The following is a 57,671-nucleotide window of genomic DNA, read 5'->3' as shown; positions in this document are numbered from 1 at the left end:
CACTGAGTCCGAACACCGCAGGCGCTTTCCCCATCATGGCGAAGCCGTATACCTGTCCTTTGCCTTCTTTTGTAATCTTGGTGGCTGCTTCGACGAATTCGCTATGCGTCTTAGGCGGCTCGCTGTAGCCGTACTGCTCCAGTATGGTCTTGTTGTAGTACAGCGGTCTTACCTTGTCGAAGCGCGGGTCGCGGACCGGAATTCCGATAACCTCCCCGTTCACCCGGGTCTGGCTGGTCCGGCTGAAGGCTCCTTCCGGGAAACGTGCTACAAAAGCATCATCGATATAGCTGTCCAGCGGCTCTACCCATTTATTGTCGTACACCGTTCTCGCCTGAGGCTGACCGCCTTCAATGAAGAAGATATCCGGTCCTTCATTGGCGGCAAAAGACAGCTGCAGCGCATTGTTATACTGCTCCGTCGGATTGGCAATGACCGTCACCTTCACCTCTGGATTCGCTTTCATAAAAATGTCCATTTGTTCCTTATAGAAGGCTTCATCACCCGGTCTGGCCGAAACGATTGAGAAATTCACCTTCTGCACTTCAGCGGCTGTAGCCGCAGGTGCTGTTGTAGCCGCCGAACCGGACGGCGGTGTTGTTGCATCGCCGCTTCCGGCATTGTTATTGCCGCCGCAGCCGGCCAGTATTCCGGTAAGGGCAAAAACCGCAGTCAGAGATCCTATCAGTGAACGTTTTCTTGTCACTTGCATGCACTCCCCTTTGTTTAGGATCGATCATCGCTGGAACCTGTTCCTCTAGCTTACAGTGTTATTGTAGCAAGCGCTCACCAATTAACGTATCCCATGCATCTACGATCCGGGTGGAAATATCTATCCGCTTAGGCCGGCACAATAAAAAGCAGCTCCTCCCAAGGGAAAAGCTGCTTAACATTCATACTATCAGAGAATCGCTGCTTTTAGTGTCACCACTTCATACGGTGTAAGGGTTCGTATTACCGTTCCGCCGTTTACCGACAGTAGCGGGTTCTCCTCTGCTTGTTCCATCAGGTTGGTCTCTATTATCCTGACCGGATTACCGCCCGGACCGTCCGTCGGAGCTTCCCCGCTTGCCTGCTTGAGTTCCTCCAACCCGCCGGCAAAGGCCAGCTCCACCTGCTCCCTGCCGCCGCCGGATTCGTACAGCCGGATTACAGCTCCGCCCGAGTCCTCGGCTATTTTGATTGCATCCACAATGCCGTGGCGGCTATGCACCTCTAATAATGAAGCCGCAGAAGGACGTATACCTTCGTGTGCTGTTGTAGCGTATACCGTCAGCGGCTGATTGAGCTCGAAGCCTTGCCGGACCACATCGCCTTCCCTCCAGCCTCCTTCATGCGGATACAAGGAATACGTGAACTCATGCACCCCGATATCAGCGGTGATGTCCGGCCAGCGCGGGGAACGCAGCAAGGACAGGCGCAGCACGCTGCCTTTGATAACATAGCCGTATTTGCAGTCGTTCAGCAGGCTTACTCCATAGCCGCCTTCCGACAAATCCGCCCAGCGGTGTCCGCACACCTCAAACTGGGCCTGTTCCCAGCTCGTGTTGTTATGGGTCGGGCGCTCTATGCTGCCGAACGGGATTTCATAAACCGCCTTGGAGGAGCGGATATCTACCGGAAAAGCAGCTTTTAAAAGCTTATGCTCCTCATGCCAGTCCACCCGGGTTTCGAAATCGATACGGCGGGAATGATGATGCAGAATCAGACGCTGATCAATCAGCGAATCATTCAGCTGCCAGGAAAATTTCAGGATGTCCCTGGTCTTTCCTTGAAGCAGGACTTCACTGGAGAGCAGAATGGCTTCCGCCGCCGGCTGCTCCGCAAAATGCGGATCAATATCCCAGGCATCCCAGACCGTCGGGCGGTCATGGAACAGCTGCAGATGATTGCCCGCAGCGCCAGGTGTAATCAGCTCCCTGCCGGCTGCTTTATCAACCCAGGAGACGATCCGCCCGGAATCGTCAAAAAGTAAGCTGTATTGCCCCGTTTCCCAGCTTTGCAGATTTGCAGCAGTTCTCGCATTCTCCAGGCCGGCCACCGATTCTTCCATCCCGCACGTAACGCTCGCTGCTACTTCATCGACTTTATCCCGCAGCCAAACCGTAGTATAACCCAGTGAAGGTACCTCCCCCGGACAAAAACTCATCTGATAACTGTCCTTTGATTGCAGCAGGTCGTATGGCAGCGGATTCCCGCCGGCATCGTACGGGACTTTATTCATCAGTTCGGCTCCACCGGTAAATACGGCAGCATCGCTGCGGTTCCAGGAAAGGCTGTTAAACAGAAGCAGCGGAGTTCCTGTGCCCCGGGTATCTGCAACTGCAGCCAATGCTTCAAGCCCCCTGCTGAGCGCTTCTTTCCCGCGGCTGAATATTTTCTCATAATGCTCTGCCGATTTAACATACACTTCAGGGATCGAAGTGCCGGGAATAATATCATGGAACTGGTTCAAGAGCAGCAGCTCCCAGCCTTCCTTAAGCCCGCCGTGCTGCAGCTCCGCAGATTCCTCAAGTGTCACCGCACCTGACAGATAGGACAGCGAATTCCAGATTTCGGCTTCCCGGTACAGTGCCTCTGCCTTGCGGTTCCAGCGCTTGTTGCTCCCGTGTGTCGTGTAGGTCCCCCGGTGCAGCTCCAGGTACATGTCGCCCGACCAGACCGGAAGCTTGGGAGCAGCCTCACGGACGCCGTCAAAGAAATCATGGGCCGTGCTGAACCGGCTCACCGGCAGACCCGGCAATGCCGCAGAGCGGCTAATGACCTCCAGCATCTCCCGGGTCACGCCGCCCCCGCCGTCCCCGTATCCGTAGAGCAGCATCTGCTCCGGATGGGCTTTTTTCTGCTTATAGCTGTCCCAGTGCTCACCCACATCTCCCGGGAGTGTGTTTTCATTAAGGCCATGATTCAGGAAGGACAGAATTTTGGTTCCATCTATGCCCTCCCAGTAGAACAAATCGTACGGAAAAGCGTTCGTGTCGTTCCAGTTCATTTTGGTGGTCATGAAATAGTCCACCCCGGACTTCTTCAGCAGCTGGGGAAGGGAAGCACAATAGCCGAATGTATCAGGCAGCCACTCCACCCGGGAGGTTTTGCCGAACTCCCGTTCATAGAAGGCCCTGCCGTACAACAGCTGCCGGACCAGCGATTCCCCGGAAGGAATGTTCAAATCCGGCTCAACCCACATTCCGCCGACAAGCTCCCAGCGACCGTCTGCTACACGCTTTTTGATGCGCGCATACAAGTCAGGAAAATGTTTCTTTACATAAGCGTACAGCTGAGGCTGGCTTTGCGAATACAGGTAATCCTCATAATGCTCCATAAGCGTGATAACGGTTGAGAAGGTACGGCTGGTTTTACGGACAGTCTCCTTCAGCGGCCACAGCCAGGCGAGATCGATATGCGACTGGCCGACCATATGCATCGTTCCGGCTTCCCCCGGATTCCGGCTGCCCGCAGCAGCCTGAAGTTTGCTCATCAGCTGCTCCTCCGCCTGCCGGAAGAGCTCCTCGTCCGCCTCCGCCGGGTTCCCGATAAACAAAATAGCATCCTCAAGCGCTTGTTCCAGCTGCAGACGTTCAGCAGACCGTTCCGTCAGCCTGTTCAGCGTCTCCAGAGATAAGGTCACTGTGAAATACAAGCTTTCGGCAGCTTGGTTCACAGTTACCAGCCGGGCTTCCTGAAAATGCACAGGCGGTGCATCATTATCCTTCTGACCGTTTAAAGGGTCTGAAGGAATCAGCGGCACGTGGTACAGCTCTATGCTCAGCTTCAGCTCACCGCTAGCCGCAATTGTCCTGGACAGAGGGACAAAGCTTCTGTTCTTGTCGAGTCCGTGATAAGGCGATCCGTTAATGGACAGCAGTCCCTCTCCCCCGGCCTTGAATATAATTCCGGCTTTTTCATCCGCCCAATCCTCCGGTATTTGGACTGCCGCTTCCAGAAAGAGTGTCTCTCTAACCTGGCTCTGCAGCCGGCCGGGAGCGGCGGTCTCCTTTTCAGCATCATACCGGTACTCTCCTTCATCCGCATAAAACGCCCTTTGCAAGGACCATTCTCCAATGTCACGGCTTTCCTTAATCCAGCGCAGCTGCAGCTCTTTCTGCAGCCGGTTCACTCTTCTGATCAGCGGCATGTTCATTCCTCCCGGATAATGAGTTAGCAGAGCTATTCAAAGAATTTGATAAGCAGGGTATGAATTTCATATGGCTTGAATTCAAGCTCGATTTCACCGCCGCTGGCAACCTCTCCCTGAGGGCGCTCCATGAGATCGCACAGCTGCCAGGAATGGAGGGGATATCCGCTGCCAAGCTTGACTTTCCGGCGGCCGCCGAAGAATTCATGCAGCCGGATCACACAGCTCTCCCCCCGTTCAGTCAATTTGACGGCATCGATGGCGACTCCTGCAGCGTCCGTTCGGAACAATGATTTGCCTGTTTTTCCGTTGAGTCTTCCCTCTACCGCCCGCAGCGGATTGTTAAGCATCCACGCTTCCTCTGCCGTACGTCCCTCGGCCCAGTCTCCCTCATGCGGCAGCAGACTGTACGTGAACCGGTGTTCACCCTGATCGGCCTGCCAGTCCGGTGCGGTTGCCGATTTAATCAGCGACAGGCGCATCACATGATCCTTGATGTCATACCCGTACTTGCAGTCATTAAGCAGGCTCACCCCGTAGCCACGCTCCGACAGATCCGCCCATTGATGCCCCACACTCTCAAAACGCGCATAATCCCAGCTTGTATTCCAGTGGGTCGGACGCTTCACATTACCATACTGGATATCATAGGTTGCTTGTGTCGAACGGACGTTTACCGGAAAAGCAACCTTAAGCAGCTGATGCTGCTCCTGCCAGTCAACCAGCGTCTCAAAATCGATCCGGCGGCTGCCGGCATACACCTTCACCTTCTGGATAACCGTTGAGTCCATATACTTCCAGGAGAACTGTAACACTGCTGCCAGCGGGCCTGAGTGAACCAGCTCCATAGAGACGAGTCCGGTGATTTCCCGTTTTTTCTCCTGATAATAAAGATCAATGTCCCAGGCATCATACTGCTTCGGCTTATCCTCGAACACCTGCAGCACATTTCCGTATTCCCCCGGAGCGAGTACCTCACGTTCAGCATCACGATCATACAGACGGCTTAACTGGCCCGAGTTATTCCATTCCATAATATAGTGAGGTGTAGTCAAGATAGAGTTTTCCCATACAAAAGAGTCTGTTTGAGCTGCCGGTTCAACCTTTTCAGTAAAATCCGCACTAATGACTGCCGTTGCCAGCATCGGGATCTCCGGCGTTTCAATCAGCCATTTGTTATCCAGCTGTTGTGCACGAAGAACAGATCCATTTTCATCCCGCCATTGTCTGTGCTCCGAATCTTCGGCAGTCACGGTAAGCAGTCCTGTATGATCAAAGGAAGCTCCGTTAAATACCGTATACACATGTTTGGCCTCACCCTGCGTGGAGGAATTCGTTAAAGCCTCAGTTGCTGCCAAGGCGGCCTGAATACCGATATCCTCAGCTTCCGCATACTCGGCGCGCGAATCCTCGTAGACCTCACGGATGGAGGAGCCCGGGATAATATCGTGGAACTGGTTGCGCAGGATGATTTTCCAGCCCTCATCTAATTCCTGCTTTGGATATTTTCCGAAGCTGCCCGACTCGGTAGCCAGCAGCACCTGAAGCCATTCCGCTTCACGGTACAGCAGCTCCAGCCGGCGGTTCATTTTTTTATTGTAAGCCTGGCTGGTATAGGTTCCTCTATGGTACTCAAGGTATAGCTCACCATCCCACGTATGAACATACTGGTCCGAGCTGCGGATGGTCTCGTTCAAACGCTCAAAATAATCATCTGCCCGGCCAGGCTTCACATTCGGCACCCCCGGTATGACGTCGAGCCTCCGCCGCATCTCCAGATGCTCCCGGTTCACCCCGCCGCCGCCGTCCCCGTATCCGTATGCAAGCAGCAGCTCGCGGTTCAGGTTTTTGTCGCGGTAGGAGTCCCAGATGCCCTGAACAGCAAACGGTTCCATTAAGCCGTTGTAGGTATAATACCAGGCGCTGGATTCCGGGCCTTCCGGTGTCGTAATAAAGTGCGCAAGCACCTCACTCCCGTCCATCCCCCGCCAGTGGAACGTATCATGCGGCATGCGGTTGTACTGGCTCCAGCTGATCTTGGTTGTCATAAACGTGTCTATACCGGATTTGCGCAAAATCTGCGGCAGCGCCCAGCTGTACCCGAACACATCCGGCAGCCATAAATACTTACATTCCACACCGAACTCTTCCCTGAAAAATTTGGTCCCGTACAAAATCTGACGCACCAGCGATTCCCCGCTCGTCAGGTTACAGTCCGCCTCCAGCCACATCGCACCGCCGGCTTCCCAGCGGCCTTCACTGACCCGACTGGACATTTCGGCATACAGCTCAGGGTAATCCCGCTTGATGTAATCGTACAGCTGGGGCTGTGTCTGCAGAAAAATATATTCCGGATATTGCTTCATTAATCTCAGCACAGTGGAAAAAGAGCGCGCCGCCTTCTCACGCGTATGGGTCAGCCGCCACAGCCAGGCAACGTCAATATGGGTATGCCCTATCGCCGTTACCGTTACCGGATGCTTCTGTTCCATCTCCTTAAGCCGCGCTGCCAGCTGCTCATCCGCTTCCCTCACTGAAGCGTAAAAAGCTTCGCTGCCCGGCCTCGACCAGTCCAGTACCCGGAAGGCCCGGTCCAGCACGGTCTGCAGCTCCTGCTTCAGCGGATCACTGCCGCCAAGCGATTTGTATACGGCCAGCATCGCCCGGCCGGTGTAATACAGATTGTCGGCCGGCTCATCAAGCCACGCGAGCTCCGCCCGTTTGATCCGGTGCTCCTGCGGTACCGGCAGTCCGCCGCCTTCAAGGCCCGACCATAGCCGGAAGGTAAAGCTGACTGCCGTACCCGCCGTCTCCGGCTCCAAAAAAACCTCCTGGTGATTGGAGTCCACCCCCTGGTAAGGCTTCCCGTTCAGAAACAGCAGCGACTCGAAGCCGCTGTTATTCCCGCTGCCCGTGCGCCCGAAATCGAACAGGCCGACAATCCGTTTATCCTGCCAATGGGCCGGTACCTCGACCGTTCTGTGCAGCCAGAGATACATATCCCATCCGGTCCAGTAATCACCGACACGGTATGAATCCCCCTGACTCAAATCCGGCGGATATACACCGTTGGCGCCCTCCTTATCTTCAAGTCCAAGCCATTCTGTCAAGACTATAGCCTCGCGGTACCGGTAGCGCTCCAATTCGGCAATTCGTGCACCAAGCTTCTCATCAGTCCAAAACAACGCTTTCATCCTCCTTTATATAACACGTGTTATATACTAAAAAGAAAAGGCAATCCACTATGGGTTATGCCATTTCCAACGCGTTCCGGCTGATGGCCGGGTCCGCTTTTTGACTAGGAATTCCGTAAGTAATCATCAGGCACAATACGCCTAATCAGCACTGTCTCACTTGCTTCATAAATCCAATGCTACGCACTTTCTCCCGGTCTCAACACTGCCGGCAGCCACAGTTTGCCCGGTTCACCAGCGCCCCCCTGCTCCAGCTGCTTCAGGATGCAGCGTACTGCTTCTTCTCCCATACGTACATACGGAATTTCTACACAGCTAAGCCGAGGAACACTCAGGCGGTCACCCTGGATCGTATTATCCGCAGCCATAACCTTCAGCGTATCGCCAATGTTGAGACTGAGATGGCGGGCAGCACGGTAGAGGTCGGGAATTGTACTGGACCAGTTCACCAGCACCGGCGGCAATGTGTCGCCGGCCTGCGCCTGAAGCTCAGTCAACCAGCTGATCCAGCCTTGGGCGCACTCTAATTCATCCATCCGCCGGATCTGCGGCTGATAGCCATGGCCGCTGCACCATTCTTTATAGGCGCTGCGGCGGTTTTTCTCGGACCAATTGATCCGTCTGCCGTCTGTCCCGTGATGAACCTCTGCGTAAACCGGTCCCAACTGGTGCTCCGTTTGATCCCTGCACAGATAATCCAGTGCTGTAATAACACTGCCTCTATAGTCTGCCAGCACAGAGTGGACTCCTTCTGACTCTGCATATCCTTCCACCGAGACGTAGGGAACACCAGCTTCATGCACTTTAGCGGCCCAGTCGGCGCTGCGGTAGCTGGTATTGTCCAGTGTTACAATCCCGTCTATCTTGCGCTGGTGATACAGGTCCAGCAGTGCGTTCCTGGCTTCACCCGGCCTCCGCTCGCCCGGTGAACAGAGCAATATGTGGTATCCGCCCGCTTCGCATTCCCGCTGCATCCCTTCAAGCAGCCGCATGAACAGCGGATGTCCGGTGTCCCCGAACGCAGCCAGCGTCATGCTGCGGCCGGTCTTCATGCTGCGCGCCTGGGCATCCACATGATAGTTCAGCTCAGCAATCGCGTGCAGCACCGCCTCCCGGGTCTGGGCGCTAACCCCGATGCCCGGTGTATCATTCAGCACAGCGGATACAACACTGCGGGATACGCCCGCCAGCTTGGCTACATCGTGGCTGGTCACTCTTTTTTTGCTCATATCAGCACCTCGGCAAAAGTATAACACGTGTTATAAAATGTGCATAGGCCTATTTCGGCGTTGCGGGAGTGCACTTGGCGGTAGGTGAGCCTGTTGGCTGGTTGCCGGGCTGGAATCAAAGGGATAAATCCCTTTGATTTAGTATTTCCACCCCATGGTGAGCTCCATCAAAGGGATAAATCCCACTATTCCAGCACTTTCACCGCAAACCGGGCCTCATTAATGGGAATAATCCCCTTATTCCAGCTCACTCACCCCACAATAGGCCTCATTAATAGGAAAAATCCCTTTATATCTGCATTTTCTCCCCAGGCAAGCCAATATAAAGGGATTTTTCCCACTATGTCCCCAAGCAGGTGTGCAGACTCACAATTATAGAGCTCCACCAGCACTTACCCTGCCCAAAAACTATATTTACTCCTCTTTCTTTCCATCCAACTCAGCTGTCTTTCCATCCATCGCAGCTGTCTTTGCGTCCACCGCAGCTGCCCGCCGCTCCATCACCGGATGCTCCGATAAAGCCAGCGGCTCCGCAAACTGTACGCCTGCAAAGATCCGGTCGCTCTGAAGCTGCTGCGCGGCTCTGTCAGCAGAAATGTCTGCTGTCCATTGTCCAGCCAGCTGCCCGTTCCCGTCCAGCAGCTCAGCCGCGAGCTTTTTCCCGGCAATCAGTTGCCCGTTTCCGTTCAGGTTCTCCCCGCAAATCCTGATCCGCAGCTCATTGCCGTCGGCCACGGGAATGTCCAGCAGCTCAAACGGTGAAACATCAACGATCGCGGCAATCTCTACTCCCGCAAAACGATAAACAAACAATTGCTCACCGCCAGAAGCAGCCGAGTAATTCATCTTAATGTTACCTGCCCCCGCCTTCACCCTAACCTGCACATCGGTCAGCTCCTGCGGCATCCGCGGGGCAAGAGTAACCTTCCCCAGAATCAGATCCGGGCGGATTCCCAGGAAATACTGAACCCATACCCGCAGCTGCTCCGAGTTCGACCATGCCTGCAGATAAGCGCCGGTCAGCTTGGCACGGTTTGCTCCCTCCTGCGGATAAGCATCCTGGTTTTCGCTGAGTCCGCCAACTACACCAAGCTCCAGCGCCTGCCGGTTCATATTGCTGAACAGCTTATAGGCCGTCTCCTCCTGCCCGGCTTCGATCATCCGCTGCATGGCGATGCCGTTCAGCCACGTCCATACGGTACCGTTATGGTAGGCTTCATCCTTATGATACTGCTCCGTCAGATGGAATGGATGAAAGAACGGGTGCCGCCGGTCCAGCGAAGCCGTGCCCCAGGGATAAACCAGCTCCTCCCATGCTGTGCGGACAGCCTTATCTTTGAATTCCCGGTCATCGAACAGGTCAAAAGCAAACAGCTGATTCGGGCGCAGCGAGAATTCCGGCACACCATCCTTATCCAGACGGTCAGCCAGATACGGATAAGCCGGATCACGGAAATCGGCAGCAAAGTTCTTTTGCAGCTTGTCAGCCACACGGCTCCACTGCTCCGCTTTCTCCTGATCCTGCATATAATCGGCAAAATAAACACCCGCCCGCAGCTGGCCGTACCACAACGCCTGAATATCATTGGCCCGGGTATCACGCGGAGAGTATGATTTTAGCTCTGCATCCCGCGCATCCATCCACGTCTCATTGTCATCATGGGTAAGATAGCCCTTATCGTCCACCCAATACCGGAGCGAGCCCTCGATACTGCTGCAAACGGCGGGATACAGCTGTTCAATAAGTGCAGTGTCTCCGGAATATTTTACATAGTCCTGCAGCTGAATAATAAAGCGCGGTGTGCCGTCGGTAGTGTGGTAATCGATGTTTTCAGGAGCCAGAATGTTCGGCACCCGCCCATAATATTTAGAAGCTTCATCCCTGTTCTGATATTCCGCAAAAGACAGCAGAATCTGCCTTGCCGTTTCAAACTGGCCGCTGACCAGCACTGCACCGGGCATTGCTATAAACTGGTCACGCCCCCAATACTCGTTGAACCACGGAAGTCCGGCATAAATCCCCTCACCCTGCTGCCGCGTCACCAGCTGATCCATCGTCAGACTGATCCAGTTCAGAGCTTGAGTCAGCTCCTCATTGCTGCTGCGCAGGTAAACATTATTCTGCAAAAATGCCGCCAAACGCCGGACACGCTCTCCTTTTAATGCGTCAGCACGCCGTTCTGTATCCTCAAGCAGCTTACCAGCTTCCTCAGCCGTCCGGGCACAAGCTATGAAAAATCCTCCGGCCGCAGCCGTTGTGAGAAAGACTCCGTCCTTTTCACTAACCGGCTGATCTTTTCCGGGACGCAGGGCAACGATCCATTCCCCCTCCATCGCTTTGAACAATGCCGTGTTCCCTTCACGCTTCACATATTCCAGCGCTTCTCCTTTTAAGGAGATACCTATCTCAATACTTGCTCCTGTAACAATGACCTCCAAGACATTCCGGTAATCGAACAGCCACAGCTCCTCAGTCAATCTGCCATGGGTGCGGACAAGCGAATAAGGACTAACCTTAACTTCAGCCCGTTCATTATCAAGCAACTGCCCGTCTGCATATAACATGTATCCGCCGAAAATCCGGTTTTTGGCCACATTCATTCCCTCAAAATAGGCGTGCTCAGGATGATCATTCAGATGAGATTGCGTGTAATAATAGGCGGCTTCTTTATTGGTAAAAGAGACGGCACGGTTGTCCTTACGGCTGACCCTTATCTTCATTTGGTCCAAAAGCTCTGGTACATTATCGACTGTCATAACATCTGCCTCCTGCTGATATTCAACTTGTCTACTCCCCGTCTGCCAGCAGCAGGAAGGAATAAGGCTCCATGCGGATTTCCGAAGCGGTTGCCAGCTCCTGTCCGTTATATAAATCTCTTAAGCTCCGGTTTTGCAGCTGATCAGGCAGCTTAACAACAGCAGCATCGGCCGAGTTGTGAAGCAGCACGTACAGGGCAGCGCCTCCGGCGGATTTTGTATAAACCAGTGTTTCTTCGCTATCCCCGGCAGACAGCCATTCCAGATCAATCTCCTTGAAAAGCGGGTTCTGCCGCCGGAGTCCGATCAGTCTGCGTACAGTGTCATACAGATCATGATTTTGCTCCTCCGGGTTCCATGGCATACACTGCCGGTTATGATGCTCATCGCCGCTAAGTCCGACTTCTCCGCCGTAGTAAATACTCGGAGAACCGCCGTAGGTCAGCAGAAAAACATAAGTCAGCTTAACAAGCTCTGTGTTGTCTCCGCAAAAATGCAGAATCCGCGCCGTATCATGGCTGTCCAGCGGATTGAACATACTCCGGGCTACATGCTTGGGATAGCTGACAAGCAGCTGATTGATCGCATATTTGAAATCCTGTGAAGTGTACTGTTCTTCCGCCGGGAGATTTGTCCCGAAGAAACGGGTAACCGGCCAGGTAAATTCGTAATTCATCACCGCATCGAACTGGTCTCCCTGCAGCCACGGATTGGAGTAGAGCCAGTTTTCACCGAGGATATAGATATCACTGCGGATGGCCTTGATTCTTTTGCGGAATTCCCGCCAGAAATCATGGGATACCTCATTAGCCACATCGAGTCTCCAGCCGTCAATGTTATATCGCTCCGTCCAGTAGACAGCTGCACTGATCAGATACTCCCGCGCAGCCGGATTTCCGGTATTCCATTTCGGCATCATCTCAGTATAGGCAAACGTACGGTAATTCAGATGCTCCCCGAAATAATAGCCTTCTCTGGCGGCCAGCTTCGTGTCCGGAACAATCTCCTTATCTCCATCCAGTATATAAAAATAGTCATAATATGGCGAACGTCTGCCATTCTGCAGCACATCCTGCCAGAACGGATGCTCATAACCGCAGTGATTGAACACCGCATCCAGCATCACGCGTATGCCCCGCTTGTGTGCTTCTTCCACCATTCTACCGAAAGTCTCATTGTCGCCGAAGCTCGGATCAATTTTGAAATAATCCCTTGTATCATACTTATGGGAGCTTGGTGAATCAAACAGGGGAGTAAAGTAGATTCCGGTGCAGCCGAGATCGCGGATATAGTCAAGCTTGTCGCTGATTCCCTGCAGATTATCGCCGAACTTTTTACCATTGCCGTCAAGCTGGTCACTGCCCCATTCCAGAATTTCTTCAGAAGGAGCCGCAGTGGCACTTCGGTTGAACCGGTCAGGAAAAATCTGATACCACACCGTATCCGGAACCCAATCCGGCGCTGAATACAGGTCCTCCTCCAAAATGTACGGATAATTATAATAGTTCGTATAATCCTTAGGCGGAGTCCAGTCCCGCTCAAGCGTTGTAAAGCGCTGGCAGCCTGCGAAGCAGCACTCAACACCGTCATCCAGTACAAAAGCATATTTAATTCTTCTCCAGTTAAACCCGGTAAGCTCGGCAAACCAGCAGTCATGATAACGGGTCACATATTCCTTTTTCATCTCAACCCGCTGCATCATATCAACGGCAAATTCATAGACATGCGAATCCTTCGACACCGGCTTCCAGTTGAACGGGTCCATCGCCAGTACAGTGACCGACTTCAAGTCGTCTTTTTTGGTTTTGATGCGGATATGCAGCGTTTCAGTATCGTAGGCGTACGAGAACGGCCCTTTAGGCTCATGATAAAAGGATGCTAAATCCATGCGGCACACTCCTTATAATGGAAATATAGCTTAACTTATACGTTTAAGTGATGTTAGTATATCGCTCTCTCAAAGCGTCTGTCAATCAGCTTTCTGTTCAAGGAGAATAAAGGATTAGACGGCCGCTGTTGGTATTTAACTAACGTTTCCCGTCAGCTTAAAGACCTGTAGTCATATAAACTTCTTTTAACCGGGATGTTTTTCGTACGGAACCATTCGGCCGCTTGCTGCACCAGCGGTGAAGAATTTAATGGTGTAACCTTATCGATTGAAATCCAGTCATAGCCATCAGAGTCTTGTCCCTCGAATTGAACTATGGAACCACCAACCTTTTCGGCGCCAATAACTTCATACAGAATTGCAATATGATGCAAGAACTCAGTCGAGTCATTCGGTAGAGTCCATAGCACAGAAAAATCACAAACGCCAATATTGTTGAGTTCTTTAACCGAGTGTCCTGTTTCTTCGTTAAATTCCCTTATTAAGCCTTGCTCTAAGGACTCTGATCCTTCTAGTCGTCCACCAGGCAAGTCAAATTGACCCGTGTAAGGGCCTAAACTTTTTCGAATAACTAAGATTTTCTCGTTAACCATACATATTCCGTAAACCCCTATGTGGCGATGAAACTGTTCCTTCATTGAACTTAATCCCCCTGTTGTTTGAACAAACGATATATATAAGGACTGATAGACTTATAAAGAAATAATACCACCACATACCACATATTGGAACTTTCCTGCCCGTTAGCTAATGCATCCTCGGAAGTCTAACACTTTATTTTTCAATCTAAAACTTTAGCTACCTTGCCAACCTAATTACACCACAATATAATTAATTAGATGAGTACCAAACTACCTGATTGACGGAGGCACTATGAAACTGCTTATTCATGAAGAGCTGGATCCGGTTTTTGAAACGATGGGATTATTGTATGTAAGCTATCAGCCGTCCTACCGGAATATAATGGTTGAAGATCTTGAACAATTTGGCCTGGATGGTGAAGCTTTTTATAACAAGCACCTGAAAATTATGGATAAATACATCAGCAGCTTCACCAAACACAGGAAAACGGATGATTCCGCCGTATTCTTTTTTAATGATGATACAACAGACTTCTTCTTGCTTCTGCAGGTATTGCTTAGTGAAAATCCGGAGTGGCTTACTTCACTTGAAGGCATAGCTGATTCGGCCATTCAGGATAAAATCCTAAAGACAATTAACGAAATGCAAGCGATGCAGAGTCATTCTCCCCGTGAACTGGAGCTGTCTTCCATTCAGTCACTTCAGGATATGATTCGCTTTCTTAATGGCAGTCCGCTGAAGGAAGCAACAAAATGGAAGCTGATGACACTGCTGCACCAGCCGCGTGAACACCTCCTTACCCTAATAGAAATTGTAAAAATGAATCTGCCGGCTTTTGAAAAAGCCCGCCGGGAGGTTGAGAAGCAGATCAACAAGCTGATACCTGCATACGTTCAGTCCATTCAACGGCAGCAGGATGAGCAGTTTATTAAGTTTGTGGACATGTTAGACCTTGAGAATCCGGAGGTTTATCCTACCCTCATCCTGCCGCTAGGCCAGATGGTTTTATCCGGCAAGCATTATTACGGGTTATACGTAGATATGCTACCGATTGCCAGCAAGCAGCATTCTGATTCCAGAGAGCTTTTGCTGCTACGGATGAAGGCGCTGGCCGACAACAGTAAATTACAAATTCTTGCTTCTCTTAAAGTAAGTCCCAAATACAATCTGGAGATTGCCGACCAGCTGGGACTGACAGCAGCAACTATGTCTCATCATATGAATGTCCTGCTTGCCTGCGGAATGGTCCGGGTCGAAAAAAACAACGGCAGAGTATATTATCATCTCCATACAGAAAACATGCAGGCGCTGATCGAAGATCTGCAGCAGTTTCTTTTATAATTGATTAGTGGCTTCCCGTAACCATAATGCGGGGAGTTTTTTTATATGATCATATTTGATGTTAATCTAATTTATTTGACTAAATTACAATCAGTATGTTATCTTCATCTTACAAATTATACCGAAATCTAATCATGGAGCTGATGTAGAGATGAAACATGCTTTGACCCGCAACAAGCTGCTGTTGGCTGTAACCCTGCTGTTCAGTATGATTGCCGCTGCCGCCGGTGTGCTGATTGCTCTTGTTCTGCAAAAGGTAATTGATGCCGCCCTCCAGGGAGATATGCAGCTTTTCCAGCGCATTCTGCTGGTGTCCATTGTCTATGTGCTGATGTTGTGCCTCACCGGTTTCATCCATTCTTTATGCAGTAAAGCTCTTGTCCGCAATGTTACCGTGTCGATCAGGGAACGGATATTCCGCGGTGTGCTCTACAAAAAAACAGCTGACTTCAAAGCGGCCAATACAGCGGATTATCTGTCAGCACTGACCAATGACATTAAGCTGGTGATTGAAAATGTTCTTCAGCCTCTCCTGCATACCTTTCAAAACGCCGTTATTTTTATAGCCTCACTTATTGTTCTCCTCTCGTTAAGCCCGCTGATTACCCTTATTCTCACGATCGGCATGATTCTGATGTTCACGATCCCTTCGCTGTTCGGAAGGCTGCTGCAGAGCAGGCTCAGTGCCGTATCTTCTGAGATGTCCCGGTTCACTGCACATATTAAAGATCTTTTGGCCGGATATGAAGTGATCACATCCTTTGGCCTCAAAAGGCGGAGTGAACAGGGATTTCAGCAGGCCAATCAAAATGCCGCGAGTGTCAGCTTTGCTGCGGACCGGTTATTCGCTGCGAATGAAAGCATATCGGAGGCATTGGCTATATTCAGCCAGCTTACCGTCATGTTCGTTGCCGCCTACCTGATCATCACCGGTCACATATCCGCCGGCAGCCTGGTTGCACTAGTCCAGCTAAGCGGCGGACTGGTCGGTCCTGTGCTCGTCATCATGCAGAATGTTCCCAAGATCAGAAGCATGAAGCCGATCCTTGAGCGCATTGAACAGCTCGCTGTCGAAGCTGAGCAGCCTTCAGAATCAGAACAGCCTAAACCTGTGTTTGAACATTCTTTAGAGGTGCGCCAGCTCAGCTTTAGCTATCAGCAGGGTCAACCCGTCCTCAAGGATATTCATTTCAGGCTGCACAGAGGACAAAAAATCGCCTTAATCGGACCGAGCGGCTGCGGCAAATCAACGCTCGTTAAGCTTCTAAGCGGGTATTACGAAGATTATGACGGTTCTGTCTCTTTGGACGGTGTCGAGCTATCAGCAGCTGCCGGAAGGACTATCCACTGCAGTCGGCGAAAATGGCTCCCGGCTCTCAGGCGGCCAGCGCCAGCGGGTTGCTGTGGCCCGGGCACTGATCCGCAGCAAGCCGATCCTGATTCTGGATGAAGGAACATCTGCAGTTGACAGACAGACTGCTTATGAGATTGAGAGCAGCCTGCTGGCCCTGCCGGATCTCACGCTAATCACGATTACGCACAATCTGAATGATGAGCTGCTTGAGCAGTATGACGAAATTTGGTTTATGGAGGACGGCAGGATTACCGAGAGCGGCAGTCTTAGCGAGATGCGGGATTACGGAGGCAGCTTCAGCCGCTTTTACCAGAGAAAAGAACCTGATCTTCAAACTGCCGGCAGCTTGACAGTCTATTAATCTTTGTATACAAAAAACGCCTCCGTACCTGGCTGCCCGTTGAATACAGGCAGTCAGACGGAGGAGTTCCTTAGTTTTTTGAGTCAACGGATTAACGCTCCATCATCAGCAGCTCATCAATCCGCTCCTTCGCACCCTTCCAGGAGGTCATCAGCGGAAACGCATACTCCTCCCTTGCCCTTAGATTCCACGGATGCGGGATGCACAGCACCTTTTTACCTTCCTGAACAGCCGGCAGCAGATTATGCGGCCCGTCGTCGATCAGCAGATCAAAATTAATCAGATGCTTCCGTTTGGCTGTGAAGAAGTTTTCAGCAGGAATAAACGGCATATGCTTCTGCAGCCAGTTCCATTTTTCGGTGACAGACTTGGGTGCAGCCGCAGTAACGATAATGACATCATAGGCATTATGCAGCTTTTCCATTTCCTCCACCACGTGCTCGTCAAACAGCTCCAGCTCCTCATACAGCCCCGGCCTCCCGAAAAAGAGCTCCTGTGTACTGTCGGGATGGCGCAAATGGTCTGTGTTCCAGTCGATCATATCCTCATACCGGAGGAGATGGGTCGGGAAATCATTGTTATTATGGTAAATAGCCCGTTTAACCAGATGACAGATGGTATCATCCATATCGACGGCGATAACCGGTTTTCTCATAGTTGTCTCCTATCCTGCTCTATATATTAGTTCTGCTATTTAATTCAACTTGGTAATCAAGCCTTTATCAGCATCCACGATAATTTCATCGCCCGTATTCAGCCAATCCGTTACACCCGCAGCCTGTACGACTGCAGGGATGCCCATTTCCCGGGCAAAGATCGCTCCATGGGACAGAAAGCCCCCAACCTCGGTCACTATAGCTGCACAGGAGATGATGGAGTAGGTTAAATTCGGCGTTAATACAGGAGCCACAATGATTGCGTCTTCAGGAATAGCACTGTAGCATTCACGGTCCAGCGGATTTAAGACCTTGTGGACTTTCCCCTCAGCCACTCCCCTTGAAACGCCAACACCCTGCAGGCGGTTCTCTACATCTGCCGCCGGAGCTTTCTTGGCAGCCGGATGCAGCACCGGCACAATCTTTTGATCCGCTTCAAAATCAGCTTGCCTCCGTGCTATTACAGCCGTTATCCCAGCGGGAGCAGAGCCTGTGATCATATCAGCAATTTCATCAGGATACAGGAAAAATATATTCCCGCTATCCTTAATGATCCCTTCAGATACAAAGCGGCGAGCTATCTCCAGCAGAACTCTTCTGATCGCTGAAGCTCCTTTTTGCAGCAGGTAATCATCGTCCTCTGTCCGGATCATGAAGGATCGGTACCTCTCCAGCAGTTCACGAAATTCCGCCCTCGCGCCATTATCCATCTGTTGCTCGATTGCTGACGCGGCTGCTTTCCAATCCCCCGGTTTATAGGATTTCTCCCGGTCCGGGTTCTTCCCCAGCTCAGCACGGATTCTGCTTAATATGCCTTCCGTACTTTCGGCCAGAGTGTTCATGTGCAACGCCAGCGGATGCGGAAGCTCATACCCGTATTTATGTATAAAAGCATTTAACTGAGCGGCCCATGGATGTGAAAGCACTCCAGACAGTATGGACGCGGACAGCTCCTCAAAGCAGGGAACCTGGCGGGCCGAAGCGATTAATCTGTGAAGCCCGGTCGCTTTTTGATAAGTCAGTGTGTTTAAGCCTTCCGTCAGCGATAATAATATCGACTCAGCCTCCGCAGCATCCCCGGCATATCTCCGAATCATTTCCCTCAGCTTCTCCCCGGTGGTACGGCGTTCTTTAAGCCAGCCCCTGTCCAGATACTGGGCTACGTAAGCACGGTTTACTTCTACCCGCCGCGTAACCATTTCCCACAGCTGAACCAGATCGTTACTTGCAAGGTCCTGCTGCAGCTGGCTGTCGAACTCATTCTCAAACTTAGCCTTAAGTGTAAGCCAGTCCGTTATGGGCTCAATAGATGTGCCGGGATTGGAAGCCTGCTTCATCCGGACATAGGGATAATGCCTTACAAAGCATGTATCCCAATACGGCATTTGAAAAAATCCTCCGGGATCAAGCTGCATGACTAGCGGAGTTACCGGCTCCGTACACTGATCGAGTAAAAACCAGTTTTCGTCCAACGCGGCGCTGTCTCCGTATCTATAAGCGTCACCTTTTGGCGTATTTGCGGATTCAAAGCCTGTTGTTACCGGCCTGACCTGAAGCCAGTAAATCACGCCGTCCTTTATACAGAATTCCATGTCTACATGACATCTGAGCAGCTCAACCGCGGTATCGGTCCATGGCCTCAGCTGCTGGATCAGTTGTTCAAGAAATCCGGAGGGCTTATCCCAGCTTCCATTCCTATAAGAAAATGACGGGTTCACACAGCCTCCCGCCAGCTGCTCCCCCCTGCCTTTTACAAGCTCAATGTGCAATCCGGCTGCTCCGGTCAGCGGATCACATGTAAACAACACTCCGGCATACTCCGGTTCAACAAACCTTTGGATAATGACCGGAATTAAGCCATTATGAACATTAGAAACTGCAGCAGGAAGCTCAGCCGCATGACTGATAACAAGTGTTTTGTATTTACCGGCGTTAGCACTGCTCTGACCGTCTTCATCAGGCGCAGATGACCGGATTGCCCAGCCTTCAGCAGACGGCAATACCTGCATTAGGTTCCCGGACAGCTCTTTAAGCTTATTTTGCAAGTCAGAATCAGTACACGCAAAAAAATCCAAGGGAAGGACCAGGCCGTCAGGCACATTGAAGTGCCCCGATTTTAATAAGGAAAGATTACGGGCCTTACTTCCAATCTCTACTGTATCCGGAATATCATCATTTAACCATACAACCATCAAGCAGCCTCCTTATCATAAAAGTCTATGATCAGGATACTTGAATTTACCATTTATTCCTATGAATATTCCCTCTATTTGAAGAGGAACATTAGTCTAAATCTTTAATATACCAGGCATCACAGGCAAAATGCTCAGATCCGGCCAGCGGCTCAGCAAGCATGGTGAAGCCGTGCTTCTGATAAAACCTGTTCGCTGCACCCATCGTCTGCAGTGTTTCCAGATAACATTGCTTATAATGCTTAGCAGCAAAATCCAGCGCAGTCTTCAGCAGCTCTGCTGCAATACCGGTTCCTCTGGTTGCGCCGGCAAGATACATTTTCTGCAGCTCACAGACCTTGTCCGACTCTGCAAAAGGTGCAATTCCGCAGCCGCCCAGCACCTGGCCGTCCTCCTCGACAATCCAGTATGCCCGGTTATCAGCAGAGTTGTAATAGCTGTAGAGATCATGCATGCTGTCATCAGCCCAGGCGAGGCCTTCACGGTTGCCGCCAAATTCGATCAGACATTCTCTGATGATTTGCTCAATGAAACGGTTGTCCGTTTTTTCTATCTGTCTAATCTTCATTTGCCCATTGCCTCCATCTTGTACGTTTTACTTTTGTAATTATACAAGATAACCGGGCAATGAACTATACTGGTAAAAGACCAGACACCGGTACCTATTCACTTTTGATTATATTAAAGGAGATTTGATGATGAACAAGCTTGTCTTTTTTCTCGGTCCTGGCGGCGCCGGCAAAACAACATTGGCTAAAGCTGTGGCTGCCCGCCGTAAGGCGGCGGTATTGGATATGGATATCCTGTTGCGCCCTGCCGCTACGGCAATAATGACTATGCACGGACTGGATCCGGATGACCGGGATTCCGACGAATATAAAAAGCTCTGCCGCGATTTGGGTTACCGGATTACTATGGATGCCGCACTTGATAACATCGGCCTCTCCGCCGATCTTTATGTCGTTGGACCCTTCACTAAGGAGGCTGCCGATCCAGAGTGGATTGAGGCTGAGCTGCAGCGGATCGGCATGACCTTGCAGGAGGTTGAAGTGAAGGTGGTGCTGGTCACCTTGAAGGACGAAAAGCTGTTTCGTGAACGGATTGCCGGCCGCAACTCTCCGCTCGACGGCTGGAAGTTCCGGAACTGGGAGCAGTTCCGTACCGCATTCAGCCCCCGGACAGTCGCCTGGCCGCTGCCGGAAGGATATGTAAAGGTGATTGACAATTCGAGTCCTGAGCTGGATGTAACCGCGGGCGAAGTGGAGCAGTTTATCTACGGGGAATGAGAAATTTTTCGCAGATGTAATATCGTTCCTGAACAGGTAACTTTCTTTCAGCATTCATTTAAACTCTACTATTGCATTCACAACGAATCTGAAATATATTAAATATATAAATAATTGACCCCTCAATCATTGATAGGTCAAATAAAAATATAAACTTCAAGGAGAGAACCAGCATGAAAGAATTCCAGCAAACCAATGATTTTAATGAGATTATATATGGACGCCGTTCCATCAAAACCTATGATCCCTCTGTGAAAATCAGCAGAGAAGAAATGACGGAAATTCTGAAGGAAGCCAGTACGGCTCCCTCGTCTATCAATATGCAGCCATGGCGCTTCCTGGTAATTGACAGTGAAGAAGGCAAGCAAAAGCTCGCTCCCCTCTCGCGTTTCAACAAGGAGAAAGTTCTTCAGGCTTCTGCTGTCATTGCAGTCTTTGGCGACATGAGTAATTTCGAATACGCAGAAGAAATTTATAGCAAAGCGGTTGAACTCGGCTATATGCCGCAAGAAGTTAAGGATTATCAGCTGAATGCCTTCAAGCCGCTGTATTCGCAGATCAGCGATAAAGATATGCGCGATATTATTCTGCTCGATGCCGGCCTGGTGTCCATGCAGCTGATGCTGGTTGCGCGTGCGCACGGGTACGACACGAATCCGATCGGCGGCTATGAGAAGGACCAGATCGCTGAAGCCTTCGGTATGGACAAAGAGCGTTATCTGCCGGTTATGCTGCTGACCATCGGTAAGGCTGCCAGTGAGGGCTTCAATTCTTACCGTCTGCCAGTTGACCAAACAACAGTTTGGGCTTAAGGTAAACATAATCTGCTTACTTGAATAACTATTGCTGAAGACGGAGAACAGCTCCGTCTTCTTTTAACATCACATCAAGGAGGGAACATCATGAATTGTTCAATGGAACAAGAAGCTGTATTGTATCTGCTCAAAAAAATGGGCAATGAGCTCAGCCCGAAATTCGAGCGCTGCACCGGCATCGGCTCTTCGAGGTATGATCTGCTGTATCAGCTATATCTCGCAGATGAGGTAACCCAGAGTAACCTGCAAAAGGCCATTCACATTGACAGTGCTGCGATCACCCGTCACCTGAAGCAGCTTGAGGCGGAAGGCATGGTGACCAGAAGGCGCAATCCGGAAGATCAGCGGGTTACCTTTGTGCGGCTAACCGAGGAATGCCGGAGCCTTATTGTAAGCTTTAACAAGGAACGGACCGAGTTCATCCGGCAGCTGCTTAACGGCTTCAGCGAGCAGGAGATCAATCTGATGACAGACATGCTTACCAGGATGCATCATAACCTGAAGGATCTTTAAGCTCCTATCATAGTAAGCTTTATGCATGAGACGGATTAACCACGTCCGGCAGCTTGCATCAGCTCTTCAAGAACCTGCTTCTTATCCCCTTCAGCCTTGGCAGCAAGCTTCTTCAGCTTGTCCTTACCGCCCCAAACGAGGTACACAAGATGTTCCACCTGGTAGTACTGGAGTCCGCGGACCTGATCAAGCAGCAATCTGAGCAGCTGTTCCTCCTCCATGTCTTTCATCATCTTTAGCTTTAATGAATCCGTACTGTACAGCAAACACGTAACTAGAACAGAAAGGGTCTCCGTACTAATGCCGTAATGTCCATATAATGCTGCTGTGAACCCGTTCTGGACCGACTGATGTTCAACATCGACCTTTTCCATATATTCTCTGACCAACGGGAAATATGCCCGGTCTGTGAGTCCAAGGCCAAAGACCGCATAGCTGCCAGGCATGCAGCACTTCTCCCCTTCCGAATCCGTATACCATTCGAAGGTTTCCATGGCTGCTTTGGCATACTCTTCCATCAACGGTTGGACCTCAGGATACTCAAGCGCATTCGCAAAAAAGCGGTGCGTGCCCGACTTGGCCAGTCCCTTGACCGGCAGCCAGCACTTAACTGCGGATTTCAGCTTAATCTGATAGCTTTTTGGAAAACCCTGTTTAAGCAGCGTTATGAGGAACCGGAGCACCTGCCCGTAGCTCTCCCCTGACTCCTGCTTCATATGGATACTTACCTCAGCAAATACATCATTAGCTGTACATTCCACCCGTTCATCCCTCAGTCTGGTAATATCCTCAGGCAGGGCTCCGCTGCCCTCCCGGATTAGCCGATCAGCCCGGGTACTGCCGAGTGCGGTCACGCAATTCAGGAAGGTGAGCCCCGTACTTCTGCTGTAAGAAGGCTCATATCTTAGGATGCTTACTGCACCATAGATCACCAGCTCCACAGCTTCTTGCCCGCTCCCGCTCTGCTCCAGTACGGCACCGCTCTTCTTCGTATATTCCTTCTGCCATTCACTGCCTGTGTTCTCAAAGTATCGGGGCAGCCACTGCTCCTCAACCCAATTCCTTAAGGCCACGGTCAGTGTATTGCGGTGCTCCGCAAGCTGCCTGCTCCCCTTATTCAGCTCTTGTATCCGCTCATACAGTCCAATGATTCTCCCGGAATCCAAGACGGGATACAATTCTTCATCCAGCAGATGCCGGGCCAAGAAAAACGTTTCTAACGGTTTGGTCGGATATTTGCCGGCTTCGAGCTTGCTGGAGATATAGGAGCTGATCCGCTCCAGCAGCAGCTGCTTCTTCGCATCATCCATATATTTGAGTATACACACTTTGACAGTGCCGCCGCTTTCTACTTGGAAATTTCCTTCAAAATCAAACCGGTAATCCAGTACTGCCGGAGGGAGCGAATTTAATCTATGCTGCATATGACGGGCAAGCTCAGGAACGATATGCTCCCGCACCTGCTCCTCTGTCAGCCCGCCGCTGGTGCTCAGCCTGCTTTTGCCCGGCATAGATAAATCCAGCGGGTAATCCGTCACATCCACTCTGCCACCCTCATATTTAAGGAGCGCGTACCAGTGTACTCCCGCCTGAAGCGTAGTGCGTTTTACAATTTTCTCAGCGTCCTTATCGTTGATATATGCGATCCACTTGTCTATTTCCTGCTTCATTTCTTCTATAACGGGTTCCAGTGAATGTTCCATAGCATTACATGCTCCTTTACACAGCAATATCGGAAGTGAGTTTTCGAGCCTACTCTATTAATAATTACATTAAATAGTACAGTATCCTTACATACTGTTCAAATTTACTCCAGAAAAGGAATGGCCAGCTCTGCTATCCGCTGATAGCCTATCTGCTTAGGTGGTTTATCTACGGTGAATGAGTCAAAGAGCAGCCGGGGGCTGCTCTTCTTTTAATGACAATCATATAGTTCCTTTTACGATGCCGTAGTAATGCTTATCATCGTATTCTCCAGTATCGCTATAATAGTAACTTTCTTTATGTGTACCTTCAAACTGCATGTGAGCTTTCTGCATCACCTTTCCAGATACCGCATTCTGCCCGCGGTGATATGCCTGCAGCCGGTGCAGTGGAGTATGGGAAAAGGTATACTGTATTACTGCTATTAAAGCCTCAGTGGCATACCCTTTATTCTGATACGGCCGGCCGATACAGTATTCGATTTCTGCAAGACGATGGTCCGAGTCAACCTGACAAAAGGCGATTTGTCCAATACATTCCTCATGTTCTTTAAGTATGATTGCCCACCGGTAAAAATCATTTCTATTATAGGACAACACCCATTGGTGCAGTAACTCTTCTACTAAAGCTATACTACTATAGACAGGTTCACCGTAACTGCTTTGGACATCTATGTCATTGATCCAGTTAGCATGCATACTCGGGGCATCTTCTACTTTAAATGGTCTTAGCTTTAACCTTACAGTATTTATGGTTTCAGTTGCCGCCCGCAATGAATTCCCTCCATCAGCACATGATTATTCTGAAGATACATTCAGATTACCGGCAGATTATAAAAGCGGCCATACACTAAACTGCACTATATTTAGATTTCCATGCTTGCACTACTCCACAGACACACTCGCATCCCAGGCCTCCCCGTTCAGCTCACCATTAATCATAATAGCAGTCAGTGCGCCGGAAGCAGCTGCGGCAATGGCCTGATACTTTTCCGAAGCAGCATCTCCGGCAGAGAAAACCCCGGGAATGTTTGTTTTGCCGTAATCATCTGTCAATACGCTGCCAGCTTCATTCATCTCACAGCCCAAAGCTTGCGGGAGCTCCGAGCCTCTTGTCAGCCTGGGAGCGAAGAAAATCCCCTCGCATGGAAGCACGGTTTCATCCTCTAAAATCACCTGCTGCACCATTCCTGCCTCCGATTCAATTGTTCTTATTGCTGCTTCATGCAACAGTACCCCATGCCGCGCCAGCTCCCCGCGCTCTTCACCGGTCAATTCCGCCGGCCCGTTAGTACAAATACTGTAATCCTTCGTCCAGCCGGAGATTACTTTAGCCAGATGCAGTGCGTGGGTTCCTTTGACAATGAGAATAAGCTTCTTGTCCCGGAGCTCCCAGCCGTCACAATACGGGCAGACAAAGGCGCTTTTGCCATAGACCTCCGCCAGTCCGCCAATGGCCAGCGGAAAATCTTTTTTTCCTACAGCAAAAAGCAGCTTCTTACATTGATATACCGCGCCTGAGACCGTTGTAATTTCAAAAGCACCATCATTCCCTGTAACGGCAGAAGCAGTATCACTGACGCAGCTAACAGACGGATATGCCGCCAGCTCCCCATGCGCCGCCTTCCGGAATTCCCTTGGACTTACCCCATCTCTTGTAAGAAAGCCGTGTGTCTCGCGGGTAACGATATTCCTCGGCTGCAGATCGTCAATGACAATAACAGATTTCCGGGCCCGTCCCAGAACTAACGCTGCATTGAGACCCGCCGGGCCTCCGCCGATAATAACTACATCTGTTTGTCCACTCATCCAAAACACCCTTTCAAGAGTTATAATGTCCGTAATTATAAAAAGCTATTACAGACTCTTTATATCTACGATAGCCGGAACAGGTGCATAAAGCAAGTCTTTTTCTTGCACCATAGTTTATAATTTTTACCGCATTACCGATGATATTCGGCCTTCTCCAGCTTCTTTAATACTTAAGGCACGCTCTGCTGTACACCCGGTTCTATGCGGAACGTGCCTTTGCCATATTATCATGTATCCAGCCCGTGCAGCTGTTTGAACTGCTCCGGCTGCATACCCGTCAACCGTTTGAATACAGCACAGAAGTAGCTGGCATTCTCGAAGCCGGTCAACTGGGCAATCTCATACAGCTTCTTCTCCCGCTGCTGGAACATCAGCTGCTTGCTGCGGTTAATGCGCTGCTTGTTGATATAGGTCACCGGCCGGTCATGAACCGTCCGCTGAAACAGCCGGCACAGGTATTGCGGGGAAACGGAAATCACCTCTGCCAGCTCCTTCAAGGGCAGTGCCCGATGCAGATGCTGCTCTATATGCTCCAGCACCGGCTTGATCCGCACCAGCTCATCCTCCTCGCTGGCAGGCGGGAGATTCCGCTTCAGGTCGAGCAGCATCGCATACAGCAGCTTGGAGCGCTCCAGATTATTGTCCATATCATTGGCATCCGGCAGCTGAAGCAGCTCATGAAACGGAACCAGCAGCTCAATATCCCTCAATCTCCGGACTCCTGATTCCCGGATACCTGCATAAGAAAGCATACCTCCCGCCTCTCTCCCGTTGAATGATATCCACGCCAGCTCCCATTCCCGGCTGATGGGTGTGTAGGAATGAGGAATATCCGGGAAGGTGAAAAATATTTCTCCGGGTCCGACCACATACCGCTTCTCCCCGACTGTCAGCTCCCCTTTGCCGCTCAGCACCTGATGCAGCTGATAATCGGGAAATCCGGCAGGACGGGCGGTTTCCTCCTGATGCTCCCAGTATCCAATCGTTGTAGCATACAGCGGCAGCTGAATCGTATCATCCACCGCGCAGAACACCATCATGCTCTCCATAGTTGCCCACCTGTTTCATATTTTATTATAAGACACTAATATCCTTTTATATCCTATAGCCTTTTGGCGTTCTATAATATGAATATAACAATACAAGGAGATGTTAATGTGCGCAAGAAGCTAGACTACCAACCACCAGCCAACGGTTATCCCGAATGGAATAACAATCCCGAAATCTTTCAGCTGAACCGCCTGCCGGCTCATGCATCCATGATCTCCTATACAACTGTATTGCAGGCACTTCAGGGCGAGTTCACAGCATCCCCGAACTATCATTCCCTTAACGGCAGCTGGAAGTTTGCTTTTGCAGAGACTCCGGAGCAGCGCATTAAGGATTTCTATACCTTGGATTATGATAACAGCAGCTGGGCCGAGATTCCCGTGCCTTCCCATTGGCAGTTCCAGGGCTATGACTACCCACAATATACCAATGTCCGTTATCCGTGGGCCGTTTCCGAGCCTGACTTGAAGCCGCCGTTTGCACCAACCAAATACAATCCGGTCGGCTCATATACGCGCACCTTTACGGTGCCTGAAGGCTGGGCAGGACAGCCGGTATTCATCAGCTTCCAAGGGGTTGAGGCGGCGTTTTATGTCTGGGTGAACGGTGAACTGGTCGGATACGGCGAGGATACCTTTACACCGTCAGAATACGATATTACCGCATATCTGCGTGAAGGCGAGAACAAGCTGGCTGTAGAGGTCTACCGCTGGTGTGATGCAAGCTGGCTGGAGGATCAGGATTTCTGGCGTCTGAGCGGGATTTTCCGTGATGTCTACCTGTATACTACTCCGCAGGTTCATCTTACTGACTTCTCTGTAGTAACCGAGCTTGACGCTGAATTTGCCGATGCCGAGCTGAAGGTGAAGCTTCAGCTGGAGAATTATTTTAACAGCGGAATGAATCCTTATTCGGTTGAAGTACAGCTCTATGACGCACAAAAGCAGGCGCTCTGGGAGCAGCCGCTATCTGCCGCTGTTGCTTTTAACGGAACGGACGTACAGGAGATTCAGCTTAGCCGGCATATCGTAAGTCCTGAGAAATGGAGCGCCGAGAAACCTTATCTCTACACTGCAGTCATCAGCGTTATTGACGATCAGAAGCAGGTTCAGGAATTTATCAGCACCAGAGTGGGCTTCCGCACCTTCGAAATCAAAGACGGCCTGATGAAAATCAACGGCAAACGCATTGTTATGAAGGGGACGAACCGTCATGAATTCTCCTGCGACACCGGACGCGCCCTCTCCAAAGCAGATATGATCCGTGACGTCCAGTTGATGAAGTCCCATAACATCAATGCCGTGCGTACCTCCCACTACCCGAACCAGTCCATCTGGTATGAGCTGTGCGATGAATACGGCTTATATGTCATCGATGAGACCAATCTGGAGACTCACGGCTCCTGGAAATACGGCCAAGAAGAACTGGTAGAAACCAACGTACCGGCAAGCAGACCGGAATGGCGGGCAAATGTTATCGACCGTTGTAATGCCATGATGCAGCGCGACAAGAACCATCCGTCGGTCATCATCTGGTCACTCGGCAACGAGTCCTTCGGCGGAGACAATTTCATTGCCATGCACGATTACCTGAGAGAAGCAGATCCGACCCGTCCGGTGCATTATGAAGGGATTTTCCATTACAGACCTTCCGAAGCGGCCAGCGACATCGAGTCCACTATGTATATCAGACCTAATGAAGTTGAGCACTATGCCAAAAACAATCCGAAAAAGCCGTACATTCTCTGCGAGTACAGCCATGCAATGGGTAACTCCTGCGGCGGGCTGCACCTCTACACGGAGCTGTTCGATCAATTCGACATCATTCAGGGCGGATTCATCTGGGACTGGGTGGATCAGGCGATCCGGACCAAAACCGCAGACGGAGTAGAATATCTGGCCTACGGCGGCGATTTCGGTGAAAACCCGCATGACGGAAACTTTAGCGGAAACGGGCTGCTGTTTGCTGACCGTGCTGTAACTCCAAAGCTGCTTGAGGTCAAAAAATGCTACCAGTACATCAAGCTCACTGCCCTTGACCTGCAAAAAGGCAGCTTCCAGATCAAGAACAACTACCTGTTCACCGACCTGAGCGAATATCAGCTCCAGTGGAATGTGTCTCTGAACGGTGAAACGGCACAGGAAGGCTCTCTGCAGGTAACTGCAGCACCGGGCGAATCCGTTGAAGTCGCCATTCCTTATGAAGCAAGTGATCTGCTGAACGATAAGGAAGCTGTACTGACCCTCTCCTTCACCCAGGCTGAAGCTACAGAATGGTCAGAAGCCGGGCATGTTATTGCGTGGGAGCAGTTCGTTCTGGTGCCATGGATTGCCGCCAGCCGTCCTGACGCTGGCAGCGGATCGCTGCAGGTGACTGAGCAGGAAGACACTGTTACGGTTTCCGGAGAGGCATTCTCCGTCTCGTTTAATACAACAAGCGGTGAGCTTTACTCTTATGTCGCAAACGGGAAAGAGCAGCTTCTGCAGCCGGCCAGAGCCAATTTCTGGAGAGCAGTGACCGATAACGACCTGGGTAACGGTCTAGACAAACGCAGCGCTGTCTGGAAAGAAGCTTCGAGCAGCCAGAGCCTGATCAGCTTCAGCTTTGAGGCCCAGGACAACCGCTGCGTCATCTCCGCAGACTACGTATTGTTCACTGGCCCGGATTCCATCCTGCGCGTGAAATACGAAGTACGCAGTAACGGCTCCGTTGAGATCAGCCAGGAGCTGAATCCGGGCAGCAGCAGCCTGCCTGAGCTTCCGGAGTTCGGCATGATGTTTGTGCTGGACAGCGGACTTGATACGATCTCCTGGTACGGCCGCGGTCCGCATGAGAACCATTGGGACCGTAACACCAGTGCAGCGGTCGGCAGCTACAGCGGTAAGGTCAGTGACCAGTTCACCCCTTACCTGCGTCCGCAGGAATCCGGCAACAAGACCGATGTCAGATTCGCTTCACTGACAAACGGTGCAGACGGCCAGGGCTTCCGGATTGAAGCTCCATCCTTGTTCGAGCTGAATGCAATGCCATGGACACCGGATGAGCTTGAAGCAAGCGATCATGTATATAAGCTGCCTGCCTCAGACAAAACCGTACTGCGCGTGAACTACAAGCAGATGGGTGTCGGCGGCGATGACAGCTGGGGAGCGCCGATTCACAAGGAATTTATGCTGCCTGCTAACCGGCCGTACTTCTTCCGGTTTACCATTTCCCCTAAATAAGACGTAATGTTAGTTATAAGGAGGGCCCGCACTATGCGGACCCTCCTTTTTGCTGTCTGCACAGCCGCATTGAACCAATTGGGCGGATGTACCATATGATAATGTATTAATGTCTGAGGGGGATTTTTTGATGTATGCTCACGGGGGCTTCAGCCCTTATGCCGCTTCTAATGCTCACGGCAATTCACACTGTTTTCCCGCTTATTATGGACCACTGCTTGTCTGCCTGAGCCACGCCCAGGTCCAGTACAAAAATTTAACCCGCACCTTATGGGAGCAGCATGTTGCATGGACCCGGATGGCGATTACCAGCCTCGTATTTGGATTACCTGATACAGACGTTGTTGTCGCCAGGCTGCTGCAGAATCCGGTGGATATGGGTAATGCCATACGGCCATTTTTCGGGGATGCTGCCGCCAATGCCTATAGCACATTGATCAAAGCTCATCTGGTCATCGCCTCAGAGCTAATAAAAGCGGCCAAGGCAGGTGACTCAGCGGCTGCGGCTGCTGCAGAAAAACGCTGGTATGAAAATGCCGATCAGATTGTGGAGTTCCTCACCCGCCTGAACCCCTATTTTCCCAAAGAACAATTCCGGAAAATGTTCTATGAGCATCTTGCCATGACGAAAGCAGAAGCTGTTACAATGCTGAATAAAGATTACACCGCCAGTATCCAGCTGTACGACCGTATCGAGCAGGAAGCATTGATGATGGCGGATATTTTGTGGAGATACCTGTATGTGTGCTGATGAACTATTAGCAAAAAAAACATCCCGGGAATATTTCCGGGATGTTTTTCAGGTGTTATTTTACCCAGACATCCTTATAGTTGATCTTGCCCCAAGCATTGAGAGAAATGCCGTGAAGTGAGCGGTCATAGCCGACTTCCTGCACACTATGGTATATAAACAGCACATTCAGCTGCTGCTTCATCTCCTCCTCAGCCGCTCTAAGCACATTCAGCTGCTCGGCCTCACCCGTTTCAATCAAGGCATCAGCGAGTATGGCATCTATTGTAGCCCTGAGCGGGGCGTGCAGATGATTGCGGATATATCCGTGTTTAGAGCGGTACATTTCTATTAAAGTGATTACGGGCTGATCTCCCAGCACCTCTCCGGCATAGATCATATCCGCCTGCAGGATCACTTCTGCCTGTGATAGCTCCCGGATCGGCAGGATAGTGAGCTCTATCTGCACCCCTATTTGGCTGCATGCTGCCATAATCCAACGGGCATCCTCCTCATTGCTGAAATATTCATAGGTATAGAGCTGCAGCGTTTCTCCGTTATAAGAGGATTGTTCCAGGCTTTTTCTTGCCGCTGCTATTGATATATCGCTTCCATAATCAGCGTTATAATAGCCGGGATGAAATCCTGATGAAGGCTTATTTCTTCTTCCTTTCAGCTCACGGATCATTTGCTCCCGGCTGAGAGCCAAATGTATAGCATAGCGCAGACTATAGTCCTGAAGTACACCCGGTTTAGAGAGGTTAAAGGTAAGCACAGTGCTGCCCAATTCCAGCTGATTCAATTTTTGTGTAGGTTCCCCCTTATCAATCGCTTCAAAATACAGCAGCTGCGTTTGTCCGGGAGGCTGAGTATGCCGCAGCTCCTCCTCATAATCAGGCCAGACCCACATTTCAATGACATCTAAAAACGGACGTCCGGCAAAGTAATGCTCATTGGCGTCCATGATCAGCATCGACTCTGTATTGCTCCGCATACAAAACGGTCCGGTGCCTGCCGGCAGCCGTGCAAAGTTACGTCTGATATCCAGCTGCTCCAGATCATCCGGCACAATGGAGAAGCGTTCAGTGGCAATAAAATGGGCAAAAAGCGCATTGCTTTCCCTAAGTCTAAAGCAGACTCTGTATGCACCGGTAACCTCTATAGCCTGCACACTATTAATCAGCCAGTCCTCCCCGTTCCACTCCCAGATCCTATTGAAGGTGTACTGCACATCCTTAGCCTTACAGTGTTTGCCGTGATGAAACAGTACGCCTTTGCGCAGATAAAAGGTCCAGTGACTGAACGTCTCATCATGCTCCCAGTGATGAGCCAGCCCGGGCTTCAGCTTTTTGCTGAACGGATCATATCGTGTCAAAGTGTCGAACAGCTGGCTGATTAAATGCGCTTCTGTACGACGCACTACCTTCATCGGGTCCAGATCCGGGACAGGCCTGTAAAACGGATAGCGCAGGATATCCTCCTCAGTCCGCTCCTTCTGCACGCCGAACCGGTTCCCCAGCCATGTATGAAATTCAGCATGAACCGATTCCCGGTCACTTGCCTGTATACAGGCAAAGGCTTCACTCAGCTGTCCATTTTGACTTAAGCTTTGAGCCCTCGCAAGAATCAGTTCTTCTTTATTACGCAGCAGGGCCAGCTGAGAGGAATTGCCCCTGCCAAGTCCGGATTTCCAGCCGATGAAGTGTTGCTCTTTGAGCTTGTGAATCAGAAATTGCGCATTGCGGCGGGTGCAGTCAAAGACTATCGCGAGTTCATTTATGGTGACCGGAAACCACTCTCCGTCAGCTTGTACAATGTAATGGTTTCTCAGCTGCAGATAATATTCCTCTAAGTCCACTTCTACTCCTCCTCTAAAAGGCGAAAGGATACAAATAATGTTTCTATTTTTGTTCCACTTTTGTAAAAGTATAATTTGAGGCAACCCGTTAGTAAAGAGGAGCGTGTAATTCACATGATCAAAGCATCAATACTGGCAGGACCGGCAGTCCCTTCAATCTGGCGCAGCCCGGCCTTTATGGTTCTGCTTGGCGCAGGAGCCGTAATGGCGTTGGGAAACAAAATTTACGAGCTTGCGCTCCCCCTCATACTCTATGACATCACGAAATCCTCGGTAGTCATGTCCGCGATGCGCGGGATTGAGTTTCTGCCGAACCTGCTGCTGGCGATGTTCATCGGGGTAATTGTCGACAGGGTACATAAGAAAAAATGGTCTTTAACAGCTATTCTGCTGCAGATTGTCATTCTGGCTGTATTATATCTGGCGATTGAGCGGGGGTACCACTCTGCTCCAATGTTCTATGCGGCCGGCTTTATGCTAATGACTTTCGGCTATGCTTATTCCAATGCCCGGGTAGCTATGGTCAAGCATTCCCTTCCTCTGTCGATGTTAACATCCGCGAATGCATCCTATAACTTCGTCACCACCTTTATCAGCATTGCCGGTCCGGTATTGAGCGGCCTGCTGCTGATGCTGCCCAAAATGCATGAAGCCCTGCTGCTTACAGCAGTTGCCTTCAGTCTGGCGTTCGTAACCTTAAGCTTTATCAGAACCAATGAGCCTGTAAGGGCTGCAGCCGGCAACAGAGAGGGCTTCTGGAAGGAGCTGCAGGCAGGCTGGGCCGAGCTGCGCAGCAATCGTCTGCTGCTGTCTATGAGCATTGCCGTGGTGTTCCTGAACAGTACATCGGGCATGGTGGATATGACTATTATTTTCTTTGCCAAGGATGAGCTGATGCTGAGCAATCTTGAACTCGGGATTGTATTCTCAGCCGCCGGGCTTGGCGGACTGGCCGGAAGCCTGCTGATCGTTAAATTGCGGAGTCTGTTTCCGATTGGACGCTTAATCACGCTGTCGTGCTTATTTACCGGATTTACCGGGATTCTGTTTTATATGTCACATTCAGCGTATCTGCTCGCCGGTGGCCTGTTTCTGTATGGCTGCTTCGAGACCATAAGCACAGTCAGCATCTGGACGTTTCGTCAGGAGACAACACCGTATCACCTGATTGGCCGGGTAAGCGGCATTACCGGTTCTATTTTTAAGCTGGGCATGCCGTTTGCTATCATAGCTTCCGGCTGGATCTCAGAGCTGTCAGGCCCGCGTACTGTATTCCTGCTCACCCTAGCTGCTAATCTGCTGATTTTCACCGGCTGCCTGTTGAGTCCGCTATGGAGACAACGCCGATCCTGTTAAAAGGATATGTAAAAACGACGTTCATTCTATTTCTTAGAATGAACGTCGTCTTTTATCACACAATTTATCGGCAGTGGATTACTATCCACTTTAATTTCACCTGCGTCTTGCCTGTAGCCCGGCAGCTCCGGTCCACCTTTTAACCACTGCTATAAGGATGATACCGGTGACGATCCCCGCAGAGTCATTCACCATATCGTAAATTCTCCCGTCCCGCCCGAAATAAAGCTGGAAAATTTCTGTGGAAACAGCGAACGCTATGGACCACACGATACTTTTTATGTAACTGCGGTTAATCCGGTAGAGCAGCATTGCGAAGATGGCAAACCCTACGAAATGTCCGATCTTGCGGGTGATAAAGAGTTCAGTATACTTGATGTCCATTTGGAGCAGGTTGTGAAAATCCGGGCCCGGGGTCAGGTGAAAATAGGGCAGTACCCCTTTGCTCCAAAAGCTTGAATCTGCGGCGCAGGTGAAAATAAACAGGACAATTCCCCAAAGGAACAACATTACGGCTTTCATAGTAATCCTACTTTCTGGTGCAGGGTTGGAAAAGATATAGTAGCTATTATAGCCTTCCGCCCCGTACGATTGCAATTAAGCTGCATTCTGCTTACAAACATGACAGCAGGTAGTCAACTTTCCCCTTGTATACTTAAGGATATAGAGAGGATGTTGATTAACTTGAAAACTTATACGATTACTAAACCAAAACTGATGGTAACAGGGGTCTCCGTAAGGACTACAAATGCAGAAGAAGCCGGCCCGGATGGAAGACTGCCTAAGCTATGGGAGAGCTACTTCAACAGCAAGCTGGCCGCCATGTCAGAGATCAAGAATCCGAATTATATTTACGCACTCTATACCGATTATGAAAGTGATGCAACCGGGGTTTATACTACCTTAATCGGACACGAAACTGACGGTGCTCCCGTGCAGGAAGACAACCTTTTCGAGATAAAGTCCATTCCTGAGAGCAAGTACCTCGTATTCCAGACAAAATCGGGTCCTGCATATGAGGTGGTTGCACAAGCCTGGCAAGAAATCTGGTCCTATTTCGAAGAATCGCCGGAGGTTAGAGCATACACGGGAGATTTTGAATTGTACGATACCAGAAACTACGATCCGGCCAATACACAAATTGAAATTTATATCGCTATTGAATAACCGTAGCAGGGGTGCCGAACAGATCATTCCGGCTGATCCACCCCGATGTATTGACCGGCTTCCCGGAAGCCGGTTATGAACCCGCCCCCTGCTGCAGCACTTAATGCGGCCCCTACAGCAGCTTCCTCAATGGATAAACTGAATGCAAACGGCATCCCAAAAGCTTTGCCTACCTGCTCACACAAAACATGATTAAGCCGCAGCGCATTGCCTGATCCGATGATGAAGGTGTAAGAATTACCTGTCACACGGATCAGTGCCTCATAAAAAGCAAAAAGCTCCTCCACCATCCCCTGAAGAAACCCGTACGTTAGATTAGCCGGTGTGAAATTGGCCAGCGAAATCTGGTTGATGCTGCCGCGCAGCTCCGGATGAGCCCGGGTCCCAAGAAACCGGGTACTTACTGTCAACCCTTGTACTGAAGGTTCCACGCTATGGAGCATCCGCTCCATCAAGCTGTACATTTCTCCCGGCTCCTCTCCGGTATAACTGCGGATCACCTCCCGGTAAAATTGCTCCAGCAGCGCATATGACTTCCCTCCGCTGAGCGCCGCACCGACAGCCAGTCTGCCGCCGCCGGGAAAAGGCCGCGTCTCCATCCCTTCTACATTGTCAACACCGTCCGGTAACAACGCGGACAGCTGACTTCCGGTACCGATGTTAATCAGCACCGATTGCTCAGGAGACGGAACACTTCCAAGGAAGCTGGCCTGATTATCCCCGAGCGAGCAGTAAACCGGCAATCCGCCTGGGGTATACCCGACGAGTGTTCCGGAAGGTACAACCTTGGGCAGCATTTCTGTCGGGATCCCCGCCCGCTCAATGGCAGCATAATCAAAGTCTTCCAGTGACAAGCTGTAGCCCCCGATGGCTGCAGCCTGAGTGGCATCGACAACAGGCCTTATGCTGCCAGTCAGCCGGAGGGCAACATAATCAGCAATGGTGCAGAAGCTGACTGCCCCGGCCGGAACCAGATCCTGCTGCAGATTGTAGTAATGAGTGGCTAACCCGTATCCGGGAGGAATAGAATAGCCGGTCAAAATTCCAAGTTTCTCAGCATAGGAAATCCTGTCGTCACAAGGTACAGCAGCCCTGCCATCCTGCCATGTATACAGCGGACTGACATGCTGCCCGTCACTATCTGTATAAACGATGCCGTGCATCTGGCCAGTCAGGCCGATTCCCGTGACATTCTCCTCCGTCTGAAGCAGCTTCTCCAGCATACGGCTGATACTTTCACAGATCACTTCAGGGTCCTGGAGCCTTTCCCATTCCTGGTGGTTTCCGGGAACAGCTGTGTCGCATTCTTCTGTAATACTGCAGAGTACCATTTTATGTTCCAGCGAATACACGAGCCCCGTAATGGAGGTAGTCCCGATATCGAGTCCGATAAACTTCATCTGCGATCCTCTTCTCCTCAAAAGTAACTCTAGTATATACAACATTGGTAAGACGGTTCAATTTTGCCGGAATCCGCTGCATAGTTTAGCTAAAATGAAGGATACTAACCGACTGATGCGCAGAATAATGGACATGGGGGCTAGTTGAACATGAAACTTCAGAACAAAGTTGCTGTCGTTACCGGAGCGGCCTCAGGGATGGGCAAGGCGATTGCGGTTCTATATGCCAAAGAAGGCGCTAAGGTAGTAGTCTCTGATATTAATGCAGACGCGGCAAAAGAAACCGTGGATCAGATCAAAGCCGGCGGCGGTGAAGCCATAGTGGTCAAAACCAATGTGACGGCTGAGGAAGACATCCAAAGCTTGATTGATACCACTGTCAAGACGTACGGTACTGTAGATATTCTGGTGAACAATGCCGGAATTATGGATAATTTTGAGCCTGCAGGTGACATAAAGGATGACCAGTGGGAGCGGATTTTTGCCGTTAACACTACTTCGGTCATGCGTGCCACCCGCAAAGTGCTGCCTGTTTTTCTGGAAAAGAAAGCCGGGGTTATTATCAACGTCGCTTCGGCCGGCGGCCTGTTCGGAGCCCGCGCAGGCGCCGCTTACACAGCCACTAAACATGCAATCGTCGGCTTCACCAAGAACACCGGCTTCATGTATGCCAAAGAAGGCATCCGCTGCAATGCAATCGCGCCCGGCGGAGTCGAGACGAATATCGGTTCAACCATGACGCACATTAACGAATTCGGAATGGGCCGCATTCAAGCAGGGCTGGCCCTTAATCCCCGCAACGGCAAGCCGGAGGAAATCGCGGGCCTTGCCCTGTTCCTGGCATCCGATGATGCCAGCTTCGTGAATGGGGCAGTCGTTACTGCAGACGGCGGGTGGACGGCTTACTAGGCTTCATTAGAGCATATCGATCTAAAAGAAAAATTCATGCAACAAAAAAACAGCAGCTCCTCTTCAATTGAGGGGCTGCTGTTTGGGTGTTCATTTATTGTACCGCTTGCTGACGCTTATCCCGTATTCTGACATTGCTGCCGTACAGCGTGGAATCACTGGTCACCTTGTAGGACGGATAATTCTCCTCCGCCTGAATCCGCATAACCTTATCGAATAACGATTCCTGCTGGCGGTCAACGATAAAGGTGAATGGCTTCTGCTCGTAAACAATATCTGTCGCGTTCGGCCCGTCTACGATCTGCAGGACCAGAACTCCGTTACAGCCGCAGTCCTCAGTATCATAAAACATCTTGAAAGCGCCGGGCAGTCCGGCCAGGCTTGCCTGCAGCCGCTCTGTAGTGAGTGCATCCAGTTGAACTTGCATATGTGATTACCTCCTTGGTGCTGCGCAAATTGTAAATAGAGTATATCACAAGTTGAAACGGCTACGCAGTCCTTATAAGGACGGTATCCGTTTCTGCGAGAAAGATAAGGATATAGTATGGCGTGAAACATATACTTTCTTATCTTTCAAAACAACCCCGAAAACATATGTCCTGCTGCATCAGCTTCCCGTGTGACAGCACTCACTTTCTAAAGGCTAGCCCGTGCGGAAACGTGCTTCATGCTGAAGACTAAGCACCTGCTCTCTTATATTAACCACTTCGCCGATGATAATCATTGCAGGATTGCTGATTTTCATCACAGCTGCAAGTTTAATGATATTAGCCAGCGTTCCTGTAACGGTCCGTTCTTGCGCCGTAGTGCCTTTTTCAATCAAGGCCACCGGGGTCTGCGGGTCTTTGCCATGCCTGATCAGCTGCTCCGTAATCTCCCCCAGCTGGTTCATACCCATGTAGATGGCCAGAGTATCGACACTGTGAGCCAGGGCATCCCAGCGGACTGGCTCAGCTGCCTCATTACAGCGGCTGCCGGTAACAACAGCGAACGAAGTAGCTACCCCGCGGTGAGTCAGCGGGATTCCGGCCGAGGCGGCTGCCCCGACCGCAGAGGTAATTCCGGGAATCACCTCAAAGGGAATTCCGGCATCTGCGGCAGCAAGCAGCTCCTCACCGCCTCTGCCAAAGACAAATGGATCTCCGCCCTTCAGCCGGACCACCCTGCTACCAGCGGCTGCGTGCATAATCATCAGCCGCTCGATGGAGTCCTGCGGCATGGAATGCTGGCCTGGCGCTTTGCCGCAATAAATGCGGAGGGCCTTTACCGGTGCATAATCCAGCAGCTCCTCGTTCACCAGCCGGTCATAGAGAATAACGTCCGCCGCCTGGATGCGGCGCATAGCCTTTACAGTAATCAGCTCCGGATCTCCCGGACCTGCACCGACAATTGAGATGTTCCCTTCTCTGCCCTCTCTCATAGGCTTTTCTCCAGGTTAGCCGTCTTGGCAATGGCGCCTTCACCACGACCGGATGGCATTGCAACTATTGTTGCGGAGCGGCCAGACTGGAAGCCGTTCTGGGCGAGGTAAATCAGCAGACCGCCGAACAGCACGCCGCCAACCAGATTGCCCAGCAGCACAGGGATTCCGTTCCAGATCCACCAGTCAGCGAAGCCGACGTTTGCCCCAAGCATCATTCCGGCCGGAATGACAAACATGTTGACGACCGTATGCTCAAAGCCTTGCGCGAAAAAGGTCAGGATCGGCAGCCACATCGCGGCTATTTTGCCGGCAGTGGATTTGGAAGTCATCGCCATTACAGCGCCGAGGGTCACCATCCAGTTACAAAGAATCGCCTTAATGAAGGCAAGGCCCATGCCGTCTGCACCCATGCTTTTATAAGCCGTGGTCTTGGCTTCACTTGTGGTTATCAGCGTCTGGATCATCGGATTCGACATGTCCGTGCCCATCTTGGTGATCGTTAGTCCATACAGCGCAGCATACACTGCGCAGCCGATCAGATGCCCGATGATGACCCAGAAGAAGTTGTTCAGCATCCGTGCTGCACTCGTCTTTTTCTCCAGAACCGCCAGAGGGATCAAGGCGAAGCTGCCGGTAACCAGCTCGAAGCCTAATAGAATAATCATTACGAAGCCCACCGGGAATAAAAGGGCCCCGATTATCGGAAGCTTGGTCTGCGCTGCGGCCGTATAAGCAAGGGTTGTCGCACAGGCAAGGATTGCCCCGCCGAGTCCGCCGCGGACAATCAGCTGCAGGATGGACAGCTCTGCTTTCGTTTTTCCGGCTCCAATCATGGAAGACAGCACTTCATTCGGTTTCACATAATCCATAACAGATCCCCCTGTATAATGTAATCAGCTTCAGATCGTCAGATAAATCTGTCCGCTGGCCGGGTCCACTTCCACTTCATAGGTCTTCACATGTCCGGTATCCGGAGCAAGCACATTTCCGCTGTGCAGATCAATCCGGGAATCATGAAGCGGACAGTGGACCTTGGAGCCGCACACCATACCTTCCGATAAGGCTCCTCCTTTATGGGGGCATTTATTCTCAATCGCAAGTACTTCTCCGCTTGTTAGGCGAAATATGGCGATTTCAGTACCCGCCATTTGCAGCTTGCGTGAGCCTTTAATGTCGATATCCTTTACATTGCCTACCAGCACTTTGGTCATTGTCATGGATAGGACCTCCTTATACCGTTTCAGGTTCTGTGATCGGGGTGAAGTTTTTGCGCAGCTCCGGCTCAGCCACAATCTGCTTCCAAGGGTCGGTTGTGAGAGCCAGCGTTGCCTCAATCCGCTCCTTCAGGGCCAGCCGCTCTTCGCGGTTATCCAGGGCCTTCTTGATGCTCTCCAGACCGACACGCTCAACCCAGGTTGAGGTCCGCTCATTCCAGACCGCATTTTCACGGTAGTATTGCAGGAAAGCACTCGCCCACTCCAGTACCTCGTCATCTGTTTTTACTACACAGAGCAGATCCGTTGCACGGACATGAACCCCGCCGTTGCCGCCGATATGCAGCTCCCAGCCTCCATCAATGGCCACAACGCCAAAATCTTTAATTGTTGCTTCAGCACAATTACGAGGGCAGCCGGATACCGCAAGCTTTACCTTGGAAGGAGTGTTCAGCCGCTCAAAAGCTTTTTCCAGCCGGATTCCCATTCCGATTGAATCCTGCGTACCAAAACGGCAGAAGGTAGAACCTACACAGGTCTTTACTGTACGCAGCGTCTTACCGTAAGCATGACCGGAAGGCATATCCAGCTCCTCCCACATCTTCGGGAGATCCTCTTTTTTGACACCAAGCAGATCCAGTCTTTGACCGCCGGTAAACTTCACCATCGGAACATCAAACTTAACGGCAACCTCGGCAATTTTGATCAGATCCGCCGGAGTTGTTATTCCGCCGTAAATCCGCGGTACAACGGAATAGGTTCCGTCCTTCTGAATGTTGGCATGATAGCGCTCGTTGGTAAACCGGGACTCTTTTTCATCCACATACTCTTCCGGCCACAGCATCCCCAGATAATAGTTCAGGGAAGGACGGCATTTGGTGCAGCCTTCATCGTTGTTCCAGTTCAGTACATGCATAACTTCCTTGACAGTCATCAGCTTCATCCGTTTAATCTCGGCCACAATCTCATCACGTCCGAGTGTGGTGCAGCCGCAAATGCCTTCTTTCACCTTAACAGCCTTATCTCCGGCATACAGCTGGAGCAGACCTTCCACCATCGGCTTACAGCCCCCGCAGGAGGCAGAAGCTTTCGTGCAGGCTTTAATATCACCCACGCTGGTACAGCCGCCGGACTGGATCGCCTCGGCAATCGTTCCTTTGGATACCCCGTTGCAGCCGCAGATAATCTCATCGTCAGCCATTGCTTCCAGACGGTTGTTACCTTTCGTAGAACCCAGTGCATCAGAGGAAATGCCGAGCAGCAGCTCTTTTTCCTTGCCCTTGATATTCTCACCGTTCTTAATGATTGAGAACAGCGGCGCACCGTCACTCGTATCCCCGAACAAAACCGCGCCAATCAGCTTATCTTCCTGTATCACCAGCTTCTTATAGACTCCCTCGATCTCATCCTGATACCGGAGGGCTCTGGAGCCGGGCTGCTCAATGAACTGTCCTGCCGAGAATACGTCAACCCCGGATACCTTCAGCTTGGTTGAAGTAACGGAACCGGTATAACCTTCGGTTTGTGCTCCGCCCAGTCTTTTGGCAAGAACGGCTCCCTGCTCATACAGCGGGGCGACCAAACCATATGCGATTCCCCGGTGCTCGGCACATTCCCCCACAGCATAGATGCCTGGTATGTTTGTTTCCATGTAATCATTGACGATAATTCCGCGATTAACATGAATTCCGCTTCCGCGGGCCAGCTCCACATTCGGCTTGATGCCGACAGCCATGACGATCAGGTCCGTTTCAGCAACCTCGCCGTCAGCGAACAGCAGGCCTTTGACTCTTTTTTTGCCGAGAATGGCTTCGGATTGCTTCTTCAGCAGGAACTTCATGCCTTGTGCTTCAAGCTCCTTCTGCAGCATGACCGCAGCAGCCTCATCCAGCTGGCGTTCCATTATATATTCATTGATATGGACAACCGAGACCTCCATCCCCAGATGCAGCAGCCCCCTGGCCGCCTCCAGACCCAGCAGTCCTCCGCCGATAACCAGCGCTTTGCGGTGAGTCTTGGCTGTTTCCTGCATAATCTGCGTGTCCTTGATATCGCGGAAGGCAATTACACCCTCTTTATCAGCACCGGGCAGCGGAAGCATAAACGGATTCGACCCGGTTGCCAGTATCAGCTCATCGTAGCCGGCTTCCACTCCTTTATCGGTGTTGACTTTCCGGTTCACCGTATCAATAGAAGTTACAGTATGTCCGGTATAGAGCCTGATGCCGTTACTGCGGTACCATTCCAGGTCATTGATGATAATGTCGTTCATATCCGCTCCGCCCGCCAGGACAGATGAGAGCATGATCCGATTGTAGTTGGGGTGAGGCTCAGAACCAAAAATCGTAATTTCATAAGCATCCGGTGCCAGCTTGAGCAAATGCTCAATGGCTCTAACCCCCGCCATCCCGTTTCCGACTAATACCAGTTTTTTGCGTACATCTGACATATGTCTCTCTCCTCTCTATATCCACACCAGAAATCAACAGAAATAGCCCGCTACACTCCGCCCGGAAACATAACATTCCCGTTGCGATAAAAGTGATAGCAGGCGCCGTTGCCGCTAAAGCCGGATACACCATTGTATCCGTTCATTTGATGAATTTGTTAAATCGACTATACTACAGCCGATCCAAAAACGTCAACAATTATGACATATAAATTTTAAATAATTTAATTCATCGACAAAACAGCCTGATCCGTGTTATATAATATTACATATCATTTAATATGGCAGTTCCTTATTTTAATATGAATGAGATCTTGAAGATCCTGTAAAGGAGCGTCTGGCTATGCATTCCCTGCTCTTGATTCAGAACGGCAGAACAGAGAACGACACAGAGGCGCGCTCCGAGCATAGTCCCGGGCGTATTCTTGAAGCTTGCGGTTATGTGACCTGGACGGCAACCGGTGAGGAGCAGGCTTCTGTATTAATCCGGGACGCCGATGCTACCCTTCTATGTATGCCGGTCACCGAAATTGAACTCTGGAGACACAAGCTGCTCAAGCACAAAACCGCCCCCGTCCTCTGGTGGTGTACCTCATCGACTGCTAACCTGTCCGTCTCCGCCTGCGGTGACAATATTATTGTGGACGGAATCCTCTCCCCTCACATGCATGAGCAGGAGATCCACTGGATTCTTCATTTCAGCTCCAGACAGTGCTTCGAGCGCCAGCAGTGGCACAAAGAAAAGGAGCAGCTCCTTGCACGGATAGAGGAACGCAAATGGATTGATATGGCCAAGGGAATTCTGTCCAAAGCCAAAAATATCAGTGAATCCGAAGCCTATGACCTCCTGCGCAAGCAGGCAATGAATGAACGCAAACGGATGGTGGATGTAGCCACCTCGATCGTCAAGGTCTACCAGCTGCTCCAGGATCAAACTTAAGGAGAATCCGATATGATCAATCTGTTAAAAGAAGTAGCCAGAGGCAAGCGCGGCGCCCGGGACTTGAGTTATGACGAAGCAGTAACGGCAGCTGAGGCGATTCTCTGCCAGACTGCATCCCCCGTGCAGATCGGCGCTTTTCTGATCGCCGAGCGGATCAAGCTGGAGAGCATTGAGGAGCTGGAGGCGTTTGTCGCGGTAGGCCGCAAATATGCCCGCCGGGAGCCTGTACAGCAGGGACTGGACTGTGCCGGGCCGTATGACGGCCGGAGGAACTCATTCATCGCTACCTTCCCGACCGCATTCCTGCTGGCCGCCGCAGGTGTTCCCGTTACGCTGCATGGTGCAGCTCCGCTTCCGCCGAAATGGGGTATTACGCTTCAGGATATTATTGAGGCCTCCGGCGTCCGTGTTGCCGGGCTCTCACGGGATGAAGCTATTGCAGCCGCGAAGACAAGCGGTGTGTTATTCGCTCAGGCGGACCAGTGGTGTCCGCCGCTCGGCGCCCTGCGGCCGTTAAGAGAGGACATCGGCATGCGGACGATTCTGAATACTGCCGAGAAGCTGATCGACTACTCCTGCTCCCCGTACATTGTATTTGGTATCTACCATAATACCGTCTTCGACCGTATTTCCAGGCTGATCATCAAGCTTGGTTACCGGAAAGGCCTGGTTGTCCAGGGTGTTGAAGGGTCCGAGGATCTGTTCATCGACCGGCCAAACCGGGTGTATTCAATAGCTGACGGCCAGGCCCAGCTTGATATTATCGACCCCGAGTCGCTGGGACTTGAAACTGAGGTGCCGGAGCTGGACTGGACACCTGAGCTTCAGCTGCGCACCGCAGAAGCGGTACTGCAGGGCGGCGGGCATATGGCGTTTTACAACCAGACGCTGCTGAACGGCGGTGCCCGGCTGCATCTGGCCGGCAAAGCAGGCTCGCTGGAGGAAGGCGTGTACACGTGCAAGCATCTGCTCGACAACGGCAGCGCCTGGGCGGTATATGAGCAGTGGCGGAGTGCGCTGCTTGGCAGCAGAACGCCTGCCCTGGGGCAGTTTAAGTTCTAGGCCAGCTATAAATGCCCTACACCCCATACTCTCTCTTACGGCATAATTATGTATAAAGCTTTAAAGCCAGCTTAAGGAGATAAAGGGCGAGCAAATGCAGCGGATAAAACAGGTAAAAAAAGGTCTGCATTCCTCTTCCCCTATCTCCGTTATAGCGGGACAACAGCGGAACGGCAATAATAGCTGCTCCTCCAGCCGCAAACGGATATAAATATCTGTTCATTGTGCTGTCATGCATGCCCATTATGGCCAGAGAATCAGGTACCGCCCATATTATGGCTGCCCCGAAGACAAACATAAACCCGATAAGCACAAGAATCCATAAGTTGTAAACCTTCTGTTGCTTACGTGCCGCGTAAAAGGCCAAAATCATAACCACTCCGGTTACACTCCAGTCCCCCAGAAGCGAAATCACGCATAGTATTGATATTAATGAATATCTGAGTATACGGTTTGCAGTATTTTCAAAGACCCGAATGGCCAGCAGGCCCAGCAGCAGCGTCAACATAATATTACCCGAGCTATACCAGTCATTGAAAACCAGTCCGTAAGGCACAATACTGATCAGCCCGGTTACAGCAAGACGCAGTGCATATTTTTTAAAGCTTCTCGTATGGAGATAACCCTCGGCAATAAAAAAAGCCATAATAGGCAGTGTAATTCTGCCTGCCACCTGAAATCCCAGAAAATCAGGAAAAAATAATGCTCCGGTATGATCGGCCAGCATTGCCATGATCGCTATAAGCTTTAAGCTGGCTGCATCAAAGCCTCTTACATCTGCTTGAACGGCAGTCCCTTGTCCCATGTCCCTCCACCTTCTTTCTATTAACACCTGTCCCTGCTGGCAGTCAAAAATTCGACTGATGCAGGAGGCCCCGGTCCCCTATCTTCTCCAGGAGCTGCTTCAACAGCTGGCGCGAAGCGGGAATCATCCGCTTAGGCTCACCGGAATTCAGATTGCCTTGAAAGATGATCTCCTTCTTGGTTTTATCAATCGATTCCACCTTCATCAGGTTTACGATAAATGCCCGGTGACACCGGAACAGCCGCGGGTCTTTAGCCTCGATATCCTTTAAATCCCCGTAGAATTCAAGTGTTCTGTTCTCGGAAACCAGACGGATTTTGTGGGGAATATCAGTTGTTTCAAAGTAATAGATGCTGTTAAAGGGGATTTGAAATTTCGTGAACTTGTTATCAAATACGAACCAGTCATTATCATCAACCACAGTTTTTCTTTCATCGGCAATGGTCATAATTTCTCTAACCTTTTGCTCCAGCTCATCCTGATCAGCAACTTTAACAATAAAATCGAGAGCAGCCACCTTATATTTAAATGTGACCGGCGATAAATGGCTATGTGTTGTCACAAAAACAATATGGCCGCGAGTGTCGTATTTCCGGATTTCCCGGGCAACCTCCAGTCCTTTGATTTCGCAGCCTGATATTTCAATATCCAGAAAATACAAATTATTCGCACAGGCTTTGGATTCGAGAAGAAGCAAATCCGGCTTGGCGGTGACAACGAGATTTCTGCAGCGGATACCCAGCTCCTCACAGGCTTTGCGGACTAACTTTTCCATAATACGCTGTTGAATGAACTGATCCTCCAGAATAAAAATATTCATGATATCGCTCTCTTTAATATTAATGTCTGCATAAAAAATTCCGATTCCTTTCTGGTATCCAGTGCAGCATACCTGTTACTGTGCAGCACTCTGGATATGTTATATAAGCCAAGCCCCCGGTTGGCTGCTTTCGTGGAAAAGTTCCGCTTGTAAAGATCATCGACAGAAATCCCTTCGAGTGCGGCTTGACTGTATGAGTTTCTGATCATTATCGTCTGAATATCAGCTTCATGAATCAAAACAATACTTATCGTCGGGTTACCGGATTCCAGCGCAGCATCAATAGCATTATCCAGAAAACAGGACACCACTCTGCAGAGATCAATAATATCCATATATACTTCGCTGATTCTGCCCTCTATCTCCAGTCTGATATCGATTCCGCGTTTCTGTGCTATCAGCATTTTGGAGGCTATGATGCTCTTCAGCTCGCTTACATCCAGATTTATGAGATTGTCCAGCCTATACGAGTAACCGTTTAACTGTGACGCTGTCGGCTGAATCGAATGTTCGTATATCCGCTTGATCATACCCAGATCTCCTGTTCTGATCCCCTCATCCAGCATTAGCAGAATGTTGGCATAGTCATGCCTGAAGCTGCGGATGTCCTCGTACATTTTTTCAATCTCCATAATATAAGCCTGCAGCTGCATATATTGATCAGCCTTATTCTTCTCCAGCTCACGTTCCCTCAGGAATCGGTATAGCCAGTTAATGATCATCAGAAAAATAACAGTAACCCCAACCAGCAGCAGCACAATCTTAAACCGGCTCGGATACGGATGGTTGCTTGCAGATTCCGAATAAATGATGAAGCCGAGCCCGATTTTACCCACGACCAGGAATAGCGAAGCTCCGGCTATAAGCTTATTCCGGTAAAGCTTCAAAAGTTTGACTGCCGGAGCAGGGAACCAGTAGAATACCAGCTTGCAGAATGCCAGATAGATCAGCGGCGGTGAAACGGCTGCCAGAAGAGGAGCCGACCATCCAAAGCTAAATTCATAAGGAACCGCATAGCTGATGACTGTAGTGAAATAACCTAACAGTGTAGTTATAAAGAGCGTCAATATGGCATGGAAGCCAATTACCCACAAGGACTCATATTTGTCGATTAGCCACCCGTATATGGTCAGTAGCACAAACAAAACAGGATAAACTATCAGCCCGAATTGATCCAGGGCGGTTATCCCGATAAAGTAATACAGCAGTAAAAAGAGCAGCATTTTATAATTCATGCGGAAAAGTCCCGGACCATTGCTGCTCACCATATGATAAATAACAAGATAGCTGGTGTACTGCAAAAAATAAATTCCGGCAGTCATCATTTTTTAATCAGTTTCTCCAGCTTTGGATTGACCGGTTCATAAAATAATCCGAAGCAGATTCCCCCGCCTCCGCCTTTTTTACTCATATACTCGACCAGCTTCGCCTTGAGTCCGCTCTGGACATTGTTACTTTCGTGTTCTTCAACATTCTTGATATTGTTCATAGTTGGCATAACTCCTTCTCATAATGGAATAAAATAGTGGTGTGATAACAATCGCTTCAAGAAACAGCCCGAATATGAACCATTGGTTAAAGCCGAGCAAGACAGATATTACAAGGAATACTGCATTAAGAACGACAGCCTGTATTTTACGGGCTCTTCTAAACTTCCGGTCCACCAGCGGGTTATACTCTGTATCGGCCGGAGCATACCTGGCAGACAAAGTGAGAGAAAGCAGGCCTATTCCGACCAGCAAAAACCGGTTCCAATCCACTTCCTGCAGCAGCAGCGGGACAAGCACAAAGCATAGCAGACTCACCAGAGTACAATGCAGAGATTTGCGGGCATGCCAGCCGAATGCTTTTTGCCGGACAACCGTATAAGACAGCAGCATGGCTGCCGTTTCGGTAAATATACCGAAGAGCGCTGCAGTAATCAGGACAAGCAGGATTTTTCCTGCTCCGGCCAGCATATTCTCTATGTAATACAGTACACAGGAACGTTTCTCCTCTTCCATATCGTTACCCTGCAAGTATGTATCTGCCAGCCATACAGACAATCGATGATACAACGGCACAGCCCTTCTCAACTCCGTTCTACGGGAAACTGAAATTGTACATATTCACGATATTTACTGTGCCTATGCATCAGTTCGTGATGAGTACCTATCCCCGTTACTTCTCCCCTGTCCAAAAAAATGATCTGGTCGGCTTTGTAGATGGTAGACAGGCGGTGAGCGATAATAATCGTCATTTTGCTTTTGGAAATCATTCTGATGGCATCATGCACAAGCTGCTCTGAATCACTATCCAGATTTGCTGTCGCCTCATCAAACAGCAGAATGTCATGATCTGCAAGCAGGCATCTGGCGATTTGAATCCGCTGCTTTTGCCCGCCCGATAATTTAACTCCTCTTTCGCCGACAAAGGTATCCAGTCCTTCCGGCAACTGCTTAATCACCTCCTTCAACCCTACGCGATCAAGCGCTTCATAAATCTCCTGGTCGTCCGCTCTTCTGTTCAGCCCATATACCAGATTGTCCTTAACCGATCCTACCAGCAGATCACTGTCCTGCATGACATAAGAAATTTTACGCCGCCATTCATCCGTCCTGATATTATCCAAAGATACACTATTATAAGATATATTCCCATTATATTCCTCATAAAACTTCTCAAGCAATGAAAAAATTGTAGTTTTTCCTGAACCCGACGGACCTACAATTGCAGTCGTTGTACAGCCGTTAAGAGAGAAGCTTACATTGGATAACACAGGCTGATCCTGTCTGTAAGCAAAAGAAACATTATCAAAATTCAGGCAGTCATACGCTGTCTCCTCTGATTTGCCAGGTACCGAAGCTGCCTGAAGCCTCTGCTTCTCATCCTGCTGGCCATAAATAGCGTAAATTTCCTTGCTTGCCCCTTTAGCCTTCTGAAACTCTGTGAAAAAGCTGCTCAACTGGGTCAATGGTGAGACCATTGTAAATAAATAAAAGATCATGGATACCAGAATTCCGGTAGTGATTCTTCCACCGGCAATCCCAGAGCTTCCATACCAGAACATCCCCGCCAAAGCCATCATAATAACAATTGTAACAATAGGCTCTATGACGGCAGACAAAACCCCTTCTTTGATGTTCAGCCGGAAAATCCGGGCAAGAATTCTCCGCGTATAGGCGATCTCAAGCTTTTCTGAGGTCGTAGCTTTAATAAACCTGATGTTATAGAGGATTTTTGCAAGCTCGCCTGAGAAATCCGCCGCTGCATTCTGCGTCTCAACGGAAACCTTATTTATTCTTTTGCCAATAGGGTAGATGAGCAGCGCAGTTACAGGAATTAGAGCCACCAGTGCGCTCATTAATCTCCAGTCCAGAACAAATAGCATGATTATACAGCCGGTGACCATGAGCATATCGGCAATAACAGACGGCAAGGCGATAGCCAGAAAATTACTGACAATAGCCAGGTCGTTAGTCATTCTGCTGATAATTTTTCCATTCTCATTGTTGTCGAAATAGCTGACCGGCAGATGAATGACTTTATCCCAAATTTTCAGCCGCAGCTCCCGGAAAAATTTACTCCCCACATATCTGAGTAAAAGTGCCGAAACAGCGTTCAACACTCCTCCGGCCATAAACAGCAAAAGGAGCATGGCTGCATCCCAGACGGACAGCTGAGAATCTGATATTTTATCTACAAGATTCCCTGTAATAACTGGCAGGACAAGCGAAAAAGCAGCTGAAATGAGAGTGAACACGATGCTCCATGCCAGCGCCAGCTTGGGCCAGCTTGCTATTTTAATTAATGCCAGCAGGGAATTGGCCGGTTTCTGGTCTCCGGCGGTTTTATCAATTCCCGGTCGCTCCATTTTCAGTTCCATTCTGCTGTACTCACCTATTTTTCTTTATGATTTTCGTATTCAAGCAAAAACTTCATGGCCAGCGTATAGATTCCTGCTGCTATCGCCACCATTACAATGTAAGACAGGGAGAGTCTCGTTCCAATCCAATCTGTCTGATTGCTTATCTGGAATAGCAAAAAGCATACGGCGCTTCCGGCGAAAAACTCTAGAGTATATGATAACTTACGCCCTTTTTTCAGTCGGTCAAGAACAATATCCACAAAAATCACAGCAGATGTCAGCATAAATGAGATTTTGTATAACATGATCTTATCATCGGCGATCACCTGCTGATCTTCAAAGCTCACAAAGTATCTGGCTAATAATGTTCCGATCACGAGGTAGAGAACAATAGCCAGTACGTTGATTCCGACACATTCCGCCTTGCAGTAGGTTATTTTCCCTTCTGCCCGCTGGACCAGGGTCGCTGCCAGGCTTGAAACGAACAGAGCCAGGAACCAGATATAGAAATATGCATCAAGCTGGAAGGAAAGAAAGTCGGTGATCAGTCCCACCGTTACAGTAATAATTTCCTTTAATAACATGAACATCGCCGTTTCCTCCTTTTAGCTGAACAGCAGCATCTGTTCCCAAGTGCATAAATGCTTGTTGTCATAGGTCAACAGTGTCAGCAGTACACCTGCACATCCGTCTAGCAGCCCGACTTTATCCAGACAGACCGGTTTCTCGGCAGTTCCCTCAATGTCAGCAAAAGCTAACAGATCCTCTGCACTCCGCAGCTCCAGCAGACGCTGCAGAAACTCCTCCCCGCCCTGCAAGCCAGCAGCACGCCTGAAGTGCTCCTGAATCAGCAGCAGTCCGGCATATCCATGACAAATTGTTGGTGAGATTACCTTTCTTAGCCCATCCGGCCGTAAATAGACAGTATTAAACAAGTGCACCGCCTGTGTCTGCATTAAGTTGTCTTCCAGCGCCAGGCCTAAATGGAACAGTGCCACAGATGCTCCCGGTGTACCATAACACCAGGCATCACGGTGATACGACGGATTATGCCCATTCCCGGCTTCCGGATCTGCTATAACCATATTGGGTATAACGGAGGTGCCATGCCACTGCCGGATGTTCCCTTTCAGGAATGCCCCCGCAACTTCCAGCACTTCTCTTAATCCCTCTATAGGATAATGCCGCAGCTTGGCAACAGACAGCAGGTTAATCGCCCCTGTAATTCCGTGTGCCATGCCCAGGTTGTAGTAGACGCTCTGTTCAGGAAGCTTTTCATAATTGTTCAACCTGCCCACGGCCCCGGTAATCAGCTGCAGGATTTGATTAAGCGCTCCAACCAGTCTACCGGAGTAATGGACCTGCTGCTCCTTTACCTCCATCAAAACAGCGGCGATTCCCGTCCATCCGGAAATCAAATCCAGATCGCTGTCCACGAGCAAGCCGCCTTCAAGCTTACTCCTTGTTTCTTCAAAAAACGCTGCATAGCTGTCAAAAAACACATCAAGGAGCTGCGACAGAACATGTGTATATCTCGTTGAGCTTCTTGAGCATTCGTTAAACATAAAGATGAGACCGGCCAAGCCTGAGTAAAGAGATAGAGAATGAACCGGCATGCTGCCAGCTAACCGTACAATCTCCTGATTATAGCGGAACGCAAGCACATCCCAGCCCTCCTCCGGGTAAACCTCATCCAGCTTATCCAGCAAAATACTGATTCCCGGATAACCCGAGGCCAGCGAAAGAAGATCCATTTCAGGATAATCATGCATGGCATGCTTCATTATAAGTGTACGTACTTTGTTCATATCCTTGAAAACTTCCGCACTATGTCTGACCATTTCAGATAAACACTCTCTGACCGCTTCGTCTGCCATATAACCCTCCTTAATACACAGCATGATATTTCTTTGACTGCATGTAATCCTCCAGTCCGTAAAAGCACAGATGCAGAGCCAATTCTTCTTTTTCCCGGTCAAGCCCGAGCACTCTGTTGCAGAACATGTGCAGGAGACTGAACAGAATATCATCGTAATAATTGGTTCTGTTATCCGTTTCCCGGATTGCGTTGAAGTAGGCTGTATATTGCATATGCCTGCTGACCGTGTCAGTTAATTGTAATTCAGCATCATAGTCCTGCTGGATGAATTGAAATAAAGCTTCCTTGCGCTCCCGGTATTCCTGCCTGAATCGCTTATGATCTGTAACCGGCTTCAGTGCCGCTAATTGATCAGATTTATTCGGATAAGCAAATCGCAGCATTTCCAGCATTCCCGTACAGCAAAACAACATCTGGTCCGCTGTATCAATCTTCCTTTTTCCGGAATAGTAACCAGATACCAGCTGAGAATCGAGAGCAAACAGCTTCTCTGCTTGTTCAATCAGCACTGTACCTCCATACCGCAAAATTTCCGGACGGTAAGGTACAATCGTATACGTACTGACCAATCCGGATGACACTATACTGTTCAGGAAGTCGAAAATATAGTTTAAGGCAGTCATACGTCCGCTTTCTGCACTTCCCGGCACCTTGCACCGCAGCCTGACATGCGGCTCTTTATCCGCATAACGGACGAAAAAGATTCGCTCAACAAAGTTTTCCGGCCCTTGATCCATAAACGATTTGAAGGCATTTCCCAACAGGTCAGTCAGCAGCTCCTGATTGTAATATAACTGAAAGGCCATCCAGTCCGAGCCCGGGTAATAGACTGCCTTAACCGGGGGGCTTAACACTTTGTTCAATCGTTTATCAGTGGCTTGTGCAGACAATCTTTGTACCGGCAAATACCGGAATGAGCTGCTCTTACCAAAGAACACGCACTCCTCCATATACCGGTTGGCGGAAGAGAAAAGCTCAAGCTCTGTTTCGGTCATAACAGCTGCCTTGCCTTCCGGGTTCCGCGTATATTCTTTGTGTAATAACTTCCGGTGATGGAGATGCTGCAGATCCAGCAGCAGCTTATTGTCTAATTCCACCAGATATACATATCGCGGAAGGTTAGCTTTTATGATCCATTCATCCAGGAAGGCCAGAAACTGTTCTTCGCTTTGAAGCTGCTTATCCGCATATAACACCCATTTTTTAGGGCTGATAACGATATTCTTATAGGTAACTCTAGGAGTATAGGTAGAATCATAAAGATATTCCTCCAGGTGTGACCAGCCGGTCTGATACTGCTGATTAATGTCATTCAGGAACCGGACAAGACCGGGGGCCAGTGCTGAATTATACATACTGCTAAGCTTCGGAAACACCAATTCTCCCGTATCTCTGTGCTTTAGATAAAAACAGCCCGATTCCTCCACACCTACCAGCAGCCGGGAGATATCCAGCCCGTGATTTACAGGGAAGCTCCCCATACCCAGTGAAGGGTCCGGTGTCCGGCCTACGGTCATAATATTAGCGACCTTTGGATTCGACGGGTAGAAGGAGATTTCAGCAGAATGTACGCCAGCCTCCTGCTTCTCAGGTTCTCTGATGAAATTAAAAATTTCTTCCCTGCTCCCTTTGTCGAACATATAAGCAAATCTTCCAAAGGTCTGGCAAGCTTCAGGCGATCCGGATCTGTTATTTAGGTAAAAGGTAACCCCGCCTTGTTCATTCTTCATACAGGAATAATATAAATCGAAGGAGACATGGATATCTGCCGGACTAAGCTCAGACAGCTTACTTAATTTGGTGTTATCCAGCACGATATCGGTATGATTGGCGATAGCATCCGTCTGCCACTCTGCAATCAGCGCTTTCAGACTCTGGAAGCGGCTCTCATTCTTGAGCCTGTTCCTGCCCTCGCTCTGGTGATTGCCATTGTACTCTTCCGGTTTACCAATCCCCATAGTCCGGCTAAACAACTCCAGCAACGGTACTTCTTCGTATACCCCATATTTTTCGGTAAATTGCTGCCGGTAATCTGACAACGTGTCTTCTTTTGTATAAGTAGAAAGCAGGCTCAGAATCGAAGCTGTTTCCGCAAGAGTCTGCCTGTCGTTGTCTGATAAAGGAATTTCGTTTGCCTGATCCAAACGGATATCAACCTTGACCAGGTCGCCTTCATAATCAGGAAGAATTGCACGTACCTGCTGCAAAGCGGCTTCAATACTGTCCCGCTTGACTGGAGCCGTGCTGATGTCCTGTATAGCATGAGCAATCCGTTCGAGTGAATCCGCATAATATGCTGCCTTTGGCGCAGCCATTCTCTTCAACGTACCGGCCAGATGGTGAAGCGGAGCAGCCTCCCGGGGATCAGGGACCAGTTCACTTACCAGAAAGCCCTGTTCCATCAGCTGCCGTACAAACGTCACGCTGATGCTGTCATCCACGCCAAATGCTTTGTTTACTGCTTTAGTAAGCTGGAGGAAGGACTGCCGTTCGCGGTAAAGAATATCCATAATGAAATCTATGACCGGCGTTTTGAGAACCGATATATTTTCAGCACTCTGTGCCTCCTGTACCTTTGTAAAGGTGGTTTGATAGGAGATAACGAGCCTGTGATGGTCTGTGTAGGAAGTGTTATTCACACTAAGCTTTAACTCATTCCGGATTTCCGCATCCCCGTGAAACAGCTCAATCAAGCTGTATATCAGACTGTAGTCCGCTGACACCCAGACTGTTTCTTCCGGTGACAGCCCTTCTGCTCCAAACCGGGAAATGCCGACTCCTGCGAACAGCCCAAACGGTGTCGGCCTGCAAATCGCACGCGATATAAATTTGGTAAGGCTCAGAATAAGATTCCGTTTCTTTTTGGGCTTCATTGCCTTTCCGCTATTCAGACTTTGCAGCGCCGTGTATGTCGCAGTGCTGGAGATGAAGATCGAATCCAGTAACCCTTGCTTTTCAATAAAACGTACCAGACTACTGAGGTATTCATCGTCATCCTGCACTTTAAGGTCAAACAAATCAGTATATTGTTCCAGGCTGAGCAGTGTTTTCCGGTACATATAGGTGTCCGATATTTCGAATTTCTGCAGCATGCAATCAACCTCTCATCTGTCTCAAAGCTCGAATAGAGCCTGAAAGACTCACTTCATAATGCTCCTGCTTGGTACCGGCAGGCCTTGCACCCATACGGAGCAGCTCCTCCATTACAGAACGATCGGGCTTCAAGCCTTGGGCTATGAGCTCACCGGCAAGACTGGCAACAACACCGCTGAATAATGCGCTGGCTATGCTGGTACCGATTCCTACGGTATATGCCTTGTCAAAGCCCAGTACCTCATATAAATAGTCGCCTGTGACAAGCTCCGATTTGGCAACCATGACCCAGTCATTGTCGTAATTCACTTCATACTCATCGCCAGTTGGTGCAAAAAACTGGCTGCTGAGCGTATTGCTGAACAAGGACACCCCGCCATTCTTATTTGTCGAACCGATCGGATACACTCCCTTTAAATTTGAGGGCACCCTGAATTCCTGTGATATATCACGCCCGTCGTTCCCCGCTGAGCAAACCACCCAAATCCCTTGTCTGCCGGCAAAGTCAATCAAGGCCTGAAACCGCTCAAATTCGAGCAGGTCCAATTCGTATTCCGTTCGGTAGCTAATATTGATTACCGGATACCCTTTGGAAATACCTTCCTCGAGTGCTTTATAGAGCCAATCAAGCTTGCTAATCCCTTTTTTATCGGTTATTTTGTAGACAACAACGCTGGCAGCGGGGGCTATTCCCTTAAACATCTTTTTGCCTGTAACAGAGCTGATCATCTGTGTGCCATGGCCGATATAATCACTCAGACAGGACTCATAAGGCACAAATGATCTGCACTCTGCTTCAATAAGATTGCCCTTTAGCTCCGGGTGGAATTTGTCGGCGCCTGTATCAATAAACAGAATGGTAAGAGGCCGGCCGGAAGCTGCATGATATTGGAACTGATCGGTCATGCGGGCGGTGTGCCAGTTATAAATGTTTGGTTTAAACATACAGTCTCCATATGTAAGTTAGAGGCAGCTATTCACTACCTCTAACTTATCAAGCCCTTATGAATTATTTACAATTAGAACAAGAGCCGGTACAGATGCAAGTAAGTGTTCTGCATACTGCTTTGGATATTTGGATTGTTGTCTTGACAATTGAAGCCTGAGGGCTCAGGTCGCTTGCTTCGTAGCTCTTTCTCAAATCGAGGTCAAACATTTGGTTTGTATTCATTTTTTCTTCTTCCTCTCTGGTTTTGGATTAATAAACTTGATATTAGTGGCACCCCTAAATCTCGTTTATTCGGATGATGCTTATGTGTTGTCTTTGCTGTCGATAGACCAAGAATATATCAAATCCCCCCGGTTTTTGTGCTCTGTTCCTGAAAAGCACTCCAAACCTCATAAAATGCACCATTTAATTAAAATTTTAATCTGCAGCAGCAAAAAAGCCCCGTAATCTGCCTCAGCAGAATTACGGAGCTTAGCTCTCATATATTAATCGGTATGCAGCACCTGCCGCTGTTGACCGGGCGCCTTCTTCTCCCGGCGTCCCGCTTCACGGCCGCCAAGCTTAAAGACGAGAATACCACCGACGATGACCAGCACACCGAGCAGCTGATTCAGGCTAAATGGAACCTTTTCCAGCCCCATCCAGCCAAGAGAATCCCATAGGAGCGCGAATCCCAGCTGCGAGGTCAGCACAATTGAAATCGCAAAAGTTGCACCAAGCAGCTTCGTTGCCTGCACCAGGCAGATTACCACGCCGACACCAATCACACCGCTGAACCAGTACCACGGCTGCATATGCTGGAGTGTAAACATCCCGGTCCCCTGAGTAATCAGCCCCATAATAAGTGAAGCGATAAAGCCCATGCCAAGAACGAGTGTCGTGGTCGACCAGGAGCCTGTATGCTCATTGACTTTACTGTTAAAAATATTCTGCAGGCCCACAAGCGCGCCCGCCACCAATGCCAATATAATGCCGATTATCATAAAAATTATCCCCTTCTTTGCATTAAAGTTTTAGAATCAGCACGCCGGCAATCATCATTCCGATTCCGATGAACTGCGGCAGCCGCATTTTTTGCTTCACGACCCCGAACCAGCCGTTGCTGTCGATCATGAAGGTCATGAACAACTGGGCGATCAGGAGTGCAGATATAGTCAAAGTAACTCCCACATGCTGAATAGCGGTTACCTCACTGAAAATAATGAACGCAGCCAGCGCGCCTCCGGTCAGGTACAGCGGATTTACCTTTTTGAAGCCCTGCTTCTTCCCGTCGCGTACGAACAGCAGAATCGCCAAAGCCATAATAAAACCGGTTAATTGTGTGATTGTTGCTGCCTGCCAAGTGCCGATGTCCTGGCTGATCCGTGCGTTTGCAACCCCCTGCAGCGTAATGCACGCCCCGCCTATAAAGGCAAAAATGATTCCCTTCATGTCTCTCTCTCCTCTTTGTAATCTCTGCCTTAATTAAATGACATCTGGCGTAATCCGTGAAGGACATATGTCCTAAATCACAATTTCCCCTTAGCATTGCACCAAAAAGCCCGCTTCAATCCTCATTTTTAAGAGGCTGAAACGGGCCTTTAATAAACATATACTCGATTAAGATAACAGCTTCATCTCATGCAGCCGGTCAAAAATCAGCCTGCTGACCGCCGATCCCCGCTCCCTGTCTGCAAAC

48 protein-coding genes and 1 pseudogene (2 of these 49 only partly in view) are annotated in these 57,671 nt (G+C 50.0%); 13 read left to right on the top strand and 36 right to left on the bottom strand.

Features of this window, described 5'->3' with window-relative positions:
- The 7 genes from AC4G46_RS15675 to AC4G46_RS15645 form a co-directional block, all read right to left on the bottom strand.
- Positions 1-706 carry the 5' end (the start) of an ABC transporter substrate-binding protein gene (locus AC4G46_RS15675; protein ID WP_491128745.1) on the bottom strand. 815 nt of this gene lie to the left of the window's left edge, so 706 of the gene's 1,521 nt are visible here — the first part of the coding sequence; it begins with the start codon at positions 704-706; its stop codon lies beyond the left edge, outside the window.
- 195 nt (positions 707-901) lie between these two features.
- Entirely contained in the window at positions 902-4,135 is a 3,234-nt protein-coding gene (locus AC4G46_RS15670; protein WP_491128744.1) for an alpha-mannosidase, read from the bottom strand.
- A gap of 32 nt (positions 4,136-4,167) precedes the next feature.
- Positions 4,168-7,320: an alpha-mannosidase gene (locus AC4G46_RS15665; RefSeq protein WP_491128892.1), complete on the bottom strand. Its 3,153-nt coding sequence runs from the start codon at positions 7,318-7,320 to the stop codon at positions 4,168-4,170.
- Between the two features lie 188 nt (positions 7,321-7,508).
- Positions 7,509-8,558, bottom strand: coding sequence for a LacI family DNA-binding transcriptional regulator (locus AC4G46_RS15660; protein ID WP_491128743.1), 1,050 nt, complete (start codon positions 8,556-8,558; stop codon positions 7,509-7,511).
- 414 nt (positions 8,559-8,972) lie between these two features.
- Positions 8,973-11,315, bottom strand: a complete 2,343-nt coding sequence (locus AC4G46_RS15655) for an amylo-alpha-1,6-glucosidase (protein WP_491128742.1) — start codon at positions 11,313-11,315, stop codon at positions 8,973-8,975.
- A gap of 31 nt (positions 11,316-11,346) precedes the next feature.
- On the bottom strand, positions 11,347-13,203 hold the full coding sequence (locus AC4G46_RS15650) for a glycoside hydrolase family 13 protein (protein WP_491128741.1): 1,857 nt from the start codon (positions 13,201-13,203) through the stop codon (positions 11,347-11,349).
- A 152-nt stretch (positions 13,204-13,355) separates the two neighbouring features.
- On the bottom strand, positions 13,356-13,841 hold the full coding sequence (locus AC4G46_RS15645) for an NUDIX hydrolase (protein WP_491128740.1): 486 nt from the start codon (positions 13,839-13,841) through the stop codon (positions 13,356-13,358).
- Positions 13,842-14,076: 235 nt separating this feature from the next.
- On the opposite strand from AC4G46_RS15645, the gene AC4G46_RS15640 reads away from it, so the two are divergent.
- The 3 genes and pseudogenes from AC4G46_RS15640 (at position 14,077) to AC4G46_RS15630 (ending at position 16,841) form a co-directional block, all read left to right on the top strand.
- Positions 14,077-15,126, top strand: coding sequence for an ArsR/SmtB family transcription factor (locus AC4G46_RS15640; protein WP_491128739.1), 1,050 nt, complete (start codon positions 14,077-14,079; stop codon positions 15,124-15,126).
- Positions 15,127-15,277: 151 nt separating this feature from the next.
- A pseudogene (locus AC4G46_RS15635) lies at positions 15,278-16,523 on the top strand (ABC transporter transmembrane domain-containing protein); the annotation flags it as partial.
- 6 nt (positions 16,524-16,529) lie between these two features.
- On the top strand, positions 16,530-16,841 hold the full coding sequence (locus AC4G46_RS15630) for a hypothetical protein (RefSeq protein WP_491129030.1): 312 nt from the start codon (positions 16,530-16,532) through the stop codon (positions 16,839-16,841).
- 91 nt (positions 16,842-16,932) lie between these two features.
- Here AC4G46_RS15630 and AC4G46_RS15625 read toward each other — a convergent pair whose 3' ends face one another.
- The 3 genes from AC4G46_RS15625 to AC4G46_RS15615 all read right to left on the bottom strand — a co-directional run bounded on the left by AC4G46_RS15625 (position 16,933) and on the right by AC4G46_RS15615 (position 20,257).
- Positions 16,933-17,496, bottom strand: coding sequence for a 5' nucleotidase, NT5C type (locus AC4G46_RS15625; protein ID WP_491128738.1), 564 nt, complete (start codon positions 17,494-17,496; stop codon positions 16,933-16,935).
- 39 nt (positions 17,497-17,535) lie between these two features.
- Positions 17,536-19,689, bottom strand: coding sequence for a PEP-utilizing enzyme (locus tag AC4G46_RS15620; protein ID WP_491128737.1), 2,154 nt, complete (start codon positions 19,687-19,689; stop codon positions 17,536-17,538).
- A 91-nt stretch (positions 19,690-19,780) separates the two neighbouring features.
- Positions 19,781-20,257: a GNAT family N-acetyltransferase gene (locus AC4G46_RS15615; RefSeq protein WP_491128736.1), complete on the bottom strand. Its 477-nt coding sequence runs from the start codon at positions 20,255-20,257 to the stop codon at positions 19,781-19,783.
- A 130-nt stretch (positions 20,258-20,387) separates the two neighbouring features.
- On the opposite strand from AC4G46_RS15615, the gene AC4G46_RS15610 reads away from it, so the two are divergent.
- The 3 genes from AC4G46_RS15610 (at position 20,388) to AC4G46_RS15600 (ending at position 22,303) form a co-directional block, all read left to right on the top strand.
- Positions 20,388-20,975 carry a P-loop nucleotide/nucleoside kinase family protein gene (locus tag AC4G46_RS15610; protein WP_491128891.1) on the top strand — a complete coding sequence of 196 codons (588 nt, stop codon included), beginning with the start codon at positions 20,388-20,390 and terminating at the stop codon, positions 20,973-20,975.
- Positions 20,976-21,148: 173 nt separating this feature from the next.
- The gene (locus AC4G46_RS15605; RefSeq protein WP_491128735.1) at positions 21,149-21,787 is read left to right on the top strand and encodes a nitroreductase family protein; all 639 of its coding nucleotides are present in this window, start codon (positions 21,149-21,151) and stop codon (positions 21,785-21,787) included.
- Between the two features lie 90 nt (positions 21,788-21,877).
- Positions 21,878-22,303, top strand: coding sequence for a MarR family winged helix-turn-helix transcriptional regulator (locus AC4G46_RS15600; RefSeq protein ID WP_491128734.1), 426 nt, complete (start codon positions 21,878-21,880; stop codon positions 22,301-22,303).
- A 35-nt stretch (positions 22,304-22,338) separates the two neighbouring features.
- Here the strand turns inward: AC4G46_RS15600 and AC4G46_RS15595 are convergent, their stop codons facing one another.
- The 4 genes from AC4G46_RS15595 to AC4G46_RS15580 form a co-directional block, all read right to left on the bottom strand.
- Entirely contained in the window at positions 22,339-24,006 is a 1,668-nt protein-coding gene (locus tag AC4G46_RS15595) for a DUF6138 family protein (RefSeq protein ID WP_491128733.1), read from the bottom strand.
- 222 nt (positions 24,007-24,228) lie between these two features.
- Positions 24,229-24,780 (bottom strand): GNAT family N-acetyltransferase, encoded by a 552-nt coding sequence (locus AC4G46_RS15590; protein ID WP_491128732.1) that lies wholly within the window; start codon positions 24,778-24,780, stop codon positions 24,229-24,231.
- Between the two features lie 111 nt (positions 24,781-24,891).
- Complete coding sequence (locus tag AC4G46_RS15585; RefSeq protein WP_491128731.1) at positions 24,892-25,815, bottom strand: NAD(P)/FAD-dependent oxidoreductase; 924 nt, start codon at positions 25,813-25,815, stop codon at positions 24,892-24,894.
- A gap of 230 nt (positions 25,816-26,045) precedes the next feature.
- Positions 26,046-26,867, bottom strand: coding sequence for a helix-turn-helix transcriptional regulator (locus AC4G46_RS15580; protein WP_491128730.1), 822 nt, complete (start codon positions 26,865-26,867; stop codon positions 26,046-26,048).
- Between the two features lie 108 nt (positions 26,868-26,975).
- Here AC4G46_RS15580 and lacZ point away from each other — a divergent pair, with 108 nt between their 5' ends.
- The gene (gene lacZ, locus AC4G46_RS15575) at positions 26,976-30,089 is read left to right on the top strand and encodes a beta-galactosidase, LacZ type (protein ID WP_491128729.1); all 3,114 of its coding nucleotides are present in this window, start codon (positions 26,976-26,978) and stop codon (positions 30,087-30,089) included.
- Positions 30,090-30,387: 298 nt separating this feature from the next.
- Positions 30,388-30,840 (top strand): acetylglutamate kinase, encoded by a 453-nt coding sequence (locus tag AC4G46_RS15570; RefSeq protein WP_491128890.1) that lies wholly within the window; start codon positions 30,388-30,390, stop codon positions 30,838-30,840.
- A gap of 55 nt (positions 30,841-30,895) precedes the next feature.
- On the opposite strand, the gene AC4G46_RS15565 is transcribed toward AC4G46_RS15570, so the two are convergent.
- A complete protein-coding gene (locus AC4G46_RS15565; RefSeq protein ID WP_491128728.1) occupies positions 30,896-32,677 on the bottom strand; it encodes an ABC transporter substrate-binding protein in 1,782 nt (593 codons plus the stop codon).
- A gap of 114 nt (positions 32,678-32,791) precedes the next feature.
- Here AC4G46_RS15565 and AC4G46_RS15560 point away from each other — a divergent pair, with 114 nt between their 5' ends.
- Positions 32,792-34,033: an MFS transporter gene (locus tag AC4G46_RS15560; protein ID WP_491128727.1), complete on the top strand. Its 1,242-nt coding sequence runs from the start codon at positions 32,792-32,794 to the stop codon at positions 34,031-34,033.
- Between the two features lie 96 nt (positions 34,034-34,129).
- Here AC4G46_RS15560 and AC4G46_RS15555 read toward each other — a convergent pair whose 3' ends face one another.
- Entirely contained in the window at positions 34,130-34,543 is a 414-nt protein-coding gene (locus AC4G46_RS15555) for a VanZ family protein (protein ID WP_491128726.1), read from the bottom strand.
- Positions 34,544-34,717: 174 nt separating this feature from the next.
- Between AC4G46_RS15555 and AC4G46_RS15550 the strand changes: the two genes are divergently transcribed.
- A complete protein-coding gene (locus AC4G46_RS15550; RefSeq protein ID WP_491128725.1) occupies positions 34,718-35,200 on the top strand; it encodes a GyrI-like domain-containing protein in 483 nt (160 codons plus the stop codon).
- Positions 35,201-35,223: 23 nt separating this feature from the next.
- Here AC4G46_RS15550 and AC4G46_RS15545 read toward each other — a convergent pair whose 3' ends face one another.
- Positions 35,224-36,600 (bottom strand): sedoheptulokinase, encoded by a 1,377-nt coding sequence (locus AC4G46_RS15545; protein WP_491128724.1) that lies wholly within the window; start codon positions 36,598-36,600, stop codon positions 35,224-35,226.
- A 150-nt stretch (positions 36,601-36,750) separates the two neighbouring features.
- On the opposite strand from AC4G46_RS15545, the gene AC4G46_RS15540 reads away from it, so the two are divergent.
- Positions 36,751-37,509 (top strand): SDR family oxidoreductase, encoded by a 759-nt coding sequence (locus tag AC4G46_RS15540; protein WP_491128723.1) that lies wholly within the window; start codon positions 36,751-36,753, stop codon positions 37,507-37,509.
- Positions 37,510-37,603: 94 nt separating this feature from the next.
- Here the strand turns inward: AC4G46_RS15540 and AC4G46_RS15535 are convergent, their stop codons facing one another.
- From AC4G46_RS15535 to nirB, 5 genes are all read right to left on the bottom strand, one after another.
- A complete protein-coding gene (locus tag AC4G46_RS15535; protein ID WP_491128722.1) occupies positions 37,604-37,936 on the bottom strand; it encodes an iron-sulfur cluster biosynthesis family protein in 333 nt (110 codons plus the stop codon).
- Positions 37,937-38,152: 216 nt separating this feature from the next.
- Positions 38,153-38,929, bottom strand: a complete 777-nt coding sequence (gene cobA, locus AC4G46_RS15530; RefSeq protein WP_491128721.1) for a uroporphyrinogen-III C-methyltransferase — start codon at positions 38,927-38,929, stop codon at positions 38,153-38,155.
- Positions 38,926-39,801, bottom strand: coding sequence for a formate/nitrite transporter family protein (locus AC4G46_RS15525; RefSeq protein WP_491128720.1), 876 nt, complete (start codon positions 39,799-39,801; stop codon positions 38,926-38,928). The genes cobA and AC4G46_RS15525 overlap by 4 nt, the downstream gene beginning before the upstream one ends.
- Positions 39,802-39,831: 30 nt before the next feature.
- Positions 39,832-40,143, bottom strand: coding sequence for a nitrite reductase small subunit NirD (gene nirD / locus AC4G46_RS15520; RefSeq protein ID WP_221801661.1), 312 nt, complete (start codon positions 40,141-40,143; stop codon positions 39,832-39,834).
- A gap of 19 nt (positions 40,144-40,162) precedes the next feature.
- A complete protein-coding gene (nirB, locus tag AC4G46_RS15515; protein ID WP_491128719.1) occupies positions 40,163-42,595 on the bottom strand; it encodes a nitrite reductase large subunit NirB in 2,433 nt (810 codons plus the stop codon).
- A gap of 343 nt (positions 42,596-42,938) precedes the next feature.
- Between nirB and AC4G46_RS15510 the strand changes: the two genes are divergently transcribed.
- Both AC4G46_RS15510 and AC4G46_RS15505 read left to right on the top strand, forming a co-directional pair.
- Positions 42,939-43,535: an ANTAR domain-containing response regulator gene (locus AC4G46_RS15510; protein WP_491128718.1), complete on the top strand. Its 597-nt coding sequence runs from the start codon at positions 42,939-42,941 to the stop codon at positions 43,533-43,535.
- A 12-nt stretch (positions 43,536-43,547) separates the two neighbouring features.
- On the top strand, positions 43,548-44,600 hold the full coding sequence (locus AC4G46_RS15505) for an anthranilate phosphoribosyltransferase (RefSeq protein ID WP_491128717.1): 1,053 nt from the start codon (positions 43,548-43,550) through the stop codon (positions 44,598-44,600).
- Between the two features lie 46 nt (positions 44,601-44,646).
- On the opposite strand, the gene AC4G46_RS15500 is transcribed toward AC4G46_RS15505, so the two are convergent.
- The 14 genes from AC4G46_RS15500 to AC4G46_RS15435 form a co-directional block, all read right to left on the bottom strand.
- Entirely contained in the window at positions 44,647-45,405 is a 759-nt protein-coding gene (locus AC4G46_RS15500; RefSeq protein ID WP_491128716.1) for a TraX family protein, read from the bottom strand.
- A 43-nt stretch (positions 45,406-45,448) separates the two neighbouring features.
- The gene (locus AC4G46_RS15495; protein ID WP_491128715.1) at positions 45,449-46,225 is read right to left on the bottom strand and encodes a LytR/AlgR family response regulator transcription factor; all 777 of its coding nucleotides are present in this window, start codon (positions 46,223-46,225) and stop codon (positions 45,449-45,451) included.
- Complete coding sequence (locus AC4G46_RS15490; RefSeq protein ID WP_491128714.1) at positions 46,222-47,460, bottom strand: sensor histidine kinase; 1,239 nt, start codon at positions 47,458-47,460, stop codon at positions 46,222-46,224. Before AC4G46_RS15490 ends, AC4G46_RS15495 begins: the two co-directional genes overlap by 4 nt.
- Positions 47,461-47,546: 86 nt before the next feature.
- Complete coding sequence (locus AC4G46_RS15485) at positions 47,547-47,714, bottom strand: hypothetical protein (protein WP_491128713.1); 168 nt, start codon at positions 47,712-47,714, stop codon at positions 47,547-47,549.
- A complete protein-coding gene (locus tag AC4G46_RS15480) occupies positions 47,692-48,270 on the bottom strand; it encodes an accessory gene regulator B family protein (RefSeq protein WP_491128712.1) in 579 nt (192 codons plus the stop codon). The genes AC4G46_RS15485 and AC4G46_RS15480 overlap by 23 nt, the downstream gene beginning before the upstream one ends.
- Before the next feature lie 26 nt (positions 48,271-48,296).
- Positions 48,297-50,090, bottom strand: a complete 1,794-nt coding sequence (locus AC4G46_RS15475) for an ABC transporter ATP-binding protein (RefSeq protein WP_491128711.1) — start codon at positions 50,088-50,090, stop codon at positions 48,297-48,299.
- Positions 50,091-50,104: 14 nt separating this feature from the next.
- Positions 50,105-50,662, bottom strand: a complete 558-nt coding sequence (locus AC4G46_RS15470) for a DUF5823 family protein (RefSeq protein WP_491128710.1) — start codon at positions 50,660-50,662, stop codon at positions 50,105-50,107.
- A 15-nt stretch (positions 50,663-50,677) separates the two neighbouring features.
- Positions 50,678-51,949 carry a lanthionine synthetase C family protein gene (locus AC4G46_RS15465; RefSeq protein ID WP_491128709.1) on the bottom strand — a complete coding sequence of 424 codons (1,272 nt, stop codon included), beginning with the start codon at positions 51,947-51,949 and terminating at the stop codon, positions 50,678-50,680.
- A 10-nt stretch (positions 51,950-51,959) separates the two neighbouring features.
- Entirely contained in the window at positions 51,960-55,043 is a 3,084-nt protein-coding gene (locus AC4G46_RS15460) for a lantibiotic dehydratase (RefSeq protein WP_491128708.1), read from the bottom strand.
- Between the two features lie 4 nt (positions 55,044-55,047).
- On the bottom strand, positions 55,048-55,989 hold the full coding sequence (locus tag AC4G46_RS15455) for a S8 family serine peptidase (RefSeq protein WP_491128707.1): 942 nt from the start codon (positions 55,987-55,989) through the stop codon (positions 55,048-55,050).
- Positions 55,990-56,053: 64 nt separating this feature from the next.
- Positions 56,054-56,215 carry an epilancin family lantibiotic gene (locus AC4G46_RS15450; protein ID WP_128083592.1) on the bottom strand — a complete coding sequence of 54 codons (162 nt, stop codon included), beginning with the start codon at positions 56,213-56,215 and terminating at the stop codon, positions 56,054-56,056.
- Positions 56,216-56,478: 263 nt separating this feature from the next.
- Positions 56,479-56,976 (bottom strand): DMT family transporter, encoded by a 498-nt coding sequence (locus AC4G46_RS15445; protein WP_491128706.1) that lies wholly within the window; start codon positions 56,974-56,976, stop codon positions 56,479-56,481.
- 22 nt (positions 56,977-56,998) lie between these two features.
- Positions 56,999-57,424: a DMT family transporter gene (locus AC4G46_RS15440; protein WP_068724547.1), complete on the bottom strand. Its 426-nt coding sequence runs from the start codon at positions 57,422-57,424 to the stop codon at positions 56,999-57,001.
- A 168-nt stretch (positions 57,425-57,592) separates the two neighbouring features.
- Positions 57,593-57,671, bottom strand: partial view of an NUDIX hydrolase gene (locus AC4G46_RS15435; RefSeq protein ID WP_491128705.1) — the 3' portion only. Its footprint extends 323 nt past the window's final position; the window shows 79 of its 402 coding nt (coding positions 324-402); its start codon lies off the right edge, out of view — the gene reads right to left on this strand; it ends in the stop codon at positions 57,593-57,595.

The organism is Paenibacillus sp. fava2 (genome assembly GCF_058313675.1).
Note: the sequence above shows the minus strand (reverse complement) of the source record. Positions and strands in the feature narration are given on the sequence as shown.

Coding starts and splice junctions, on each gene's coding strand:
- AC4G46_RS15670 (WP_491128744.1), bottom strand. CDS start 4,135: ATGCCGCTGATCAGAAGAGTGAACCGGCTGCAGAAAGAGCTGCAGCTG.
- AC4G46_RS15660 (WP_491128743.1), bottom strand. CDS start 8,558: ATGAGCAAAAAAAGAGTGACCAGCCACGATGTAGCCAAGCTGGCGGGC.
- AC4G46_RS15655 (WP_491128742.1), bottom strand. CDS start 11,315: ATGACAGTCGATAATGTACCAGAGCTTTTGGACCAAATGAAGATAAGG.
- AC4G46_RS15650 (WP_491128741.1), bottom strand. CDS start 13,203: ATGGATTTAGCATCCTTTTATCATGAGCCTAAAGGGCCGTTCTCGTAC.
- AC4G46_RS15645 (WP_491128740.1), bottom strand. CDS start 13,841: ATGAAGGAACAGTTTCATCGCCACATAGGGGTTTACGGAATATGTATG.
- AC4G46_RS15640 (WP_491128739.1), top strand. CDS start 14,077: ATGAAACTGCTTATTCATGAAGAGCTGGATCCGGTTTTTGAAACGATG.
- AC4G46_RS15625 (WP_491128738.1), bottom strand. CDS start 17,496: ATGAGAAAACCGGTTATCGCCGTCGATATGGATGATACCATCTGTCAT.
- AC4G46_RS15620 (WP_491128737.1), bottom strand. CDS start 19,689: ATGGTTGTATGGTTAAATGATGATATTCCGGATACAGTAGAGATTGGA.
- AC4G46_RS15615 (WP_491128736.1), bottom strand. CDS start 20,257: ATGAAGATTAGACAGATAGAAAAAACGGACAACCGTTTCATTGAGCAA.
- AC4G46_RS15610 (WP_491128891.1), top strand. CDS start 20,388: ATGAACAAGCTTGTCTTTTTTCTCGGTCCTGGCGGCGCCGGCAAAACA.
- AC4G46_RS15605 (WP_491128735.1), top strand. CDS start 21,149: ATGAAAGAATTCCAGCAAACCAATGATTTTAATGAGATTATATATGGA.
- AC4G46_RS15600 (WP_491128734.1), top strand. CDS start 21,878: ATGAATTGTTCAATGGAACAAGAAGCTGTATTGTATCTGCTCAAAAAA.
- AC4G46_RS15595 (WP_491128733.1), bottom strand. CDS start 24,006: ATGGAACATTCACTGGAACCCGTTATAGAAGAAATGAAGCAGGAAATA.
- AC4G46_RS15585 (WP_491128731.1), bottom strand. CDS start 25,815: ATGAGTGGACAAACAGATGTAGTTATTATCGGCGGAGGCCCGGCGGGT.
- AC4G46_RS15580 (WP_491128730.1), bottom strand. CDS start 26,867: ATGGAGAGCATGATGGTGTTCTGCGCGGTGGATGATACGATTCAGCTG.
- AC4G46_RS15570 (WP_491128890.1), top strand. CDS start 30,388: ATGGCGATTACCAGCCTCGTATTTGGATTACCTGATACAGACGTTGTT.
- AC4G46_RS15560 (WP_491128727.1), top strand. CDS start 32,792: ATGATCAAAGCATCAATACTGGCAGGACCGGCAGTCCCTTCAATCTGG.
- AC4G46_RS15555 (WP_491128726.1), bottom strand. CDS start 34,543: ATGTTGTTCCTTTGGGGAATTGTCCTGTTTATTTTCACCTGCGCCGCA.
- AC4G46_RS15545 (WP_491128724.1), bottom strand. CDS start 36,600: ATGAAGTTTATCGGACTCGATATCGGGACTACCTCCATTACGGGGCTC.
- AC4G46_RS15540 (WP_491128723.1), top strand. CDS start 36,751: ATGAAACTTCAGAACAAAGTTGCTGTCGTTACCGGAGCGGCCTCAGGG.
- AC4G46_RS15535 (WP_491128722.1), bottom strand. CDS start 37,936: ATGCAAGTTCAACTGGATGCACTCACTACAGAGCGGCTGCAGGCAAGC.
- cobA (WP_491128721.1), bottom strand. CDS start 38,929: ATGAGAGAGGGCAGAGAAGGGAACATCTCAATTGTCGGTGCAGGTCCG.
- AC4G46_RS15525 (WP_491128720.1), bottom strand. CDS start 39,801: ATGGATTATGTGAAACCGAATGAAGTGCTGTCTTCCATGATTGGAGCC.
- nirD (WP_221801661.1), bottom strand. CDS start 40,143: ATGACCAAAGTGCTGGTAGGCAATGTAAAGGATATCGACATTAAAGGC.
- nirB (WP_491128719.1), bottom strand. CDS start 42,595: ATGTCAGATGTACGCAAAAAACTGGTATTAGTCGGAAACGGGATGGCG.
- AC4G46_RS15510 (WP_491128718.1), top strand. CDS start 42,939: ATGCATTCCCTGCTCTTGATTCAGAACGGCAGAACAGAGAACGACACA.
- AC4G46_RS15505 (WP_491128717.1), top strand. CDS start 43,548: ATGATCAATCTGTTAAAAGAAGTAGCCAGAGGCAAGCGCGGCGCCCGG.
- AC4G46_RS15500 (WP_491128716.1), bottom strand. CDS start 45,405: ATGGGACAAGGGACTGCCGTTCAAGCAGATGTAAGAGGCTTTGATGCA.
- AC4G46_RS15495 (WP_491128715.1), bottom strand. CDS start 46,225: ATGAATATTTTTATTCTGGAGGATCAGTTCATTCAACAGCGTATTATG.
- AC4G46_RS15490 (WP_491128714.1), bottom strand. CDS start 47,460: ATGAATTATAAAATGCTGCTCTTTTTACTGCTGTATTACTTTATCGGG.
- AC4G46_RS15485 (WP_491128713.1), bottom strand. CDS start 47,714: ATGAACAATATCAAGAATGTTGAAGAACACGAAAGTAACAATGTCCAG.
- AC4G46_RS15475 (WP_491128711.1), bottom strand. CDS start 50,090: ATGGAACTGAAAATGGAGCGACCGGGAATTGATAAAACCGCCGGAGAC.
- AC4G46_RS15470 (WP_491128710.1), bottom strand. CDS start 50,662: ATGTTCATGTTATTAAAGGAAATTATTACTGTAACGGTGGGACTGATC.
- AC4G46_RS15465 (WP_491128709.1), bottom strand. CDS start 51,949: ATGGCAGACGAAGCGGTCAGAGAGTGTTTATCTGAAATGGTCAGACAT.
- AC4G46_RS15460 (WP_491128708.1), bottom strand. CDS start 55,043: ATGCTGCAGAAATTCGAAATATCGGACACCTATATGTACCGGAAAACA.
- AC4G46_RS15455 (WP_491128707.1), bottom strand. CDS start 55,989: ATGTTTAAACCAAACATTTATAACTGGCACACCGCCCGCATGACCGAT.
- AC4G46_RS15450 (WP_128083592.1), bottom strand. CDS start 56,215: ATGAATACAAACCAAATGTTTGACCTCGATTTGAGAAAGAGCTACGAA.
- AC4G46_RS15445 (WP_491128706.1), bottom strand. CDS start 56,976: ATGATAATCGGCATTATATTGGCATTGGTGGCGGGCGCGCTTGTGGGC.
- AC4G46_RS15440 (WP_068724547.1), bottom strand. CDS start 57,424: ATGAAGGGAATCATTTTTGCCTTTATAGGCGGGGCGTGCATTACGCTG.